Annotated in this window: 39 protein-coding genes (1 of these 39 running past the window's edge); 26 read left to right on the top strand and 13 right to left on the bottom strand. The window is 71.0% G+C overall.

What is annotated here, in order from left to right; all coding sequences use genetic code 11:
- The 4 genes from HG543_RS04300 to HG543_RS04285 form a co-directional block, all read left to right on the top strand.
- On the top strand, positions 1-611 hold the 3' portion of the coding sequence (locus HG543_RS04300; protein ID WP_371876495.1) for a LysM peptidoglycan-binding domain-containing M23 family metallopeptidase. 322 nt of this gene lie to the left of the window's left edge; only the last 611 of its 933 coding nucleotides appear in the window; its start codon lies beyond the left edge, outside the window; its stop codon occupies positions 609-611.
- 2 nt (positions 612-613) lie between these two features.
- Positions 614-991, top strand: a complete 378-nt coding sequence (locus HG543_RS04295; protein WP_169343364.1) for a hypothetical protein — start codon at positions 614-616, stop codon at positions 989-991.
- A gap of 126 nt (positions 992-1,117) precedes the next feature.
- Positions 1,118-2,272, top strand: coding sequence for a hypothetical protein (locus HG543_RS04290; RefSeq protein WP_171817829.1), 1,155 nt, complete (start codon positions 1,118-1,120; stop codon positions 2,270-2,272).
- Between the two features lie 14 nt (positions 2,273-2,286).
- Positions 2,287-3,420, top strand: a complete 1,134-nt coding sequence (locus HG543_RS04285) for a tetratricopeptide repeat protein (RefSeq protein ID WP_169343362.1) — start codon at positions 2,287-2,289, stop codon at positions 3,418-3,420.
- A gap of 65 nt (positions 3,421-3,485) precedes the next feature.
- On the opposite strand, the gene lexA is transcribed toward HG543_RS04285, so the two are convergent.
- Positions 3,486-4,151, bottom strand: coding sequence for a transcriptional repressor LexA (lexA, locus tag HG543_RS04280; protein ID WP_169343361.1), 666 nt, complete (start codon positions 4,149-4,151; stop codon positions 3,486-3,488).
- Between the two features lie 196 nt (positions 4,152-4,347).
- Between lexA and HG543_RS04275 the strand changes: the two genes are divergently transcribed.
- The 8 genes from HG543_RS04275 to HG543_RS04240 all read left to right on the top strand — a co-directional run bounded on the left by HG543_RS04275 (position 4,348) and on the right by HG543_RS04240 (position 21,716).
- Positions 4,348-7,677 carry a response regulator gene (locus tag HG543_RS04275; RefSeq protein ID WP_169343360.1) on the top strand — a complete coding sequence of 1,110 codons (3,330 nt, stop codon included), beginning with the start codon at positions 4,348-4,350 and terminating at the stop codon, positions 7,675-7,677.
- Positions 7,674-9,521: a sensor histidine kinase gene (locus tag HG543_RS04270; RefSeq protein ID WP_169343359.1), complete on the top strand. Its 1,848-nt coding sequence runs from the start codon at positions 7,674-7,676 to the stop codon at positions 9,519-9,521. Before HG543_RS04275 ends, HG543_RS04270 begins: the two co-directional genes overlap by 4 nt.
- Before the next feature lie 38 nt (positions 9,522-9,559).
- The gene (locus HG543_RS04265) at positions 9,560-10,528 is read left to right on the top strand and encodes a FecR domain-containing protein (RefSeq protein ID WP_169343358.1); all 969 of its coding nucleotides are present in this window, start codon (positions 9,560-9,562) and stop codon (positions 10,526-10,528) included.
- Between the two features lie 238 nt (positions 10,529-10,766).
- Positions 10,767-12,422 (top strand): TolB family protein, encoded by a 1,656-nt coding sequence (locus tag HG543_RS04260; protein WP_169343357.1) that lies wholly within the window; start codon positions 10,767-10,769, stop codon positions 12,420-12,422.
- Between the two features lie 35 nt (positions 12,423-12,457).
- Positions 12,458-14,359 (top strand): hypothetical protein, encoded by a 1,902-nt coding sequence (locus tag HG543_RS04255; protein WP_169343381.1) that lies wholly within the window; start codon positions 12,458-12,460, stop codon positions 14,357-14,359.
- Positions 14,356-17,997, top strand: a complete 3,642-nt coding sequence (locus HG543_RS04250) for a flagellar motor protein (RefSeq protein ID WP_169343356.1) — start codon at positions 14,356-14,358, stop codon at positions 17,995-17,997. The genes HG543_RS04255 and HG543_RS04250 overlap by 4 nt, the downstream gene beginning before the upstream one ends.
- Before the next feature lie 9 nt (positions 17,998-18,006).
- Positions 18,007-21,165, top strand: a complete 3,159-nt coding sequence (locus tag HG543_RS04245) for an MYXO-CTERM sorting domain-containing protein (RefSeq protein ID WP_169343355.1) — start codon at positions 18,007-18,009, stop codon at positions 21,163-21,165.
- Positions 21,162-21,716: an FHA domain-containing protein gene (locus HG543_RS04240; protein WP_169343354.1), complete on the top strand. Its 555-nt coding sequence runs from the start codon at positions 21,162-21,164 to the stop codon at positions 21,714-21,716. The genes HG543_RS04245 and HG543_RS04240 overlap by 4 nt, the downstream gene beginning before the upstream one ends.
- A gap of 15 nt (positions 21,717-21,731) precedes the next feature.
- On the opposite strand, the gene HG543_RS04235 is transcribed toward HG543_RS04240, so the two are convergent.
- Positions 21,732-23,123: a response regulator gene (locus HG543_RS04235; protein ID WP_169343353.1), complete on the bottom strand. Its 1,392-nt coding sequence runs from the start codon at positions 23,121-23,123 to the stop codon at positions 21,732-21,734.
- Positions 23,124-23,135: 12 nt separating this feature from the next.
- Here HG543_RS04235 and HG543_RS04230 point away from each other — a divergent pair, with 12 nt between their 5' ends.
- The 3 genes from HG543_RS04230 to HG543_RS04220 all read left to right on the top strand — a co-directional run bounded on the left by HG543_RS04230 (position 23,136) and on the right by HG543_RS04220 (position 27,121).
- Entirely contained in the window at positions 23,136-23,522 is a 387-nt protein-coding gene (locus tag HG543_RS04230) for a VOC family protein (RefSeq protein ID WP_169343352.1), read from the top strand.
- A 66-nt stretch (positions 23,523-23,588) separates the two neighbouring features.
- A complete protein-coding gene (locus HG543_RS04225; protein WP_169343351.1) occupies positions 23,589-24,953 on the top strand; it encodes a GspE/PulE/PilB domain-containing protein in 1,365 nt (454 codons plus the stop codon).
- Between the two features lie 179 nt (positions 24,954-25,132).
- Positions 25,133-27,121, top strand: a complete 1,989-nt coding sequence (locus tag HG543_RS04220; protein ID WP_169343350.1) for an ATP-binding protein — start codon at positions 25,133-25,135, stop codon at positions 27,119-27,121.
- 39 nt (positions 27,122-27,160) lie between these two features.
- Here HG543_RS04220 and HG543_RS04215 read toward each other — a convergent pair whose 3' ends face one another.
- Together HG543_RS04215 and HG543_RS04210 are read right to left on the bottom strand one after the other, a co-directional pair.
- Positions 27,161-29,284: a serine/threonine-protein kinase gene (locus HG543_RS04215; protein ID WP_169343349.1), complete on the bottom strand. Its 2,124-nt coding sequence runs from the start codon at positions 29,282-29,284 to the stop codon at positions 27,161-27,163.
- A 67-nt stretch (positions 29,285-29,351) separates the two neighbouring features.
- Positions 29,352-30,701 carry a trypsin-like peptidase domain-containing protein gene (locus tag HG543_RS04210; protein ID WP_169343348.1) on the bottom strand — a complete coding sequence of 450 codons (1,350 nt, stop codon included), beginning with the start codon at positions 30,699-30,701 and terminating at the stop codon, positions 29,352-29,354.
- A 246-nt stretch (positions 30,702-30,947) separates the two neighbouring features.
- Here HG543_RS04210 and HG543_RS04205 point away from each other — a divergent pair, with 246 nt between their 5' ends.
- Entirely contained in the window at positions 30,948-31,958 is a 1,011-nt protein-coding gene (locus HG543_RS04205) for an ATP-binding response regulator (RefSeq protein ID WP_169343347.1), read from the top strand.
- Between the two features lie 13 nt (positions 31,959-31,971).
- Here the strand turns inward: HG543_RS04205 and HG543_RS04200 are convergent, their stop codons facing one another.
- The 4 genes from HG543_RS04200 to HG543_RS04185 are packed head-to-tail and all read right to left on the bottom strand — an operon-like array spanning position 31,972 to position 38,399.
- The gene (locus tag HG543_RS04200; RefSeq protein WP_169343346.1) at positions 31,972-33,009 is read right to left on the bottom strand and encodes an agmatinase family protein; all 1,038 of its coding nucleotides are present in this window, start codon (positions 33,007-33,009) and stop codon (positions 31,972-31,974) included.
- 39 nt (positions 33,010-33,048) lie between these two features.
- Positions 33,049-34,530: a DUF4215 domain-containing protein gene (locus HG543_RS04195; RefSeq protein ID WP_169343345.1), complete on the bottom strand. Its 1,482-nt coding sequence runs from the start codon at positions 34,528-34,530 to the stop codon at positions 33,049-33,051.
- A gap of 10 nt (positions 34,531-34,540) precedes the next feature.
- Positions 34,541-35,557 carry a PEGA domain-containing protein gene (locus HG543_RS04190; RefSeq protein ID WP_169343344.1) on the bottom strand — a complete coding sequence of 339 codons (1,017 nt, stop codon included), beginning with the start codon at positions 35,555-35,557 and terminating at the stop codon, positions 34,541-34,543.
- Between the two features lie 16 nt (positions 35,558-35,573).
- Positions 35,574-38,399 (bottom strand): serine/threonine-protein kinase, encoded by a 2,826-nt coding sequence (locus HG543_RS04185; RefSeq protein ID WP_169343343.1) that lies wholly within the window; start codon positions 38,397-38,399, stop codon positions 35,574-35,576.
- A 375-nt stretch (positions 38,400-38,774) separates the two neighbouring features.
- On the opposite strand from HG543_RS04185, the gene HG543_RS04180 reads away from it, so the two are divergent.
- Both HG543_RS04180 and HG543_RS04175 read left to right on the top strand, forming a co-directional pair.
- Positions 38,775-39,653, top strand: a complete 879-nt coding sequence (locus HG543_RS04180) for a DUF5694 domain-containing protein (RefSeq protein WP_169343342.1) — start codon at positions 38,775-38,777, stop codon at positions 39,651-39,653.
- Between the two features lie 72 nt (positions 39,654-39,725).
- Positions 39,726-40,766, top strand: a complete 1,041-nt coding sequence (locus HG543_RS04175; RefSeq protein ID WP_169343341.1) for a hypothetical protein — start codon at positions 39,726-39,728, stop codon at positions 40,764-40,766.
- Between the two features lie 4 nt (positions 40,767-40,770).
- Here HG543_RS04175 and HG543_RS04170 read toward each other — a convergent pair whose 3' ends face one another.
- The gene (locus HG543_RS04170) at positions 40,771-41,760 is read right to left on the bottom strand and encodes an NAD(P)H-quinone oxidoreductase (RefSeq protein ID WP_169343340.1); all 990 of its coding nucleotides are present in this window, start codon (positions 41,758-41,760) and stop codon (positions 40,771-40,773) included.
- Between the two features lie 84 nt (positions 41,761-41,844).
- Here HG543_RS04170 and HG543_RS04165 point away from each other — a divergent pair, with 84 nt between their 5' ends.
- From HG543_RS04165 to HG543_RS04155, 3 genes are read left to right on the top strand one after another with little or no spacing between them, the layout of a single operon-like run.
- Positions 41,845-42,054: a DNA gyrase inhibitor YacG gene (locus HG543_RS04165; RefSeq protein ID WP_169343339.1), complete on the top strand. Its 210-nt coding sequence runs from the start codon at positions 41,845-41,847 to the stop codon at positions 42,052-42,054.
- Complete coding sequence (locus HG543_RS04160) at positions 42,051-42,782, top strand: CpsB/CapC family capsule biosynthesis tyrosine phosphatase (RefSeq protein WP_169343338.1); 732 nt, start codon at positions 42,051-42,053, stop codon at positions 42,780-42,782. The genes HG543_RS04165 and HG543_RS04160 overlap by 4 nt, the downstream gene beginning before the upstream one ends.
- Positions 42,783-42,799: 17 nt before the next feature.
- Complete coding sequence (locus tag HG543_RS04155; protein ID WP_169343337.1) at positions 42,800-43,864, top strand: lysylphosphatidylglycerol synthase domain-containing protein; 1,065 nt, start codon at positions 42,800-42,802, stop codon at positions 43,862-43,864.
- 75 nt (positions 43,865-43,939) lie between these two features.
- Here HG543_RS04155 and HG543_RS04150 read toward each other — a convergent pair whose 3' ends face one another.
- From HG543_RS04150 to HG543_RS04140, 3 genes are all read right to left on the bottom strand, one after another.
- A complete protein-coding gene (locus HG543_RS04150; protein WP_169343336.1) occupies positions 43,940-44,410 on the bottom strand; it encodes a hypothetical protein in 471 nt (156 codons plus the stop codon).
- An 85-nt stretch (positions 44,411-44,495) separates the two neighbouring features.
- Positions 44,496-44,669 (bottom strand): hypothetical protein, encoded by a 174-nt coding sequence (locus tag HG543_RS04145; protein ID WP_169343335.1) that lies wholly within the window; start codon positions 44,667-44,669, stop codon positions 44,496-44,498.
- Entirely contained in the window at positions 44,666-44,923 is a 258-nt protein-coding gene (locus HG543_RS04140) for a ribbon-helix-helix domain-containing protein (protein ID WP_169343334.1), read from the bottom strand. Before HG543_RS04140 ends, HG543_RS04145 begins: the two co-directional genes overlap by 4 nt.
- A 191-nt stretch (positions 44,924-45,114) precedes the next feature.
- On the opposite strand from HG543_RS04140, the gene HG543_RS04135 reads away from it, so the two are divergent.
- Positions 45,115-47,463 carry a TonB-dependent receptor plug domain-containing protein gene (locus tag HG543_RS04135; RefSeq protein ID WP_169343333.1) on the top strand — a complete coding sequence of 783 codons (2,349 nt, stop codon included), beginning with the start codon at positions 45,115-45,117 and terminating at the stop codon, positions 47,461-47,463.
- Complete coding sequence (locus HG543_RS04130; protein WP_169343332.1) at positions 47,463-47,843, top strand: hypothetical protein; 381 nt, start codon at positions 47,463-47,465, stop codon at positions 47,841-47,843. The genes HG543_RS04135 and HG543_RS04130 overlap by 1 nt, the downstream gene beginning before the upstream one ends.
- Before the next feature lie 79 nt (positions 47,844-47,922).
- Here the strand turns inward: HG543_RS04130 and HG543_RS04125 are convergent, their stop codons facing one another.
- Complete coding sequence (locus HG543_RS04125; protein ID WP_169343331.1) at positions 47,923-50,802, bottom strand: YncE family protein; 2,880 nt, start codon at positions 50,800-50,802, stop codon at positions 47,923-47,925.
- 392 nt (positions 50,803-51,194) lie between these two features.
- Between HG543_RS04125 and HG543_RS56160 the strand changes: the two genes are divergently transcribed.
- The 3 genes from HG543_RS56160 to HG543_RS04110 all read left to right on the top strand — a co-directional run.
- Entirely contained in the window at positions 51,195-53,924 is a 2,730-nt protein-coding gene (locus HG543_RS56160) for a winged helix-turn-helix domain-containing protein (RefSeq protein WP_343073271.1), read from the top strand.
- Positions 53,925-54,020: 96 nt separating this feature from the next.
- Entirely contained in the window at positions 54,021-55,421 is a 1,401-nt protein-coding gene (locus HG543_RS04115) for a 3' terminal RNA ribose 2'-O-methyltransferase Hen1 (protein ID WP_169343329.1), read from the top strand.
- Positions 55,418-57,671: polynucleotide kinase-phosphatase (locus HG543_RS04110; protein WP_169343328.1), on the top strand; the 2,254-nt coding region annotated here is incomplete at its 3' end. The genes HG543_RS04115 and HG543_RS04110, both read left to right, overlap by 4 nt.

The raw sequence follows: 57,671 nt of genomic DNA, 5'->3' as shown, positions 1-57,671 counted from the left end.
ACATCAAGGCGCCGTGGACGCTGGCGGTGGGGCAGGAGCTCCTCATCCCCGGCGTGGTGCGCGACGTGCCGGAGGCGCTGGCCGAGGCGGACCCCGAGCCGGTGCGCACGTCCACCGAGACTCCCGTGCGGCGGGGAAGCTCGCCCACGGTGGCCCGGCGCGAGGAGCCTCCGTCCCGCCCGCGCCCCGTGTTGCGTCCAGGGGCTTCACGGCCCCGACTGGCGACCCAGGGGATTCTCGACTGGCCGCTGAAGGGCGTGCTGTACGGGCGGTTCGGGAAGAAGGGCCGGGAGCCGCATGACGGCATCGACCTGGCAGCGCCCTCGGGGACGCCGGTGAAGACGGCGCAGGAGGGCACGGTGCTGTACGCGGGCGAGCAGCGCGGGTACGGCAACATCGTCATCGTCGACCACGGGAAGAACATCATCACGCTGTACGCGCACAACCGGGAGTTGCGCGTGCGCACGGGGCAGCGCGTGCTCCGGGGACAGGTCATCGCCACGGTGGGCGAGTCCGGCAAGACGTCCGGGCCGCACCTGCACTTCGAGGTGCGGCTGGATGGAAAGCCCGTGGACCCGCTGGAGTACCTCGGCGTCATGCCGTCCTCCTGAAGATGACCTACGATCCAGACTTCGATGTGGACGCCATCCTCCGCGTCATCGGCACCGTCAATGAGAAGTACCCGGACGGCTCGCCTGAGGACGAAGCCCTCCACATCGCCGCGGGTGCCCTGGTCTTCTTGCGGGACCGTCAAAAACTGGAGGAGTACCGGGCGTACTTCCGGAAGTACTTCACTCCCGCCACCAGCGCGGCACTCGTCGCTCGCACATTCGACTCCCGCCAAGCGGCGGACGCGTGGCTCGCGAGTGGAGAGGCCACGGACGGCGTGCTCGTGAGCATTGCTGGCGAGGGCTTTGCCGTCATCAGGCTGCCGAACAGATGGGAGTTGCTTCGCACCCCGCTACCCGAGGAACTGAACCAGCCCAAGTGAGCGTGCGAAGGCGGTTGGACGTCTGCTGCCCAGGCCGCCTGGCGGAATCCGGAGAGCGCAATGTGATGGGCATCCAGGCGCTCCGGCACTCCGTGAGAGGCCCGGGTGAGGGTAGAGTGCCGCCCCGTGTCGCGCTCCCTTCCGCTGCTGGCCTCCCTCTGCCTCCTCCTGACCACGACCGCGCTCGCGCAGGCGCCCGCCGCGTCCGAGGCCCCCGGTAGCGGAGGAGAGCCGCCCGCCGCGCCCGTCGCCCCGCCGACGTCCGGAACGCAGCCCGCCTCCGGGCCGCCTGCTCCCGCCGCCCAGGCCACGCCGGCCCGGGAGCCCGAGAAGGAAGCCCTCATCGTCGCGGTGCTCACCCTCGAATCCAACGAGTCCGCCCGCGACTCCGCGCCCGGCATCACCTCGCTCATCGCCTCGCGCCTCGCCGAGTCCCCGCGCCTGCGCGTGCTCTCCCAGCGCGACATCGAGACGGTGCTCGACGCCGAGCGCCAGCGGCAGTTACTCGGCATCAAGACGTGTGAGCGCGGCGCCTGCCTCCAGGAGCTCTCGTCCATCACCGGCGCCCGCTACATCATCACCGGCCGGTTGGACCGCTTCGGCGACCAGTACCTCCTCACCGCCAGCCTCGTGGACACCGTCGGCGGCCGCAGCCTCGCCAAGCCCCGCGCGGAAGCCCCCGAGGCCGACCACCTGCTGCGCACCGCCGAGGCCGTCGCCGACCAGCTCCGCGCCGCGCTCGTCTCGCCCGAGGAGGTGCCCACCGCCCGCCCGCTGCTCGGCGGCGCGAAGACGACGGGCGGCGGCAGCCTCACGCTGGGCCTGCGCATCAACAACAACTTCGTCGACAAGCTGGCCACCCTCAACCCGGGCGGCGACCTGGAGGTGGGCTACTGGTTCCACCCCGAGTGGGTCGGCTTCGCGCAGCTCGGCTTCTCCTACGTGCAGTCCAACACCGAGGGCGCCAAGGGCGGCCTCAACGTCCTGCCCAGCGTCGTGGGCCTGCGCCACTACCACAACGTGGAGAAGGCCCTCCGGCCCTACTGGGGCTTCGGCCTCGGCGTGCAGCTGTCCTTCGGCGACTTCGGCATCTTCCAGTCCACCGGCCCGCTGCCCACCGTCGTCGGCTTCGCCGGCCTCGAGTACCTCATCGCCGGCCACGTGGGCCTGCAGCTGGAACTCGGCACCAACGTCGCCCAGGCCGTGCTCGGACTGGCCGACTCGCAGCTGGGCGACGGCCTCAACTTCGACGTCAACGCCGGCATCGCGTACCACTTCTGAGAGTCGGAGCCTCCATGTCCCCGCGAGTCCTGCCCCTGCTCGTCCTGCTCGCCGCCGTCGCGTGCACCGAGAGCCCACCGCCCGTCAGCGACAAGGACCACGCCGAGGGCCTCTACCTCAAGGGCACCGCCGAGTACCTCCAGGGCCGCTTCGAGGAGTCGCTCAAGTCCTTCGACGCCATGAAGCAGCTGCTCCCCAATGACCCGCGCCTGCCCGCCGCCCGAGGCGAGGTCTACCTCTCCATGGGCCGTCTCAACGAGGCGCTCGCCGAGTTCGAGGTCGCCGTCCAGCAGGACCCGCGCCGCTCCACCAACTGGAGCCGCCTGGGCTTCATCCAGTCCCAGCTCGGGCGCATCCCCGAGGCACAGAGCTCGCTGCGCAAGGCCATTGCCCTCTACCCCCACGACTTCAACGCGCTGGAGTCGCTCGGCGAGCTGCACCTCAAGAAGGGCGAGCACGACGAGGCGGTGAACCACTTCACGCTCGCCGCCGGCGCCGCGCCCAGGGAGGCGAAGTCCGCGCTCATCATGCGCGCGCTCGACGTGCTGGCGGAGCAGAAGCGCCATGACGAGGTGCTCGCCCGCGCGCAGAAGGCCGTGGACACGGGCATCCGCTCGCCCGAGGTGTACACCGCGCTGGGCGACGCGCTCGTGCGCTCCGGGAAGCTCCCCGAGGCCGCCAACGCCTACAAGGAGGCCGCCAGCCGCGCCCCCAGGGACCCGACGCTCTGGGAGCTGGTGGGGGAGATTCACACGCGGCTGGACAAGCCCGGTGACGCCATCGCCGCCTACAAGGAGTCCCTGCGCGTGAAGGACCGCGCCATCGTCCACGTGGCGCTCGCCCGCATCCACCTCGCGATGAGCAACCGCGCCGCCGCCGAGGACGAGCTCAAGGCCGCGCTGGAGTCCGTCTCCGGCCAGGACGCGCGGGAGTTGCGCGAGCTGGCCGAGCTGCTCACCGTGCTGGGCCGGAAGCCGGATGCGCTGCGCATCCTCACCAGCCTCAGCGCGGAGCCGGAGCAGGTGAAGGACGCGGAGCTGCAGCTCACCACCGCCCGGCTGGCGCGCGAGCTGAAGGACACGGCCACGCTCCAGGCGGCCTGTGCCCGCGCCACCGCCGCCGATGCCTCGCTGAAGAAGTGCCCCTGAGTGGGGCAGGGGAGGCGCCCCGGGCTCGCGATGCCCGGCGCGCCTTCAACCCCCGGGACGACGTGTCAGACGCGCCCGCCCTGCAGCTTGCGGTACACGCCCACCACCTGGCCCAGAATCATGGTCGAGCGGAACTCCGCCCGGCTCACGTAGATGGGCTGCATGGTGGCGTTGGCCGGCTGGAAGCGGATGCGCTCGCCCTCCGGGTAGTAGCGCTTCACCGTGGCCTCGTCCTCGATGAGCGCCACCACGATGTCGCCCGGTTGTGCCGCGGGCGTCTTCTTCACGAAGAGATAGTCGCCGTCGTGGATGCCGTCTTCAATCATCGACTGTCCCTTGACCCGCAGGGCGAAGACCTCGCGGCCGTTCACCCCCCCGAGCAGGAAGCTGTCGATCTTGACCGAGTCCTCCATGTGCTCCTGCGCGAGGAGCGGCGCGCCGGCCGCCACCTTGCCCAGCAGGGGCACCTCCACCATGCCGGCGTCCTTCTTCGCGCCCAGGCCCAGCAGCAGCCGCGCCCGCTTGGTGGGCACCAGCGAGCGGCTCTGCTGCTCGCCCCGGTTGAGATAGCCCTTGCGCTCCAGCGCCTTGAGATGGTCATTCACCCCGTTCGTGGAGCGGATGTCCATGTGCTCCCCGATTTCCCGAATGGTCGGCGGGAAGCCCCGGGTCTCCGTCTCCTTGACGATGAAGGCGAGAATCTCGCGCTGGCGTTCCGTGAGCTCTTCCATGCGCTCCCTCTCTCGACTGCCGTCCTGCCAGGGGCTCGGACGTCCAGGGTACAGGCTTTCAGTGCCACTCTTCCTGAACATACGTGTAGAGTCAATCCGTTCGGTGTCCCCCTGCGCACTCACCGTGCGTGCTGAACGGTTGCCTTTCTCACAGCTTGAGGAAGGACGTTGATCTCTGCGTACAATTCCGCCCGTCTTGTCAGAGCCCCGCCACACGCTGTTGTTCGTTGATGACGAGGCCGACGTCCTGGACATCCTCACGCGGATGTTCCAGCGCCGGTATCGGGTCCTCACGGCCACGAGCGGGCCGGAGGCGTTGGAAATCCTCAGGCGCGAGACGGTGGACGTGCTCGTCACGGACCAGCGCATGCCGGAGATGTCCGGCATCGAGCTGGTGGCCACCGCGCGCGCCGAGGGCTTCGACGTCACCGCGCTCCTGCTCACCGGGTACACGGACCCGGAGGACCTCATCGCGGCCATCAACCGCGGCCAGGTGTACCGCTACATCACCAAGCCGTGGGACGTGAACGACCTCATCATCACCGTGAAGAACGCGGTGGAGTTCACCCAGCTGCGGCGGGACAAGGAGCGGCTCATCCGCCAGCTCCACCAGCGCGTGGAGGCGCTGTTCGTCCTCTACGAGGTGAGCCGCGCGTCCGCGAACGACCCGGCCAGCTACGACAACATCATCGACCGGGTGCTCATCGCCGTGGCGCGGGTGCTGCCGTACGACTGCGGCGCGGCGCTCATCGCCCCGGACGAGTCGCGCAGCGCCACGCTGCGGCTGCGCTGCCAGGGCACCGTGGGTGAGCAGGCGCTGCTGGGCGTGAAGGAGTCCATGCTCGGCGCGTACCGCAAGAGCAGCGGCCTGCTCCTGCCGGAGGACAAGGTCATCACCCGCGTGGCGGGCACCACCACGCCGGACGCGGACGCGGCCAGCGTGTACCCCAGCCAGCTCACGGTGAACCTCGTGGCCGGCGGGCGCCCGGTGGGCATGCTGTCCCTGTTCAGCCAGCGCCCGGACGCCTTCAGCGAGGACGACGGCGTCCTCCTGGACGTGCTGGCGAACCAGACGGCGGACGCCATCCAGTCCCTGCGCTCGGCGGAGGAGGAAGCCCGCCACCGCATGGAGCGCATGGTGGAGTCCATGGCGGACGGCGTGGTCCTCACCGACGAGAAGAACGACCTCGTGGTGATGAACCCGGCCGCGCGGCGCCTGTTGCAGGCGGGCGACGACGCCGCGGGCTTCACCACGAAGATGATGGAGGACCTGCTGGGCTTCCAGCCCTTCCACCTGGTGCGCGGCTGGGAGTTCAGCGGCAGCCAGGTGCTGCGCGAGGAGGTGAAGCTCTACGAGCGGCACGTGCAGGTCACCGTCACGCCGGTGAGCGACGCGCGCGGCACACTGCGCGGCGTGTGCGTGGTGCTGCGCGACATCACCGACCAGAAGCGGCTGGAGGAGCGCAAGGACGAGTTCGTCTCCATGGTGAGCCACGAGCTGCGCACGCCGCTCACGTCCATCTCCGGCGCGCTGGACCTGGTGCTCAACTTCATGGCCGGCGACATCAACGAGCGGCAGCGCCGCTACCTGTCGCTGGCGAAGGACTCCACCGAGAAGCTCAACGCCATCGTCGACGACCTGCTGGATTTGTCGAAGTTCGCCAAGGGCCGCCTGCGGATGAACTTCGAGGTGGCGTACCTGGACGAGCTCATCCAGCGCGTGGTGGAGAAGTACCAGCCGGCCTTCGGCGAGAAGCGCATCCTGGTGAAGTCGATTCTGCCGCGGCACCCGTTGCGCGTGCTGGCGGATCCCAACCGGCTCAACCAGGTCCTCAACAACCTGCTGAACAACGCGGTGAAGTTCACCCCGGAGGGCGGCGACGTGCGCGTGGAGCTGCACGCCACCTCCAGCCTGCCGGGCTACGTGGTCATCTCCTGCTGGAACAGCGGCGACCCCATCGCCGAGGACAGCCTGGAGCGCATCTTCGACCGCTTCGAGCAGGCGCGCACCCAGGCCAACCGCACCGTGCGCGGCACCGGCCTGGGCCTGGCCATCTGCCGCAACATCGTGGAGGCCCACGGCGGCCGCATCTGGTGCGAGCCGTCCACGGACGGCGTGCGCTTCATGGCGGTGCTGCCCACCGAGCCGCCGCCCGAATTGCGCCACCCCGACGAGGCGGGCGAGGCGCCGGCGCAGCCCCGCCGCAAGGAGAACCGCGGCCGGGTGCTGGTCATCGAGGGCGAGCCGGAGGTGGGCTTCATCGCCAAGGCGCTGATGACCGCGCGCGGCTACGACGTGCGGCTGGCCTTCAACGCGGACGAGGGCGTGGCCGCCGCGCGCAAGTACCACCCGGACATGATTCTGGTGTCCGTGCGCCTGCCGGACGTGGACGGCCTTCGGCTGGCGGAAATCCTCCGGCACGACCCGGAGACGCGCCGCGCGCCGCTGCTCTTGACGTCCGCCTTCGACGAGCGCCAGCGCGCCTTCCGCGCCGGGGCGGACGCCTTCCTGGTGCGCCCGCTGGCGCCGGACAAGCTGCTGGCCACGGTGGACTCGCTGGTGCGCGGCCGCGCGGGCCCGGCGCACGGGCGCGTGCTGGTGGTGGACGACGACGTGAAGATCGCCACCATCTGCAAGGAAGTGCTGGAGAACATCGGCTTCGACGTGGCGCTGGCGGGCTCCATCGAGGAGGGACGCCGCTCCCTGCGCGAGCGCCGGCCGGACGTCGTCCTGCTGGACGTGACGCTGCCGGACGGCGACGGCTTCGTCTTCCTGGAGGAGATCAAGGCCGAGCGCGCCAGCGGCCACATCTCCGTCATCTTCATCTCCGCCCGCGCGGAGACGTCCTCCAAGGTGCGTGCCCTCAAGCTGGGCGGCGACGACTACCTCACCAAGCCCTTCGACGCGCTGGAATTGGGCGCGCGCGTGGAGAGCGTCATGCGGCGGCGGGAGCAGGAGCTGTCCGCCTCGCCCACCACGCAGCTGCCGGGCTCCACGGCGATTGAGCGCGAGGTGCAGCGCCGGCTGATGGCGCGGCGGCCCTTCGCCTTCTGCTACCTCGACCTCGACAACCTCAAGGCCTACAACGACTACTACGGCTTCGCGAAGGCGGACGGCGTGGTGCGCCAGACGGGCGACCTGATGCGCGAAATCTTCGCGCAGGAGGGCGCGCCCGGGGACTTCCTGGGCCACGTCGCCGGTGACGACTTCGTCTTCATCACCTCGCCGGAGTCGGTGGACCGCATCTGCCAGAAGGCGATTGAAACGTTCGACCGCATCATCCCGCTCTACTACGACCGGCAGGACCGGGAGCGGGGCCACATCGAGGCGGAGGACCGCTTCGGGGAGAAGCGGCGCTTCCCCATCATGAGCGTGTCCGTGGTGGCGGTGATGACGGATGGCACCCAGGACCACGCGGAGCTGGCGCGGCGCGCGGCGGACATGAAGAAGCGGGCCAAGGCGATTGCCGGCTCGGTGTTCCTGCGCAGCGACAGGGAGCGGGTGGTACGCTCCGTGGCCGGATGAGGCTCTACCAGCAGCTCGTCCTCTTCATGCTGGCCGCGACGGTGCTCCCCCTCGCCGCGGTGGGCTTCCTGTTGCTTTCGCGCGCCGAGGCCGAGCTGGCCCGTCGCATCGACGCCGCCCAGCGCGAGCAGGCCACGGCCACCGCGGAGGCGGTGAGCGCCTCGCTGATGGAGGTGGTGGACGCGCTGGCCCGCTCGGCGGAGGCCTTCGACTGGGAGGCCGCCACCGAGGCGGAGACGGCGGGCGGACTGCGGCTCCTGTACCACCAGTCCCCCACGGTGAGCGCGGTGCTGAAGCTGGACGCGGATGGCCAGCCGCTGGGCCACCCCGTCTTCCGGGCGCAGGCGGTGGACGGGCACCCGGCCTTCGACGCCGACGGCATGCAGCGGCTGGTGAACGCGATGCCGGTGCAGACGCTGCGCGGCGGCGGCAAGGGCCAGGCGGCGCTGGGCGGCGCGTACGTCCACACCGAGGACGGGCGCGCGGCGGTGGCCGTGGCCGTGAAGCTGGCGGACGGCGAGCGCGCGCCCTTCGCCGTGGCGGAGGTGGTCTTCACCTCGCTGGAGGCACTGCTGCACAGACGCGCGTCCGGCGGCCTGGGGCGCATCGACCTGGTGGACGAGTCGCGGCGCGTGCTGGCCAGCTCCGAGCCGGAGCGGCGGATGCAGGCGCTGGCGCCGGAGCTCGTCGCGCACCTGCTCGCGCCCACCGCCTCGCTGCCGGAGGCGGTGCGCAGCTTCCGCCTGGAGTCCCCCGCCCGGCGGGTGAGCGTGGCGCGCGTGCCGCAGGGCCTGCGCTTCGACGTGGTGGTGGAGGAGGACGAGGCCACCGCGCTGGCCCCGGTGCGCGCCATGCGGCGCACGGTGCTGGCGTCCATCGGCGGCACCTTCGTGGTGCTGCTCGGGCTGGGCGCCCTCTTCACGCGCCGCCTCAACCGCCGGCTGGCGGACGTGGTGGCCGGCGCCGAGGCGTACGGGCGCGGCGAGCTGGACAAGCGCGTGAAGGTGGAGGGCCAGGACGAGCTGAGCGAGCTGGCCACCACCTTCAACCGCATGGGCGCCGAGCTGGAGGCGGCACGCGCCCGGATGCTGCGGTGGAACGACGATTTGCGCGCCCGCGTGGACGAGGCCACCGCCGAGCTGAAGGCCGCGCAGGCCCAGCTGCTGGAGGCGCAGAAGCTGGCCGCGGTGGGTCAGCTCGGCGCGGGCGTGGCGCACGAAATCAACAACCCGCTGGCCGGCATCCTCGGCAACGTGCAGCTGCTCATGCTGGACCGCAACGACGCGGACCCGGACCTGGACACGCTGCGGAAAATCGAGCTGAGCGCCAAGCGCTGCAAGGAAATCACCCAGAACCTGCTGCGCTTCTCGCAGCAGCGCGAGCGCGCGGAGCTGCGCCCGGTGGACCTCAACGCCGTGGTGCGCGACGCGCTCAGCCTCACCGAGCACCAGACGCGCGGCGAGGGCATCACCCTCGTCACCGAGCTGGCCGAGGGCCTGGGCCGCGTGCGCGCCGACCCCGGCCACCTGTCCCAGGTGGTGCTGGCCCTCCTGTCCAACGCGCGCACCGCCATGCTGAAGACGCCCGTCAAGCGCCTCACCCTGCGCACCGGCGAGCGCGACGGCCGCGCCTTCCTCGAGGTGGAGGACACCGGCAAGGGCATCGCCGCGGACATCCGCCCGCGCATCTTCGAGCCCTTCTTCACCACCAAGGACGTGTGGTCCAACGTGGGGTTGGGCCTGAGCGTGGCGTGGCGCATGGTGACGGAGGCGAAGGGCACCATCGAGGTGCGCTCGGAAGCAGGGCAGGGGGCCTGCTTCACGGTGCTGCTGCCGAAGGCGTGAGCCCACGGGCGGGGGTGTGATAGCTAGGGTGGCTGTCCATGGCCGCCTCAAGCGCATCCCGGCGTCAGACGCCCTTCCTCGTCGGCCTGCTGCTCATCCTCGCGGCGCTGCCGGCCGGCTGGTTCCTCTTCCTTCGCGAGCCGCCTCCGCCGCCGCCCGCTCCCGCGCCGCCCGTGGCCGTCCAGGCCCCGGTGGAGAAGAAGCCGCTGGAGCTGGAGATATCGGAGGTGTCCGGCACGGTGGAGGTGCTGCACTCGGACGGCACCTGGCGTCTCGCGCAGGTGGGCACCTCGCTGCGGCAGAACGAGAAGGTGCGCACGCAGGACGGCTCGTACGCGATGCTCATCGGCGGCGAGGCCGTGGAGGTGCGCATGGACCCCGGCACCGAAATCTCCGTGCAGGAGCTGACGGAGGAGGTGTCCCGCATCCTGCTCTCCAACGGTATGGCGACGGCCGTCGTGCGGCCCGGGCGGCGGCACACCATCGAGGTGAAGGCGTCCAACGCGGACGCGGTGGCCCGGCTGGAGCAGAGCGGCGCCTTCACCATGAGCAACAACGGCCAGGGCACCGTGGCGGTGGGCACGCGCGAGGGCGAGGTGACGCTGCTCGGGCAGGGCAAGGTCGTCATCGTCCGCGCCGGGCAGCAGTCCGTCATCCGCCCGGGTCAGGCGCCCTCCGAGCCCGCGGCGGTGCCCAGCAGCCTGCTGCTCAAGGTGGACTGGCCCGCGGAGCGCACCCGCCGCGAGCGCGAGCTCGTCGTGCGTGGACAGACGGAGCCCGGCAGCCGCGTGGAGGTGGACGGCGTCGCCATCGCTCCGGACGCCCAGGGCAACTTCGAGCGCAAGGTAAAGCTGCGTGAGGGGCGGAACACCGTGGATGTCCGCGCCATCGGAGTGGCGCGTATTGAACAAAGAGAACGGCAGGACGTGGTCGTCGACACCACGCCGCCCCCTCTGAAAACGGACACGCAGGACATCTGGAATCAAGCAAACGACGCTTCCCGGTAGAGCCCTGTCGGTCAACCGGCCGCTTGCCTTGACCCCCGACGAGCGAGCTTCCTAGAGTCCTCCGCAGACGTTCCTGTTCAAGGGCAATCCAGGACGAAAGTCCTGGTGCGCAAAGCCGCGGGGCCTGAAGTCCGGCCGGCCGTGACCGCCGTGGGAAGCCAGCACCGGATATTCCGGGCCCACTGTGCCTTGTGCGGGGCGTGGGTCGTCGCTCGGAGTCTCCGGGAGGTCGTCGCCGATGCTGCGGACACTGGCCCTGGTTGCGTCGCTCTTCCCCGCGCTGTCCTTCGCCATCGTCCCGGAAGCCCGCGGCCCGCTCCCGGGCACGCGCCGCGCCGTCAATACCGGGCCAGGAGACCAGACGGACCCCCACGTCAGCGGGCCGCTGGTGGCCTATACGAACGAGGCCCGCGGCACGAGCGAGATTCGCTACCACGACCTGCGCACGGGCACGGACGCGGCCATCCCCAACAACGGCGCGTTCGACTTCGTGTCGGACGTGAGCGGGAACACGGTGGTCTTCACCCGCGTCAGCACCGCCAGCGCCATCTACACGTTCCAGGTGGGCGCCGAATCCTCCCCGGTGGAGGTGGCCCCCGAGCCGGGCAGCAGCCGGCGGGCGGCGGTGATTGGCGGCCGCACGGTGGCGTGGCAGGACTTCGGCTACACCGGCAACACGCTGCAGCCGGAGATCGCCGCGTACGACCTGGACCGGCACATCCTGACGCGGCTCACGACGGATGGCCTGCAGGACCGCACGCCGGCGGTGTCACCCGACGGGCGCACGGTGGTCTGGGCCAAGTGCGACGCGCAGGGCCTGTCCTGCGACATCTGGGAGGCCCGGTGGACGGGGAGCGGCTTCGCCACCCAGGCGCTCACCGGCGCCGAGGGCGAGGAGTCCCAGCCGGACACCAACGGCCAGGTGGTGGTCTACGCCAGCACGCGCATGGTGGATGGCGTCATGGAGCGTGACATCTACTGGAAGCCGGTGGGCGGCGGCGCCGAGCAGCGGCTGGAGCTGGCGGGCACGGACTCCAACCCCAGCATCAGCGGCTCGCTGGTGGCCTTCGAGCGCAGGGCCCCGGACCGCGGCGACTTCGACATCTACCTCCACGACATGGAGACCCAGGCGCTCTACGCGCTGACGCAGGGGCCGGAGAACGAGAACCTCACGGACCTGAGCATGGAGCCGGACGGCACGGTGCGCGTCGTCTGGACGGCGGCGGAGAGCGGCGACTTCAACGTGCACTCCTTCACCTTCCGCCTGCCGGACGCGCCGCAGTGCGTGCCGCCCACGAAGGAAGGGCGGCTGCCCATCGACGTGTGCGTGGACCCGCAGGGCTGGCCGCTGCTGACGTCCACGCGCGTGGTGCGCTCCACCGGCAACCCCAACGGCGTGTCCCTCGACTTCAAGGGCTCGGGCGTGGGCGTGCTGTGCGTGGACAATGGCCACGAGGCCCCGCGCGCCACCTCCGGCCGCGTCTGGCTCAACGAGCACGAGAAGGTGAACCCCTCCCACTTCAAGGACGATGACGCGCTCATCGCCGTGGGCGTGGTGATGGACGGTGAGAACGGCACCAACACCCTGACGGCCACCATCTCCGGAAACCCCGGAAGCGCGTACCGCATCCGCATGTACGGCGCGCCGCCCGTCTGCGAGGAGTCGGAGCCCGCCCCCGTGGCGCCCGTGTTTCCCCCAGTGGAGGCGGTGTCATCCATGACCTTCGTCCCGGAGGGGCGGAACGTGGGCCCGGGGCCGGGAGGGTGCAGCAGCACTGGCGGTGGCTCGCTGGCGCTGGTGGGGATGATGGTGCTGGCGCTGGGGTTGGCGCGTCCGCGGCGCGCGGTGGTGATCGCGCGGAAGGAACTTCGGCGCGGGGGCCGTGCCCTGTAGACTGAGGACCCCTGAACCGGTTCCTCCTCTCACTGCTGCTGCTGTGGTGCGCCCCGGCCTGGGCGGACACGCTCGAGCTTCTCGGGCCCTTGTCCGCCGTGGCGGCCGAAGGCTTTCCCGTGGCGGTGGTGCGCAGGGATGCGTCGGGCACGCCGGTGCCGGTGGGCGCGGCCTCCGTGGTGGCCGAGGGCGCGGACCTGCGGGACGGCCCCGAGCAGCCGCCGCTGCGCACCTTCGTGGTGGTGCCGCGTCCGGGCGTGAGGGACGTGGTGGTGCGCGCCAGCGTGGATGGGCTGGAGGCCCGGGCGCGCTACCCGCTGGGGCCGCCGGCCACGGAGGTGCGGCTGGCGCTGGAGCCGCCCGCGCCGGTGAAGGGCCGGGACAAGGAGGCGCGGCTCACCGTGCGGCTCGTGCGGCCGGACGGCACCGATGACGACAGCGGCGCGCCGCCGGTGGTGCGCGTCAGCACCGGCCGGGTGGAGGGGCTGGAGCGGACCGGGCCCGGCACCTACAGCGCCCGGTACGTGCTGCCGGACACACGCTTCCCGGAGGTGGCCATCCTGGTGGCGTTCTCCGCGTGGCCCCACCCGCAGTCCACGCAGGGCGCCTATGGTCGCGTGCTGGTCCCCCTGGCGGCGTCGGTGACGCTGCCGGGCACCACCGAGCCGGACGCGCAGATTTCCATCGGCATCGCGGGCCAGTCGTTCGGCCCGGTGGCGGCGGGGCCGGACGGCCGCTTCCGCCTGCCCATCATCGTCCCGCCGGGCCACCGCATGGGCGAGGGCCGCGTGGTGGACCGGGCCGGCAACGTGCGGCGCATCCCCATCGACCTGATGCTGCCGCCCACCGACGGGCTGGCGTGCGTGCTCCAGCCGCAGCGGCTGCCGGCGGATGGCGCCTCGCGGGCGCGGCTCGTGTGCGCCACCAGCGACCCGCTGGGCCGGCCCGTCGAGGACGCGCGGGTGACGGCGCAGGCGCGCCACGGCACGCTGACCGGCCCCACTCGCGCGCCAGGGGGCCTGCTGGAGTGGCGCTACACCGCGCCCCGCGCGCTGGCTCCGGACGAGCGCATCGACGCGGCATGGCCGCAGCGGGGCACCGGCTCACGTGAGGAGCTGGCGCTGCAGCTCGTGCAGGGGCCGGTGGCGGAAGTGGGCTTCACCCTGGCGGACGCGCTGGTGCACCACGGCTCCAGCACCCGGGCGCAGGTGACGACCCAGGACGCCTTCGGCCGGCCGCGGCCCGGAGCGGCGGTGGAGCTGCGGGCGCCGGTGGGCGACTTCTCGCCGCCGGTGGAGTCGCCGCCGGGCACCTTCACCACCACCTGGACGCCGCCGCCCTCGGGTGACGCGGCGGAGGTGACGGTGTCGGCCCGCGCCTGGGGCCCCGCGGGCAGCGAGCCGGCGCGCCTCTCCGTGTGGCGGGAGGGCGGAGCGCTGTACGCGGGCGTGTCGGACCTGGCGGGGCTGCCGGTGCCCTCGCAGCCGCTGCGGGTGAATGGCCAGCCGGTGGAGACGGGCGCGGACGGCACGGTGCGACTGGGCCCGCCGCGGCCCGGCACGCTGGAGGTGACGCATGCGGTGTGGCCGGGGCTGACGCGCACGGTGCACGTGCTCGGGGTGGACGGGCCGGTGTACCCGCTGGAGGCGTCGCTGGTGCCGGACGCCGTGTCGCAGCGGGTGCGGCTGGCGCCGGAGGTTCCCGTCAACGTGCGGCTGCGGGTGGAGGGAACTCGCGTGACGTACTGGGTGGAGGACGCGCGCGGGCAGGTGCTGGAGGGACGCGAGGTGCACGTGGCGCTGTCCGGCGGCGAGCGCGTGGACGAGGAGGTCCGCGACGGGCGCACCTCCTTCACCGTGCGGGCCGCCGGCCCGGTGGGTGTGTCCGTGGCGGACGTGAGGACGGGCGTGACGGCGGTGGCCGAGGTGCGTCCATGAGGCGCGCGGCGCTGCTCGTGGCCGTGGCGCTGTCCCCGCTGGGGGCGGCGGCGCAGGGGCTGTCCTCGGACACCGCGTCGCGGGCCTCCACGATTGCCGGCCAGGTGTGCCGGGACGTGGATGGAAACGGGCAGTGTGGCCCCGACGAGCCGGGCCTGCCGGACGTGCGGCTGGTGCTCTCCACCGGCCGCGAGGCGCGCACGGACGCGCGGGGCCGCTACCACGTCAACGGCGTGGACGCGCGCGTGCCGGACGCCACCGGTGGGCTGCACCTGCGTCCGGGGCGCCAGCGGCTGAAGGTGGACCCGCGCTCGCTGCCGGCCGCCAGCCGGGTGAGCCCGGAGGCCGCCACGGTGGAGGTGCCGTGGGGCGCCGTCGTCCTCCAGGACTTCGCCGTGCGCGACGTGGCGGTGGAGGCGCCGCCGGTGGTGCTCTCCTACGCGTCGGCGCCACCGGTGGCGGAGCTGGCGGCGGGCGGAGGCGCGGTGCGCTTCCTCGTGGCCGGACAGGCGGCGCCGGGAGACCGCGTCGTCGTGTCGGGCGTGCAGGCGGAGGTGGACGCCCAGGGCGCGTGGCGCGCGCTCGTCCCGTTGGTGGGCGGGGAGAACTCGCTGGCCATCACCGCCACCGCTCCGGACGGCGCGGTGCGCCTGTTCCGCCAGCGGGTGGACGTGGTGGCCCGCGACGGCGGGTGGCTGGTGGCGCCCCGGCCGATGGAGCCCGCGGGCTCGCTCCAGCTTCCCGTGGGGCGGGACGAGGCGGCGCCGAGCGGCACCACCCGCGTGCGCGTGGCGGCGCCGGAGGGCACGGTGGTGCGCACGCCTGAAGGCGAGCGCAGGGTGGGCCCGCAAGGGCACGTGGAGGTGCCGGTGGCGCTGGAGCCGGGCACCAACGCGGTGCCGCTGCACCTGGAGGTACCGGGTGAGCCGCCGCGCGAAGAGACGCTGGAAATCGCCGCGACGGCGCGCCCCTTCGCGGTGGGCCTGCTGGACGTGGAGGCCACCTGGGCGCCCGCGGACGGGGATGTGCAGCTTCGCGGCCGGGGCTCCGCGCACGCCGAGCTGCGGCTGGGCGACTTCGAGCTGGAGGGCGAGCTGGACCTGCGCGACACGGACGGGCGCACGCTGAATGGCGCCAGCCTGCCGGACTGGCTGCGCCCTCGCGCGCCCGAGCGCTTCGAGCGCTGGGCGGACCCGGACCTCACGCCCGCGGAGTGGGGCGACGACTCGGTGTCGCTGACGCCCAACGCGCCGGAGGGACGGCTGCGGCTGGAAGCCCGGCACGAGCGGTACGGCCGCGCCGGCCTGGGCAGCTACCGGGCGCTGATGCAGGACCGCGAGGTGGGCCGCTACCACCGGCCCCTCTTCGGCCCCTACGCGGAGCTGCGGACGGGGCCGGAGGCGCCCCGGGAGCAGCGGGACCTCCTGGAGGCGGAGCGGACGCCGGACGCGGCGGCGCGCGCGGGCGTGGACGTCTTCGGCGGGAGCCTCGCGGACCCCAGCCGGCCGCTGGCCGCGGTGCCCGCGCACGAGGAGCTGCGCGCCACCGGCGGCAGCCTCTACTACCTGGGCGCGGGGGCGGTGGCGGAGGGCTCGGAGCTGGTGCGCCTGGAGGTGCGTGACGGCGTCACCGGCCTGCCGCTGGCCGAGCACCACCTGGTGCGCGGGCGCGACTACGACATCGACTACTTCTCCGGCCGCATCCTGCTGGCGCGTCCGCTGTCCTTCCTCGCGGGCGAGTCCTGGCTGCGCACGGGCTCGCCGACGGAAGCGCCGGAGCCGGTGCTGGTGGTGGACTACGCGGCGCTGCGGCCCGCGGACGCCCGGGACGCGGCGGGCGGCGAGGTGTGGGCCGAGTGGGGTGGCGCGCACGTGGGCGTGGGCGCGGTGCGCGAGGACCGCGAGGGCGCGCCGTACCGGCTCTACACCGGCCGGGCGAGCGCGAAGGTGGGCGCGTACACGCTGCTGGCGGAGGTGGCCTCCAGCCGGGGCACGGCGGTGGAGCCGGGCCTCTTCGGCGTGTCGGACGACGGAGGCCTCAGCTTCCTGCGGCCTGGAGCGGGGCTCGGCACGGGCGGCGAGGCGCTGGGCCTGCGCGTGCGCGGGCCGGGCCCGCTGCGGGGCGGCGCGGTGGACGCGGCCTTCCGGCTGCGCGCGAAGGGCTTCTCGGACGGGGCTCACACGGAGGCGGCCCGCTTCCGGCAGACGTCCGTGCGCGTGCGCCAGCCGCTGGGGCGCCTGCGGCTGACGCTGCTGGCGGATGAGCGGCGCTCGGCGGACCCGCGCGAGCCCTTCGCGGACACGCGCTTCACCGCGAGCACCGTGGCCGCGGGCGTGGGCTGGGAAGAGACGCGCTGGGGCGCGTACCTGGAGCTGCGCGACTCGCGGCTGGGCGCGGCGGAAGTCCCCGGCGGAAGCCCCACGCTGTACGGTGGCCGGACGTCGGCGGGGCTCGCCGGCTCGCTGCGGCTGTGGGAGGGCGTGGCGCTGCGGGCCGCGCACCGGCAGGCGCTGGCGCTGCATGGCGAGGGCCTGGGCCGGGTGGACGACACCTTCACCTCGGCGGGCGTGGACGTGGACGTGACGCGGGACACCCGCGTGGGCGTGCATGGCGGCTGGGGGCCGGAGCTGGGCCCGCGCGCGTGGGCGAACGTGGAGTCGCGCGGCGGGCAGGACGTGTACTACGGCGGCTACTCGGTGGACGTGGACGGGCCGGACTTCGGCGCTGGCCGCACGGTGACGGGCGCGCGCACCGAGCTGCCCGACAGCGGCACCGCCCTCTTCGTGGAGGACGTGGGCGCGCACGACACGGACGCGGTGCGGCTGGCGCGCGCGGTGGGCCTGCAGCAGCAGGTGACGGGCGGCTTCAGCGTGGGCGCCCGCTACGAGCGCGGCGTGCGCAGCCTGCTGGACGTGGACAGCGCGCTGACGCGGGACGTGGCCGGTGTCTTCGGGCAGCTCGTGACGGAGCGCCTCCGGGTGGACGGCCGGGTCGAGCTGCGCCAGGAGGAGGGCATTCCAGAGCGCGGAGCCAGGACGCCGGTGGACCGGGTGCAGGCGGTGGTGGCGCTGGCCGCGCAGGCGGAGCTTCGCGAGGACGTGACGGCGTCCGGCCGCGTGGACTTCGCGCGCACCGCCGACGCGCGGGCGCTGGAGGCCCGGCTGCTGGAGGGCTACGCGGCGGTGGCCTGGCGGCCGGGGCCCTGGCTGGTCGTGGCGCGCTACGGCGTCACCCGCGAGCTGCGGCCCGGGACGCGCGCCGCTTTCGGTGACAGGGCGCTGCACGTCTTCTCGCTGCTGCCGGCGGTGCGGCTGGGAGACCGACTGTCCGTGGCTGCGGGGCTGCACGCGGGCCGCTCCAGCCTGGAGGACTCGGTGCGCTGGGTGTGGACGGGCTCGGTACGCCCGGCGGTGCGGGTGGTGGGCGGACTGGAGGTGGGAGCCGAGCTGGCGCGGCGCACCGCCTCGCCGGAGGGCGAGCGGCTGACCGCCGTGAGGGCGGAGGTGGCATACCGTGTGGATGAGCGTCTGCGTCTTGCCGCCGGGTACACACTCCTGGGCTTCAGCGGCTTGGGGCTGACGGACGACTCGACGGAGAATCAGGACCGGCTCTACCTGCGAGCCGAAGTGGCCTACTAGGAGCAAGCCGTGCGCGCCGCCATCGTCTTCAGCCTCTGCCTGGGCCTGGCCACCTCGGCGTCCGCCGAGCGGGATGTGCTGGGCTTCCCCGGGACGCCCCGGGCGCTGGAGGTCTGGCGTCCCGGTGTCTTCTCGGTGGCCGGGTCCTCGGTCGAGCTGTACGCCGACCCGCCCGACTCCCTTGGAGAAAACGACGCGGTAGGAACCTTCCTGTCACCCGCCAACTGCTTCATCGCGGTGAAGCAGCTCGGTGAAATCGTCAGCAAGGACAACTGCCGTCTTCCGACACGCGCCAACATCGTTCCGCCGCATCCCAACGACGACACCACCGGTGTGAAGCGGGTGAAGCACACCGCTTCCGGCACGGGCTATGCCGCGGTCGCGACCACGTCGTCCAAGCTCCTGCTGCTGACGTCGCCGAACGGGGTCCTGGGAGACACACCGTGGACACCCCTGCTGCGGGGGAGCGGACAGATGGAGCCCACGTCCGCCCTGGGCGTGGTGGAGATGGATGGCGGCGTTCCCCATGCCCTCTTCGGCATCGCGAGCGACCCCACCACGGACCTCATCTGGTACAGGCGGGACCAGGAGCAGGCGCGGTTTTCGATTCCTCCGACGCTGTCCATCCGACCTCCGGTGACGGTGGACCTGTTCGCGGGAGAGGAGCCGTACCCCACCGCGCTGGTGGGCAACTTCGACGGGCTCTTCCGGGCGCGGCTCGCCCCGTCGGGGACGACCTTCGAGCCCGTGACGGTGGAGCCCCCCGAGCCTGTCGCCATCCTGGGCGTGGACGTCAACACGGGGAAGGGAGACCTCCGCGGCGAGGGCTTCGGACTTGCGGTGGGGCTGACTCCCTCGGAGGACCTCGTCGTGCTGGGCGCCGTGCCCGCCGACAGCGCCGCGAATGCGGGCACGGAGTGGCGCGTGCACCGGGCCTTCGCGGGCCTGAACTTCCCGCCCGCGCCGACAGGCAACACGGAGGTGTCCTGCGTGGACTCCTCCTACTGCGTCATCGCGCTGTCCCGCCCGGACAGCTCGAACGTCATCATCTACAACAACGCGCACGCGCCGGAGGTTGAGGTTGACGCGGGCACGCCCCCCCTCGAACTCGACGAGGGGCAGACGGGCTCTTGGTTCAGGGCCTCCGCCACCGACGCGGACCTCGACGCGGTCCGCGTGTCCGTCCAGGAAGTCGGCGAGCCGAAGCTGAGCGTGATCACCACGGCCCAGCCGGACGCGCTGGACGTGCAGGTGACCGCGCTCGAGGTCTGCAAGGACGAGGCACGGGTGTTGACCGTCTACGCCTCGGACGGACTGGCGGACCACGTCCGGTCCGCGAACGTGAACATCCTCGTCAGCAACGTGCGGGGAACGGCCACGCCAGCGGCGGTGACGCCCGCGAGTGACTCGACTGTCGCGGGTGGCGCGTCCAGGGTCTTCAGGGCGGTCCCTGTCTCCCCTGCGCCCGCGGGAACGGGGCTGTGCCCGACGGCGGGCTATCGGTGGACCGGCCGGAACGGAGCGCCAGCGCTCGACACCAGCCAGACTGCCGGGGAGACCGGCACGGCGACGTTCACCCCTCCCGCGGTCCTGTGCCAGCCGCAAGGCGCCGTCTACACGTATGACGTGGAGGCCCTGGACGACCTGGGCGCGAGCGGCAAGCCGTCCGCGAGCACGAGCTTCAGCGTGACCGTGGCGCCCTGGGGCGCGCCCAACGCGCCCTTCGGAGAGGGCGAGGTGCGGCTGCTGACCTCGAATGCGAACGCGGGCGTGGACGTGGTGCGCGAGGCCCGCGCGCACGAGTGCATCGGCACGCCGGGACTGCCCCCGGTGGAGACGGTGTGGCGGCTGCGCGAGCCCGGCGCGCTGCCCGCGGGCATCACCGTGAGGGACGCGAGCGGCGCCGCCGTCTCGCTGGACTCGCCGGTGGTGAGCCACCAGCTCCGGGTGGAGGCGGCGGCGTGCACGCGCGCGCCCCTGACGTTCGTCGCCCGCAACCGCATCGAGAGCGCCGCCGGGGGCGTGCAGGAGGGCCCCGAGTCGACGGTCCTCGTGTCGGTGGAGCCTCCGGTGGAGGACGTCACCGCCGCCCGGATGGACCTCACGGCGACGCCCACGGCGGACGGGGCGGTGGACGTCCAGCTCGGGACGTCGCTGCTCTGCCCGGCCCAGTACGGGCCGCGAGCGAGGATGTCCCTGCGGGACACGAGCGGCGCGACGCTGGACGAAGCGGTGGTGGACGTGCCCGGGACGTGGAGGCCGACCCTCCCGACGACGTGCTCGGCCCGGGAGTACGTGGTCCGGGGCGAGCTCTTCACCGTCGACGAGGGCACCGGGACGCAACTCAACGGAGGCACGGCGGAGACGCGCGTGCTCACGGAGGCGCGTCAGCCCGTGCTGGGCACGCTGGAGGGCGGGGCGCTGGAGGCCCGCTGCGGCGAGGGCGCGACGGCCACGCTCACGCAGACGTTCCCTGCCGACGCGTGCCGCGATGTGAGCCTCTCCTGGTCCCAGGTGAGCGGGCCCGCGCTCGAGGACGGCGCGCTGTCCGGCGAGCAGGTCACCGTCTCCACGCGCGACGCGGAGCTGGAGGCGCTCGTCGGCGCGTCCGTCGTCCTGCGAGTCACCGCGGACGCGGGCAGCGGGAAGACCGCGTCGACGGACCACGAGGTCCCCATCACCGTGGCCCCCTTCGTGGACGTGGCGCGCGAGTCGGAGCCCGTCGTGGGCGCGGAGACGGGGCTCGCGGGCGTGGTGGCGCGGCTGCGCAACACCTCGGCGTGCCGCGTGGGCACCCTCGTCCACCGCGAGCGCGTGGAGGGAGTGGAGTGGGTCCGCGGCAGCGTGAAGCTGGACGGCCGGCCCGTGGTGGAGCGCGAGGTGGAGGGCGGCTTCGAGGTGGAGGGCATCGCGCTGGAGGCCGGTGCCACCGGCACGCTGACGTACGTCATCCGTCCCGCGCTGCTGGGCTCGCCGCGCTTCGCCGGTGAGGTGTTCCTCAACCGGGTGCGCGTGTCCGGGAGCATTCCCGAGGCCTCCACATCCAGTTGCGGCTGCTCGGGCGGCGGCTCCGGGGCGGCCGCGTTCGGGCTGCTGGCGCTGGCGCGGCTGCTGCGCCGTCGCCGGGTCGGCGGGCAGGGCGGGCGCGCCGGGGGCCTGCCGCGGTGACCTCGCCCTCCAGTGTCCAGGGAGCCACCCCCGTCGGGGGGAAGTGGCTGCGGGACTACTGCCTCACGCTCACGCGAGAGGACTTCGAGCGCCAGCATCCGCACCCCTGGCTCGTGCTCGGGCTGGAGGAGGGGGAGGAGGACCTCACCCTCCACACCGTGGCCGGCTCGGAGCTGGGCATCCTGGGCGGTGGGCAGCGGCCGCTGCTGAGCCTCCGCTCCGGCAGCATCTCCTTCCTCCCGCTGCGCGAGCGGCCGGGGCATCCCCTGGAAGACGGCCTCACGGTGGGGCGCTCGCGGGACAACGACGTCGTCCTGCAGCACGCGTCCGTGTCCAAGCTCCACGCGCGCTTCACCCTCAAGGCGGGGCAGTGGTGGCTGGCGGATGCCGGCAGCCTCAACGGCACCTTCATGAGCTTCCGCCCGGTGCCGTCCGGACAGGGGCTTCCCATTCCGGACCGCGCGCCCCTCAAGTTCGGAAGCCTGCGCTGCACGGTGCTGCTGCGCTCCGGCGACCTCCACGACGTGCTGGCGGGCGGGACGGCGCGCTGAGGCGCGCGCGGGCCGTCAGAGTCCGAAGGTGATGCGGTGGCGGCGGCTCGGAGCCTCGGGCCGCTCCTCCAGCACGCCGAGCAGCTCCAGCGCGCGCAGCGTGGCCAGGGCCTGGCGCTCGGACAGGTCGGTGAGGGCCAGCAGGTCCTCCACCGTCTTGCTGCCGTCCGCGTACGCGAGCAGCAGCGCCTGGGGCCCTTGGAGCTTCAGCTCGTGCAGGCCATAGGGCGGGTCCGCGGTGGGGAAGAGGCGGCGCGAGGGCGGCATGCGCTGGCGCAGCGCCACCAGCGTCTCCGTCTTCTCCACGCCCTCCAGCACCAGGTCCCCGGGGAAGACGGACAGCTTCACGAGGTCCGCGCGCTGGGGCCGCATGGCGCTGAAGCCGTAGTGGCCCTCCGTCCACGTGAAGGTGGACCAGAGGATTTCCTTCACCTGCTCCTCCAGGAGCTGCTGGCGCCGCGCGGCGTCCATGAGGCCCAGGCGCAGCAGGGCCTCGCCGGTGCGCAGGCCGTGCTCCTTCGCGTACGCGGCCACCTCCGCGAGGCGGGCCTCGTTCAGCACGCCCCGGCGGACGCAGAAGCGGCCGAAGCGCTCCTGGGCCAGGTTGGAGGCCGCGTAGACGATGTGGCCGCCCTCGAAATAGACGACCTTGAGAACGGAGCCCTGCTTGAGCTTCAGCTCTCCGTGGTGGCGCGCCTCGTAGTACGCGTTGAGCAGGCGGGGGACGGAGGTGTCCTTGAGGTCCCCGCCGAGCGACCACTCGGGCAGGGCGCCGCGCGCGGGCGTGGCCATCGAGGTGACGCTGCTCCACACCCGCTGGCGGTGCTCGAAGGGCAGGGGGAGGGCGTGCTCGCCGTCATCGGTGATGGGCAGGGCCTCCGTGTCGGAGACGGCCTGCATGGAGTCGGCGGCGTCACTGGGACTGCCGGACTCGGGGAGGAGCTCCTCCAGCACGATGAGTTCCTCGTCGTCGAGCAGCACGTCGGACGACGGGGCCTCCGGGACGGGGGGCGCGGAGCGGGGCACGGGCGCGACGCCGCCGGCGGTCTCCAGGGCCTCGAGGACGGTGTTCAGCTCGAAGGGCTTGGCGAAGAAGGCGCGGGCGCCGTGGACCTCGACGGCCTCCTGGGCGAAGCGGTCCCCCTTGTAGACGCCGCTGACGGCGATGGAGGGGACGCCGTGGGCGCGCAGGGCGGCCAGCACCTCGCTGCCGCGGATGTCGGGCAGCAGCAGGTCCACCAGGGCGGCGTCCCACTTGGAGCCGGGGCCGAGCGCCTCCAGGGCGGACTCGCCGGTATGAGCGGCCCGCGCCTCGTGACCCCGGCCCTGGGCGGCCGAAACGATGAGGGAGGCCAGCTCGTGGTTGTCTTCGACGATGAGCAGTCGCGCCATGGGCGCGCAGACCATAGCATCCGCTCCATGGACGTTCAGGGCTTCCACCATGTGGCCATCCAGGCGAGGGATATCGAGCGGGTGACCGCCTTCTACCGGGAGGTGCTGGGCTTCCCCGAGTTGACCCGGCACCTGAGGCCGGACGGCTCCCTGCGGAGCATCTGGGTAGGCGTGCCAGGAGGTGGCTTCCTGGCCATCGAGGCGGCGGGCGAGGCGCCGGAGGCGCTGCCCTTCCGGCACGAGCGGCCGGGCCTGCTGATGCTGGCGTTCCGGATTCCCAAGGCGTCTCGGGCGAAGGCGGTGGAGGCGTTCGCCCGGGCGGGGGTGCCCCTGGAGCACGAGACGAAGTGGACGGTGTATGTGAGGGACCCGGAGGGCAACCGGATTGCGCTCAGCCACCACCCGGAGGACTAGGTCCGCCGCGCGCGGCGTGTGGGCGCGCTTGCGGAGCGGGACGGGGCACGGCTACAAGCGGAGCCCATGCGCCTGGGTGAACTGCTCCTGAAGGAAGGTCTCGTCACCGCGGAAGGACTCGAGGAGGCACTCGAGGCGCAGGTGGTGCACGGCGGGCGGCTGGGGACGAACCTGGTGGAGCTGGGGCTCTTGTCGGAGCAGGACCTGGCGAAGGCGCTCGGTCAACTGCACAACACCGCGTACGCGTCCGGCGAGCTGGTGCCGGACCCGAAGGCGGTGGCGATGGTGTCGTCGAACCACGCGGACGACAAGGAGTACGTGCCCATGCGGGTGGACGCGACGCGGCTGAGCCTCGCGGTCGTCAACCCGCACGACTTCGAGACGCTGGACGCGATTGCCTTCAAGACGGGCAAGCGGGTGGTGCCGGTGGTCATCCCCGAGTTCCGGATGAACCAGTTGCTGCGCCGCCACTGCAAGGCGTTCCGGCCGCTGCGCGCCATCGACATGAACGCCATCCGGCCGAGGCCCGCGCCGGGCTCGCCGGAGCTGGCGAAGGCGACCGAGAAGGCGCCGGACCTGATGAGCGAGGAGGAGTTCCAGTCCGTCTACGCGCAGGCGCTGCGAGGGGGCGCGGACTACGAAGGCGACATGGGCGAGGAGGAGGTCATCACCGGCGTGGAGGTGGTGGAGCCCGTGCCCGAGCCCGTGGCGCCTCCGGTGGCCCACCCGCAGCGCCCGGTGGCGACTCCGGTGGTGCCGACGCAGCCGTTCCCGATGACGCCGCCTCCGACGACGCAGCCGCAGCGGCCGGTGGCCGTGCCTCCGGTGGCCGTGCCTCCGATGGCCCATCCGCAGCGTCCGCTGGCACCGATGGCGGCGGGACCGGCGGTGGTGCCTCCGGCGGCGCAGGTGCCGGTGCAGCAGCCTCCGGCGCCGCCGCCGACGCCGCTGACATTCGCGGAGGCGCAGGCGGAGCTGGCACGCAGCTCGGACCGCGAGGACGTGGCGCACACGGTGCTGCGCTTCGCGCTGGGCAAGTGGAAGCGGAGCCTGCTGCTGTCGGTGCAGGGCAGCCTGGTAACGGGCTGGCACGGCATGGGCGCGAGCGTGCGCGAGGCGGCGGTGCGCCGCATCGGCGTGGCGCTGCGCGAGCAGAGCACCTTCCGGTTGGTGCGGGACACGCGCTCGCACTACATCGGCCCGGTGAAGCGGGATGCGGCGATGGCGGTGTTCTACAAGCTGCTGGGCGGCGGCTTCCCGACGACGGCGGTCATCCTGCCGCTGCTGGTGCGCGGCAAGGTGGTGCACCTGCTGTACGTGGACAACGGACCCGACCAGCTCACGCCGCCGGACGTGGGCGAGCTGCTCATCCTCTCGCAGAGCGTGGGCCGCTCGTACGAGGCGATGATGCGGCGCCGCAAGAGCGCGTGAGGCCGAGCGGGGCGCACTGGCGGCGCCGGGATGAAGCGAATCTTGCGATGCATGTGGAATACGCGAAAGGGCTCGTGCAGCAGATGACCTTGCTGCACAGGCCCACTCTTCCTTCACATCCGCGCTGAGTACATTCCGGGAGTGTCCGGTCCTCGCCTCGAGGCGCACCAGGAGCTCCCGTGAACGACCATGGCAACCGTGAGACGCCGAGCCAGGACGCGCAGCTCCGCGCCCTGCTCGCCGCGATGGAGGCCGCCAACCAGGGAGACTTCAGCCACCGTGTCCCGGTGTACGGCACACATCCGCTCCTGGACCGGCTCGCGGAGACCTTCAACACAGGAGCCGAGCGCAATGCCCGGCACTCCGCATTCCTCAGCGAGGTGATTCGCGTCGCCCGGGAGGTGGGCGTCGACGGACGACTGGGCGGACAGGTCGATGTGAAGGGCCTGACCGGCCTCTGGAAGGACCTGGGCGACAGCGTGAACGCGCTCGCCGCGAGCCTCACCGCGCAGGTGCGCAACCTGGCCCGAGTGAGCGAGGCCGTGGCCCGGGGCGACCTCTCCGAGAAGGTCACCGTGGACGTGCGCGGCGAGCCGCTCGTGCTGAAGCACACCATCAACACGATGGTGGATCAGCTCCAGTCCTTCGCCGACGAAGTGACGCGCGTCGCGAAGGAGGTGGCACCGGAGGTCAGAGCCGAAGAGCAGCCCGACTCCCAGGGCATGTCGGGCCTGTGGAAGGACCTCAACGACAACGTGAACTTCACGGAGAAGCTCGCGCTCGCGTCCCGGTACAAGAGCGAGTTCCTCGCCAACGTGAGCCATGAGCTGCGCACGCCGCTCAACAGCCTGCTCATCCTCGCGAGGGTCCTCTCCGAGAACAAGGACCGCCACCTGAGCCCCAAGGAGGTGGACTACGCGAAGACCATCTACGCCTCGGGCTCTGACCTGCTCGACCTCATCAACGACATCCTCGACCTGTCCAAGGTGGAGGCCGGGAAGATGCGGGTGGAGCCGAGCGACGTGTCGTTCGCGGACGTGAAGACCTACGTCGAGCGGACCTTCCGGCACATGGCCGAGCAGAAGCGCCTGGGCTTCAGCGTCGCGCTCGCCGAGGACCTGCCCCCGATGCGCACCGACCCGATGCGCCTGCAGCAGGTGCTCAAGAACCTGTTGTCCAATGCCTTCAAGTTCACCGACACGGGCCGCGTGGAGCTGCACGTCGCCCCGGTGCGGGACGCGGGCCTTCGCTTCGACAGCGAGGTGCTCCAGCAGGCCGATACCGTGGTCGCCTTCCGCGTGATGGACAGCGGCATCGGCATTCCGAAGGACAAGCAGCACCTCATCTTCGAGGCCTTCCAGCAGGCGGACGGAAGCACCACCCGCAAGTACGGTGGCACCGGCCTGGGCCTGTCCATCAGCCGCGAGCTCACACGCCTTCTCGGCGGAGAGCTTCGCGTGGAGAGCCATCCAGGGAAGGGCAGCACCTTCACGCTCTACCTGCCGAGGACGTACGCCGGCCCGAGCGGCATGGTGGGCGCGAGCGTGAGCGCCGCGGTCGTCAACTCCGAGCCACCCATGACGACGGTGCCGCTGATACGGGGCACCGTGGAGACACCGCCCGCGCAAGCGCGGACTTCCCCCGGCGTCACCGGCTCGGCGTCCTCACCCGGACAGGGCCACACCTCGGGCCTCGCGAGTGGGGCGTCGGGTGTCACTGTCGCGGCCCCTCCGCCCGAGCGCCCCGGTGCTCCCCCGTTCCTCGCCGGTGTGGAACCGGGGGTGGCCACGAAGTCCACGAAGCCCATCGGGCGCAAGGTGCTCGTGGTGGAGGACGACATCCGCACCGCGTTCACCCTGACCAGCGTCCTGGAGGGAAGGGGCCTGGAGGTGCTGCACGCGGAGAACGGCCGGGAGGGCGTCGCGACGCTGAACGCGCACCCGGATGTGGACGCCGTCCTCATGGACCTGGTGCGGCCGGAGATGGACGGCTACGAGGCGATGCGCGCCATCCGTCAGGACCCGCGCTTCACCGAGCTGCTCATCATCGCCGTCACGGCCAACGCGAGGAAGGAGGACGGCGAGAAGTGCCTCGCGGCGGGCGCGAGCGCCTGGCTGACCCGGCCCGTGGACGCCGAGAGGCTCCTCGCGCTGCTGCTGCGGAACTGACCCCGCGCCTCGGACGGACGGCGCGGGGCTCCAGCGGGCTCACTCCGCCTCGGGCGGCTGCTCGAACTCGACGTCGAAGTTGACGCGCTGACCGGGCTCGATCTTGAAGGTCCGCGTCCAGCGCGCGTTGTTCACCACGACGAGGAGCTGGTGCGTGCCCTCGTACAGGTCCAGCTCCTCGACGGGAGCGGCTCCCACGAGGCGGCCGTCGATGGTGACGATGGCACCCTCGGGCGCGCGCACGGTGGCGAAGCCCTTGTTGAGGAAGATCTGCTGCGCGGTCCGCCCACCCACCGGCACCGTGATGTTCCGAGTCACCTGGATGCCGAGCACCGGATTGCTGAGCGTCAGCACATGCTTGCCCGCGGGCAGGGTGGCCGACAGCGGCGTGCGTCCGAGGTACGTCCCCGGCACCGACGCCTCCACGCGAGGCTCCACCGTGAGGTCCAGGATGCCCGTGTCGGCCTTCACGAACTGGATGCCCGCATCCGTCCCCGCGTCGGCGAGAGCGTCCGAGGGCGTGACGGCCGCCAGCGGGTCACCCGCATCGACCTCGGCCTCGATGTTGGAAGGCAGCCGCTTGAGCACCACGGCCGCCGCGCCGAGCGTCAGCACGAGGCCCGCGACCACCAGCCCCACCCAGGCACGCGAAGGCTTCTGCGCCGAAGGAGGCACCGGAATCGGGGCCGGCGCACCGGCAGCAGGGGACTGCGTCGCCGCCGGCTCGCTGGCCAGGCCCTGCGAAGCCACCGCCGGCACCTGCGCATGAGACCCGCTGGCCGGACCCTGCGAAGCCGCCGGAACCTGCGCATGAGACCCGCTGGCCGGGCCCTGTGCCGAAGCAGGCACCTGTGCATGAGACCCGGTCACAGGCCCCTGAGAGGAAGCCGCCGGCACCTGCGCGTGCGACCCACTGGCCGGCCCCTGAGCCGAAGCCGCTACCTGCGCGTGAGACCCACTGGCCGGGCCCTGCGATGCAGCCGCCGGCACCTGCGCATGAGACCCACTCGCGGGCCCCTGAGCCGCGGCAGCCGGAGCCACCTGCGCGTGCGAGCCCGTCGTCGGCGCGACGTTGGCGGAAGGCACCTCCACCACCATGCCGCCGCCCATGTTCACCGGGCCCGACACGGCGAGCTGTCCCGCAAGCTCCGGCCACTTCGCCGGCAGCGCGCCGGCTGGCAGCACGCCGCGAGCAAGGAACTCGGCCACGATCGGAGGCGACACGCCGGCCTTCTGCAGCACGTCCGCGATACCCGCCTCGATGATGCGCCGCCGCGACGCCCGCGCCTCGCTCTCGGGAGGGAAGGCCTTGGCGATGAACTCCGCGAACTGCGCATGCGTGGGCAGCGTGCCCACGGCCTCGACCAGCGCCTCACGGAACGCGAGCGCCGACGTGTACCGGTCATACGCGCGCTTCGTGGTCGCCTTGCGCACCACCGCGTCGATCTTCAGCGGCACGTCCTGCGGCAGCGGCGGCAGCGAGCGGTTGAGCACCGCCTTGTCCGGGTCCGCCGTCTCCTTGAACGGCATCTTCCCGGACAGCGCCTCGTGCAGCACGAGCCCCAGCAGGAACACGTCGGACTGGACGTTGACGGCCTCGCGTCCACCCAGCAACTGCTCCGGAGCGCTGTACTTGCGGCGGTTCTTCACGCGCTTGCCGTCACGCTCGCGCGGAGCCACGCCGAGCGCGCCGTAGCCCGTCACCTTCGTGACGCCGCCGAAGGAGATCATCAGCGTCTCGGGCCGGACGTCTCCGTGCACCAGCGGCGTGCCGTCGTCATTGCCGGCCATGTGCGCGTAGTGCAGGCCCATGGCCGCGTCGGCGATGACCAACGCGGCGAACTGCGGCGGCAGGCGCGGATGCACTTCCAACAGGCGGCGCAGCGGCTCGCCATCGGCGAACTCGGTGACGCGAGCCAGCCCGCCGTCCTGCGCGGCCAGGCCGTGGACGCGGAGGATGTTGGGGTGCTCGAAGACGAGCGCACGCGCTGTCTCGCGCGTCAGCTTCGCCGTCATCTCCGGGTTCTGGACAATCTCCTGCGGCGCCCAGATGAGCACCACGGGGCGGGGGGGCGCGCCGTCCTCCAGGGCGAGGCCAAGGAAGGCACGCGAGCCTTCGCCAGCGCCCAGGGGGCTGAGGGACTGGTAACGGACCGAACTCATACCCCCCATGCTAGTGCGACTCGCGCGGGCCCAGAAATCCGGGCCCGCCGCGATTGCGCCTTTTGTTCTAGAGGCGCTGTCCCGCGTCCTGCTCGAAGGGCAGGGTGATGTGGTAGCCGTACCGTCCGCGCCGGACCAGGAGCAACACGCTCCGTCCGCGTCGCGCCGTCAGCAGCGCCTCCCGGAACGCCTCCGCCGTGGTCACCGGCTGGTTGTTCACCCGCAGGATGGCGTCTCCCGGCTCCAGCCCCACCTCGGCCGCCACCGAGCCCGGGCGCACGCCCGAGATGATCAGCGCCCCCCGTCCGTCCTTCACTCTCAGTCCGAGCCGCTCCCACGCCAGCCCCTCGACCATGCGAGCGGGGAACTCCACCGGCGTGACCTGAACGGTACGCATTCCGCCCTCGCGGAAGAGGACCAGGGGGAAGGAGGAGCGGGCGGGGTAGCCGCGCACGCGGGTGTCGAAGTCCTCGGCATCCTCGATGCGCGAGCCGCCCAATTCGGCCACCACGTCTCCGCGCTTCACGCCGGCCTTCTCCGCGGGGCTGTCGGGCTCCACCGCCGTCACGAGCGCGCCGTAGGAGCGGTCCCACCCGAGCTGCCGGGCCACGCGGGGCGACAGGTCCATCGCGTCGATGCCCACCCAGGCGGGGCGCACCTTCCCGAAGCGGGTCAGCTCGTCGACGATGCGGCGCACCTTGTCCGCGGGAATCGCGAAGCCGATGCCCTGCGCGCCGCCGCCGAAGATGGCGGTGTTGATGCCGATGATTTCCCCGTCCACGTTGAGCAGCGGGCCGCCCGAGTTGCCGGGGTTGATGGCCGCGTCCGTCTGGACGAAGTCGTTGTACACGCGCCCGTCCGCGCGGAAGGTGCGGCCCACGGCGGACACCACGCCCGCCGTCACCGTCTTGCTCAGGCCGAACGGGCTGCCGATGGCCACCACCGTCTCGCCAATCATCAGGTCCGAGCTGGTGCCCAGCTTCGCCACCGGCAGCGGCGCCTTCGCGTTGACCTTGAGGACGGCCAGGTCGTTCGCCGCGTCGCTGCCGATGACCTCCGCCTCGAGCGAGCGCCCATCCGCCAGCACCACGTGGATGGCGGAGGCGCCGCGGATGACGTGGTCATTGGTCACGATGATGCCGGACGGGTCGATGATGGCGCCGCTGCCCAAGCCTTCAATCTTTTCGCGCCGCTCCTCGTTCCCGCCGAAGCCGCCGAAGAACTCCTCCAGCGGCGAGCGCCGGCCGCGGAAGCGCGACTCCACCTCCTGCTCGGTGCCGATGTAGACGACGGCGGGGGAGACCTTCTGGACGACCTCGACGATGGCGTCCCGGCGCCGGGCCAGGTCCGCGCTCGCCGGGCCCGAGGCCAGCAACGCCACCATCAGCAGGCTCCACTTCATGACTCCAGCCTTCATGCCAACCCTCCATGCGCCACCAGGAAATGTCGGGTGAAGGACACCCCGACTGTCGGGAACGCCGCAAGCAACCCGGCGGGCCCTGGTGACGGTACGCCGCTCTTCATAGATCAGTCCGCTCATCCGTGAACGAGTGCATCTCCGGGATGCGTGCCTGCCCAGCGGTGACGGTATGCCGTGGGGGTGGGTCGTTATCCTGGCGGCGCGCGGTGACAGGCCGCGCGCTGAAGCCGAGGGAGTGGAAGCATGAGTCTCGTCCTGGTCGCGGACGACGAACCAGCGGTGTTGGAGGTTCTCAGCCAGGTGGTGGAAGACCTGGGCCACGACGTCCTGAGGGCCCGTGACGGCGAGGAGGCGCTGGGGCTCGCCCGCGCGCGCCGGCCACAGCTGGTGGTGACGGACCACATGATGCCGCGCCTGAGCGGCGTGGAGCTGTGCCGCCGCCTGAAGCAGGAGGAGCAGCTCAAGGACGTGCCCATCATCCTGCTGAGCGCCGTGCTGCCGCAGGGGGCGCCGGAGGCCTCGGCCTTCCTGCACAAGCCCTTCGAAATCACCGACTTCGAGTCGGTCATCCGCCAGTCGCTGGCCGCCGCGCCGGCGCCGCGGACGGTGAACACGGACTCCCCGGTGGAGGTGCTGGGCCAGTGGGTGGCGCAGACGCTCCAGGGCCCGGTGGACACGGCGCGCGAGCAGCTCAAGCGGCTGGAGGCGGCACCGGCGGTGGACCGCTCGGCGCTGTCGTCGCTGGAGGCGCAGCTCCAGTCGCTGGAGGCGCTGGGCCGCAACCTGAAGGACGTGGCGCGGCTGGCGGCGGGGGGGCTGGCGCTCCAGCCGGTGGAGGCGGACCTGGCGCAGCACCTGCGGGACGCGGTGACGTCCTGGAAGGTGCGGGCGCCGGTGGCGCTGGTGGCGCCGTCGGAGCCGGTGTCCGTGCGGTTCGACCCGGAGCGCGTCCGTCAGATTTTCGACGTGCTGCTGGCGAACGCGGTGAGCCAGAACGGCGGCCGGGGCGAGGTGAAGGTGGAGATGCAGGCCTCGCGCTCGCTGGTGACGGTGCAGGTGAAGGACGTGGGGCCGGGCTTCCCGGAGGAGGAGGTTCCCCGGCTCTTCACGCCATTCCAGTCGGGGCCGGCGGGCATCGCCGGCCTGGGGCTGCACGTGGCATCGGAGCTGGCGCGCCTGCATGGAGGCGCGCTGTCCGCGGTGTCCCGGCCCGGCCACGGCTCGACGTTCAGCCTGCTCTTGCCGAGGGGCTGAGGCCGGGGGTGCTTCAGGCCCGCTGGGACTTCAGCATCCAGCCAATCATCTTGTAGAGGAGGCGGGCGCCGACGTTGCCGTCCCACTCGCCGCCTTCCGGATCCGGGGAGACCTCGGTGAGGTCGAAGCCGACGATGGTGCGGCCGGAGCGGACGACGCCGGAGATGAGGGCGACGGCCTCGGGGAAGGAGAGGCCGCCGGGCACCGGGGTGCCGGTGTGGGGGCAGAGGACGGGGTCGAGCCCGTCGATGTCGAAGGACAGGTAGACCTGCTGCGGGAGCAGCGCGACGATTTCGTCCACCTGACGGTTCCAGGGCACGCCGTCGAAGCGGCGGTTCTGGAGGACCGAGTCGAAGAAGCCGTGGATGCGGCCCTTGGAGTCCTCGATGTAGCGGTGCTCCTCCTGGCTCATGTCGCGCAGACCGACCTGGACGAGCGTCTTCATGCCGGGGATGCGCTCGGCGACGTTGTACATGATGGAGGCGTGGGACCAGGTGAAGCCCTCGTAGGCCACGCGCAGGTCGGCGTGGGCGTCGAGGTGGAGCACGCCGAGGCCGGGGTACTTCTCGGCGTGGGCGCGGATGATGCCGAAGGAGATGGAGTGGTCTCCGCCGACGGCACCCACGCGCTTGCCCTGGTCGAGCCAGTGCTTGGCGGTGCGGTAGACGTGCTCGTTCATCTGGTCGCAGAGGGCGTTGACGTCACTAGCGGCCTTGAGCAGCTCGGGGGCGCCGGAGTGGATGCCGCCGGCCTCGATGACGACCTGGGCGCGCTCCTTGGCGCGGGTGTTCCAGTCGCGCAGCTCCTGGGGCTCGGGGAGCATGGCGATGCCGCGCTCATAGGGGCGGCCGGTCTCCACGTCGAAGAGGTCCACCTGCCGGCTGGCGTCGAGGACGGCGGCGGGGCCCTCGGAGGTGCCACCGCCGTAGCTGGTGGTGGCCTCGAAGGGGACGGGGATGAGGACGACATGGGCCTCGTCCGGCGTGTGCGGAAGGCCGAAGACGCCGGAACCCGGCTGGGCGGCGGCGCTGGGGTCGAAGTGGGTTGCCATGGCGGCGCAGGATAGAGGGACGGGGGCGGGGCGCAATGGTCAGTTGCGGGGGCGTGAAATGATGCACTGCCCGACCCGCTGCTGGCCTCGCTTCTCACATACGCCCATCCCACCATGTCCGTCTCCAGCACAGTCGTCGTCGGCCGAGCAGGCGGTGTCCTTCGGGCAGTCATGGCCCCCGCCATCACTCATGCTTGTTACCTGGAACTCCTGGTCATTGACGGACTCGATGATGAGCTGGTTCCCATGGGTGCCAGGAGTCGCGTTCTCCAGATACACGACATCGCTTTCAGCGGGCTCCACCCTGGCCACGAGGTTCAATTTCCCGGCTTCGGAGGCATCCTCCGAACTCACGCTCTGGATGGCCTTCTCCACGGCGGTGGCTACACCGGATGCACTTGTAACGTCACTAATCCCGACCGGAATATGTGCACCATGCGCCCCGAATATCTTGTTGAACTCGAAGAACAGCCGGATGCGGCCATCGCTGATGGAAAATACCTCGCCATCTGAAATCTGATTTCCCGGGATGGTTTTGATGGACCCCGTAGCGACGCTGGACTCCTGGTCGGTCTGGCAGTCTTTTGAGCAAGTGCCACAGGCAAGGGCATTGCCGTCGTCGCACTCCTCGGTCTCCGGACCGAATTGGTCCTCATACCCATCTCCACATGTGGCCAGGACACACGACGACAAGCAGTCGTCTTCATTGGAGCTGTTGCCGTCGTCACATTCCTCGCCGGGATTCAGCACGCTGTTGCCGCAGCCCACCTCCAAGCGGCAATCAGCGCTGCAGCCGTCCTTGCTCACCTCGTTTCCGTCGTCGCACGCTTCTTTCACATCGACGATGCCATTGCCGCAGAGTTCCTTGGATTGACAATTCGCGCTGCACCCATCACCACTCTCTTCGTTGCCGTCGTCGCACACCTCGTTGTCATCGACGACCTCATTGCCGCATACCTCATCGGATCGACAATCCGCGCTGCAGCCGTCGCCATCCACGTGATTGCCATCGTCGCAGCCCTCGTCGTAGTCGACAACGTTGTTGCCGCAGATCTCATTGGACAAGCAATCGGCGCTACAACCATCACCATCCTCCTCGTTGCCGTCGTCGCACATCTCATCAACGCCGACATCGATGATGCGATTACCGCACAATTCGTCTGACTTGCAATCGGCGCTGCAGCCATCACCATCCTCCTCGTTACCATCGTCACATTTCTCGAGCGCGGCGGTGTCCACGATGCCGTTTCCACAGACCTCCTCTGACTTGCAGTCATGACTGCAGCCATCACCATCGATGATATTCCCGTCGTCACATACTTCGTCGAACTGGAACTGGATGTCCCCGTCGCCGCAATCGTTACGGATGCACACATCCTGACTGGCAGCGCACTTCATGTCGGGGGCACAGAGCAGTCCCGAGGGGCAGGTGATGCTGTCGGACTGGATGCAGGACAGGAACGGAAGGCAGAGGATGGCCAGCAGAGTGCGTCCGAGCAGGAATGGGAGTTCTCGATTCACGGGGGCCTCCTCAAAACTGGAACGTTCCCAGCACACCACCTGAGCCGGCCCCAACGAGCGGTGTGACGAGCATCGTCTGGCTGGGGTCGTCCGGGTTGATGCGGTAGGGCTGTGCGCGATTGAGATAGAGCAACACCGCGCCCGTGGTCAGCGCGGCACCGCCCAGGACATACGAACCCACCGCGATGTTCTGAAGGGTATTGGCCTGGGTCCGCAGCCTCACGAGCCCCGGTCCTGGGGGGCAGCCCTGACTGCAGCCACGGACTTCCGTGTCGAACGCGTCGAGCCGGTCGTGAGCATTCATGTGGAGGAGCGCGCCGCCTCCGGCTACCGCCATTCCCGCGCCTACCACCGACCAGGGAAGCCAGGAAGACCACCGTCGGCGGTACTGAGTGACCTCGTCCGAGGTGTACAGCTTGAGCTGAACCTGCACCTTCTCCCCCGGCATGACGGGCTGGCCCTTCTCCGTCGGCAGATAACCCCCCTTGAGCGCGACGAGGCTGTACATGCCCGGCCGCACCAGCCCCTTGAACTGCCCCGGAGCCGAGAACAGCGACTGGCCATTCAGCGTCACCGTGGCGCCGGGGACGTCACACGTCACCTCCAGCCACGCGAGCTGCTTCTCGATGAGCGCCTTGTAGCTGAGCGCGTGCTCGTACCGTCCCGTATCCAGCGGCTCCGGCCCATGCTCAATCGCAGCCACCAGGTGCTTGTGGACCTCCACTGGCCGGTCCAGGTTCATCAGCGCCAGCGCCAGGTTGTAGTGGATGGCCGGGTGGTTCCAGTGCTTGAGCGCCCACTCGTACTGCCGGACGGCCTCGATGAAGACGGACTCCTGCAGCCGCTCGTTTCCCTCCAGGAACAGGGCCTGCGCGGTCTGCTGATCCTTCGCCGCGACTCCGCGCGCCCACGGGCGAGTCTCGCCCACGCCGAGCGAGGTCCGTGCCTGCTGCGCCTCCGCGGCCGTCGCCCACAGCATCATCCAGGCCGCTGCCAGCGCGAGGCCGGGCAGGGCCGAACTCTTCATGCGTGTCACGGTGACCTCACTTGAGTGACTTGACGAACGAGCTGCCGAGCGACGACTCAAGGCGCTGAGCACGGTCTTGCTCTCGCTTCAGGAGCCGCTCGGCATCCTTCGTCGCCTTGCGTGCCTCTTCAGCGGCTTTCTCCGCGCGGGCCTTCGCGATCCGGGCCCGCAGCTGCGCCTGCTGCGTCTTCTTCAGGGCGGAGCGCAGGGCCACGTTCCGCCGCACCAGCTCGCTGTTGGCGAGCGCGACCTGCGCACTGGCCTCCTCCGCCCGGCGCTGTGCCTGCTGACGCGCCAGTTCCTTCTCCTGGACCTCCGCCAGTCGCTGCTTCGCCTCGGCTTCGGCCGCCTTGGCAATCGCCTCGGCGGCGCGTGCCGTGGCCTCGGCGCTCACGGCCAGCTCCGCCTGCCGCTCCGCCTCCCGTTGCGCGTCGCTGATGACCACCAGCGCCACCGCCGCCGAGACGACCATCAGGATGAGGACCGTCCCGGAAGCCGCCAACAGTGCCCGCCGAACCCGCGTAGCCCGAGCCGCGGACGCGAACACCGCATCCAGGAACGCGCACTGGAGCTCCGGCAGCTCCCCCCGGTAGCGGCGCTGGAAGCGCCGCGCCTCGTCCACCATCTCCCCGCGCCACAGCAAACCGCTATCACGCCCCTTGGCCTGCCACTGCCGAGCCGCATTGCGAAGCTGCTCGATGAACGCCGCGTCCTCCTGTCCCTCATCGAGCCACCGGAGCAGGGTGGGCCAGCCATGAATCAACGACTCGTGCACCAGCTCCACGGACGCACCGTTGGCACCGCCTCCCGTCTGAGTAACGAGCAACCGCGCCTGCACGAGATGGTCGATGACCTGCCGCAGCTCCCCCGCGTTCCCGGACAGCTCCCGCAGCTCGTCCTGGGACACGATGGCGCGCGTGCGCTCGGGCGTCACCAGCCGCAGGAACACGGCCCGAGCCAGGTTCCGCTCCGAAGCCGACATCTTCGCGAGCACGCTGTCCGCATGTGTCGCGAGCGCCCCGGTGATACCTCCGAGCCGCTGATAGGCACTCTCGGTCAGCAGCCGCTGCGCCGGATCCCGCGCCTCCCACAGTTGCGTGGCGGCGAACTGCAGGAGGGGCAGGGCGCCCGGCGTCGACTCCAGGTGCTGGAGCATCTGGTCGACCATGGCCGGCGTCTCGAACCGGTACCCCGCCAGCTCCGCCGGCTGCACCAGCGCGTCCCGAAGCCCCTCGCTGTTCGGCGGTCCCAGGAAGAACAGTCCCTGCCACAGCTCGGCCATGAAGCGCTCGTCCTCGGAGACGCGGTCGAGGAAGTCGGAGCGCAGGGACAGGACGACGCGAATCGGAGACGTCGCGTCATCGGCGATGCCGGAGAGACACGCGGTGAAGGCCTGCCGTTCCGCCGGGTCCGACACGAGCGTGTAGAGCTCCTCGAACTGGTCCACGAAGAGCAGGATGCGCCGGCGCTCACGGCGGGCCCGGGCACGCAGCACGGAGCCCACGTAGCCGGGCTGCGCGCGCAGGTGGTTGGCGAGTTGCTGCTGCTTCTGGATGTCCTCCTCCACCGTGGGAGAGGACGTCACGAAGGGCGCCACCATGCTCGCCAGCGCCGCCAGGGGATTGCGTCCGGGCCGGATGACGAACGACTCCCAGCGGTCCCCGGAGCGCTTGAGCACGGGCACCAGGCCCGCCCGCACGAAGGAGGACTTGCCCGCGCCGGACGGACCGACGACGCCAATCAGCGGCCGGTCCTGGATGCGGTGCACCAGCGCCGCCGTCTCGCGGGAGCGGCCGAAGAAGCGGCTCGCGTCCGCCTCCTGGAAGGAGCTGAGGCCCGCGTACGGGCTCTCGTCGATGCGGACCTCCCGGGTGTAGCGCCCGGGCTGGAAGGGCTCCAGGGCGCGCAGTAGCGCCAGCGCATCCCGGACGCGCTCCTCCTTCCGCTTGAGCAAACAGCGGTCGACGATGGCGGCCAGCTCGGCGGGCACGTCGGGCGCCACGTCCCGCAGCAGGGGCATGGGCTCGTCGAGCACCCCGGTGACCATGAGCTGGGGGCCGCGCAGCGGGTCCAGCGGATGCCGGCCCGCGAGCATCCGGAAGAGCATGATGCCCACCGCCCAGATGTCCGTCCGGTGGTCGATGGACGCGCCGCTGCCCCACTGCTCCGGGGACATGTACGCCATCGTCCCGAGCAGCGCCCCCTGCCGGGTGAGGTGGATGGCCTCGTCCGGAGCGCCCGAGCTCGCCAGCGCGCGAAGCTCCGCCGCGACGGCCCGCGGAGACACCTCGCCCGCGCGCTCGTCGGGCTGGAGCACCTTGGCGATGCCGAAGTCCAGCACCTTGATGGTGCCCGAGTCCGTCACCAGGATGTTCTCGGGCTTGAGGTCCCGGTGGACGATCTTCCGCTCGTGGGCGCAGGCCAGCGCGCGGAGCACGGGCGTCATCAGCTCCACGGCGCGGGCGGGGGGCAGGCGGGGGCTGGCCTTGAGGAGCTTGTTGAGCGGCTGTCCCTGGAGGAACTCCAGGACCATGTACGGGCTGCCAGCGACTTCACCGACCTCGTGGATGATGACGATGTTCTCGTGGCTGCACTGCGCGGTGGCGCGCGCCTCGAGGATGAACCGGCGGGTGAACTCGGGGTTCTCCGTGTGCAGGAGCTTGATGGCCACACGGCGGCCCAGCCGGGTGTCGCGAGCGAGGAACACCGTGCCCATGCCCCCGCTGCCGAGCTGGCGGATGAGCTCGTAGTGGTTGATGCGCATGCCGGGCCCGAGCTGGCTGGGATGGGCCACGGGCTCCTGGACAGGCGTCACCCGGCGAATGGCGGGGGCTTCATTCATGCTCGACTCCGACGGAGGCAGGCCATCCACGCGCGATGGCTCGCAGGCGCGGAGCGGGAGAGGCTTCCGCACCCATTCACACAACAGGCGCACCAGATGCCGGACAGGAGCTGAACGTGTCTGTCTATTGCTGTTGGTAGGCAATCAGAGTCAACCGTGCCCACGCGCCTACCCGCGCCCGGGGCAGCGGTCTGTCTGGATCAGAACGAAAATACATGACAAAACCGAAAAATCAGATTTCCTCAAAACGTAACGATCCAAGCTGAGGGAAACATTCGCCGCGCAGCGGAACCGCGGAGGCGGAGTGAGGCCGCGCATGCAATCAGGCGCGCGGGCGCGCGTACCGGGGGCAACCCGATTGCAACAGGAGCCCTCATGCCTCGTCTGAAGCCCCTTCTCTGGATGTGCCTCATGGGCCCACTGCTGGCCTGCGCATCCGCGCCGGCCCCGAAGCCCGAGTCCTCCGAGAGCACTCCCGACTTCCTCGGCGCGAAGGAGCCGAAGCCCCGGCTGATGATGCTGGGCACGTTCCACTTCAAGGACGCGGGGCTGGACCAGTACAAGCCCCAGCACGCGTTGGACGTGCTCTCACCGGAGCGACAGCGGGAAGTCGAGGCCCTGGTGGAGGCCCTGGCGAGGTTCCAGCCGACGCGCATCGCCGTGGAGGTGGACGTCCCGAAGCAGGCCGCGCTGGATGCCCGGTACCAGGACTACGTGGCGGGCCGCGCGCAGCTGACGGCCAATGAAGTGGACCAGGTGGGCTTCCGGCTCGCGAAGAAGCTGGGGCACCCGAAGGTCTACGCCGTGGACGCGGACCCGCATCAGATCTTCAACCCGCTGTTCGACAAGGTGGACGCCAGGCAGTTCGAGACCGCCGACCCGAAGTGGCAGCAGCGCTTCACCCAGCTCTATGCGCACCAAGATGAGCTGAAGACGCGCCAGCCCTTGATGGAACACCTGCGCTACCTGAACTCCCCGGAGCTGATGCGCCAGGAGCACGGCGCGTACTCCATCGGCATCTTCAAGGAGGACGGGGAGGACGGCTACCTCGGCGCGGATCTGCGGTCGGCCTGGTACAACCGCAATCTGCGCATCTTCCGCAACCTCCAGCGCCTCATGTCCTCACCGGACGAGCGCGTCCTGCTCATCATCGGCGCCGGCCACCTGCCCATCCTTCACTTCGTGGGCGGCAGCTCACCCGAGCACGAGGTGGTGGATGTCAGGGATTACCTGCGCCCCGCCTTTGACAAGTGAACGCAAGACCGCCTCGTTGCGCCTCCCCCTGAGCGGGCGCGAGTAGCATGGGTCCTCCAGCGGGGGGGACTCATGATTCCTATCATCTCCGGAGTACGCTATTACGGCGACGTCCGCGGGTGCGGTGGGCAGCACATCGCCACGCGCTTCGTCCACCTCTACTTCCTGCCCCTCATTCCGCTCGGCTCCATGTGGGTCACCGGAGAGGAGGAACGGGAAGAGAAGGGGTTGCTGGGGAAGAAGAAGGAGACGGTGACCGTGGGGGTGGAGATTCCCTTCCACTTCCTCAGCGCCTTCATGGGCTACCTGCGCACGTGGATGCTGCTGTTCAGCGTCATCTCGTTCTTCCAGGGCAGGTACCTCCTCGGCGTCTCGCTGATCGTCGCCTCCGTCATCTCGATCCTGGTGACGGGCGTCTATGGCGCGAAGGCCAACCGGCAGAAGCTCTTCGGAGCGCAGACGGGGCTGTATTGCGACCCGGACATCCTTCCTCGGGACACTGCCGCCAGGATGCTGGAGCAATTGCTGCCCGAGTGGCGTGCCCGCCACGGCAACATGCCTCCGGAGTCCTTCACCGGGGAGGTGGAGAAGCGCTGCACGGCCCTTCACTACGCCGTCCTCCGGCTGACCGCCCGCACCACTCAGTCCGCCCGCGCGAGGGAGCTGGCGGAGGCGCTCTTCCAGAAAGTCGTCTGGACGCTCATGAAACAGAGGCATCCAGACGCCCCCGCCGTCCAGCGCCTTGCTCAGCGGCAGTCCGAGCAGGAAGCGCAGCTCCGGCAGGAGCCCGCGCACGTACTGGAGGGGACGCTGGGCGCCTTCTCGGAGGCGCACACCGGGACGTCGGCGCCCCTGGTACTCGCGTGGTACCAGCAATCGCAGTGGGAGCGGCTGCGGGAGGCCTCGGCCGACGCCGGAGACCTGCCCTCCACCTACGCGGCCTGGCTCCAGGAGGCGAGCCAGCTCATCGCCCAGCCGCACCTGCGCGTGCGCACCGTGGACATGGATGTCGACGAACTCCTCCGCGCGGCCAGCGAGGCCCACGTCCCCGTGGACCGCCGGTTCCGGACCGACTTCATCCATCAGAAGGCGCGCACGCGGGCCGCCGCGTAGCTGCTCACTCCCACCGCACCACGAGCTTGCCCACGGAGTCGTTCTTCGCCATGCGCTCCAGCGCCTGACGTATCTCCGCCATGGGCACCACCGCGTCCACCACGGGCCGCAATGCGCCCGAGCGGAACAGTGGCAACAGGTGCCGCTCCGCGCTCTGCGACAGGGCAATCTTCTCCTCCAGCGGCCGGCTGCGCAGCACCGTGCCGGTGACGCGCAGCCGCTTGACGAGCACCGTCCCCAGGTTCAGCTCCGTGCTGTTGCCCGCCACCAGTCCCACCAGCATCACCCGGCCGCGCGGCGCCACCGCGTCCAGCGTCTCCGGCAGGTAGTCTCCGCCCACCAGATCCAGGCACAGGTCCGCGCCCCGGCCGCCCGTCTCCGCCTTCACCGCGTCCGCGAACTTCGGCGGTGATGAAGCACACAGCACCGTACGCGCCACGCCCCACTCGGAGGCCCGCGCCAGCTTCGCCGCGTTGCGGCCCGTGCCCACCACGCGCACCCCGGACGCCTTGCACAACAAAGCCGCCGCCGAGCCCACGCCGCTGGCCACCGCGTGGATGAGCACCGTCTCCCCGGGACGCATGTCCCCCTGGAGCACCAGCGCGTCGTACGCGGTGAGGTACGCCTCCGGCAGCGCCGCCGCGTCCGCGAAGTCCAGGCCCTCCGGCATGGGCAGCGGCTCGCGCTCGTGTGTAATCAGCGACTCCGCCCACGCGCCGCCGCCCACCAGCCCCATGACCCTATCGCCCACCTTGAGCCGCCGCGTGCGCGGGCCCACCGCCACCACCTCGCCCGCGTACTCCAGGCCCGGCACGTCCGGCGGCACGTCCGGCGGAGCGGGGTAGAAGCCGCGAATCTGCAGCAGGTCCGCCCGATTCAGCGCGGAGGCGCGCACCCGCACGCGCACCTCGCCGGGGCCGGGCTCGGGCTCCGGTCGCTCCTCCAGGGCAAGCACTTCGGGACCACCCGGCTCGGTGATGCGCAGGACCTTCATGACGCGAGACCTCCCACGAGAAGTCCGGGCACGAAACATCCTGGCCCTGAAGAGCGTCAACGCTTATCTAGAACACCATCCATCATGAGCACCTTGAAGTGTCCCACCTGCCAGAAGCCCGTCCCCCCGAGAGGGGAGAACGCCTCGTTTCCCTTCTGCTCCCGTCGCTGCCGCGCCGTGGACCTCGGCCGCTGGCTGGGCGAGGAGTACCGAGTGCCCGAGCGGCAGATGGATGAGCGGGAGGACGAGCTGCCGCCCTCCAGCCACCCGGACCGGCACGGCGGGGACGCGTGAGCGGCTTCGTCGACCTGCACTGCCATCTGCTCCCCGGAGTGGATGACGGCGCCCGCACCCTCGACGACGCGCTGGAGATGGCGCGCGCCCTGGTGGACCTGGGCTTCTCCACCGTCGCCCCCAGCCCCCATGCCCGTCCCGAGTACGCCCCCGTGGACGTCGTGGACACGCGCCGCGCGGAGCTCGCCGCCGCCCTGGAGCGCGAGCGCATCCCCCTGACGCTGGGCCGCAACGCGGAGAACGTGCTGGACGACACCTTCGTGCGCGGCCTGGGCACGCCCTCTGCCCGCACCCTGGGCCCGGGGCGCTACGTCCTCGTGGAGCTTCCCTACACCGCCCCCGTTCCCGCGCTGCCGGACATCCTCTTCCGCATCCGCACCAAGGGCGTCATCCCCCTGCTGGCCCACCCCGAGCGCTGCCTGGAGTTCGAGCGAAAGGGCCGCGCCGCGGAGGCCGTGCGGGCCGGGGCGCTCCTGCAACTGGACGTGGGGGCGCTCACGGGTCGTTACGGCAACACCGCGAAGAAGCTGGCCCGCGCCTTCCTGGACGACGGCCTCTACGCGGTGGGTGCCACGGACCTGCATGCCCCCGTGGGCGCCCGGGACTGGGTGGGTCGAGCGTTGGCTGAACTTCGGAGCAGGGCAGGGGAGCAGGCGTTCGCCCGGCTCATGAGGGATAACCCCTCCAGGCTGCTGGCCGGTGAACCGCTGGAGTCTGACTCGGACTGACGGTATACCCGGCCGCCGTGAAACGCGCCGTCAAGCTGCTGGCCAGTCTGCTGGTCACGTTCCTCTTCATGTGGTGGGCCTTCCGGGACACGGACTGGGCCACCCAGGTCGCCAGCCTCAAGGCGGCCAACTACGCGTGGCTGGTGCCGTACTTCGGCATCCTGATGGCCATCCACGTCTTCCGCACCCTGCGCTGGGGCGCGCTCCTGTCCGGACTGGAGCGGGTGCCCTTCCGCAAGCTCAACGAGGCCTCCGGCATCGGCTTCATGATGCTGCTGGTGCTGCCGTTCCGCCTGGGCGAGTTCGCCCGGCCCTTCCTCATCGCCCAGCGCAGCTCCATCCGCCGCAGCGCGGCCATGACGTCCGTGGTGCTCGAGCGCATCACCGACGGCCTCTTCGTCGCGGCGATGATGCGCGTGCTGCTCTTCTTCGTCCCCACCGAGACGCCGGAGATCCGCTACGTGAAGTGGGGCTCCTGGGTGCTGTTCGGCGTGTTCGGCGGCGGGCTGATGTTCCTGCTCTTCGGCCTCTGGCAGCAGCAGCGCACCGTGCGGCTGGTGCGCGCCACCGTGGGCCGCCTCGCTCCGGCCCTGGCGGACAAGGTCGCGGACGTCGTGGACACCTTCGTCGGCGCCATGCGGCAGTTGCCCGACGGCAAGCAGGTGGCCCTCTTCTTCCTCTACACGGTGCTGTACTGGGGAGTGAACGGGGCCGGCATGGCCATGCTCTCCAACGCCTTCGACTGCTCGGGCGCGGCGCCCGGCTCCGCCTGCCAGCCCATGAGCCTGTCGCTCTTCCAGGCCTACGTCGTCCTCGGCGTGCTGGTGGTGGGGCTGATGATTCCCGCCGCCCCGGGGATGATGGGGACGTTCCAGGCCGCCACCAAGGTGGGGCTCAGCCTCTTCCTGCCGGCCACCGTGGTGAACGCCAGCGGGCTGGCCTACGCCAACGTCATGTGGCTGTCCCAGACGGTGCAGCAGGTGCTCGTCGGCCTCGTGCTGCTGTCCGTCGGCCACATGTCCTTCCGCGACATCGCCGGCAAGCTGGACAAGGAAGGCGAGGCCACGGCGCCCTCCGCCTGAGGCCCCTTCGAAAAGCCACGGGGCCGCGGCGTGTGACGCGCGCGGCCCCGGGAGCGTGAAGCGGGAAGGGGAGGACTACGGAGCCGGCGTGTTGGCCTGCTCCTGCTTCTCGTCGGCCGGCGCCTCCTGGCCCGTCACCACGCCCTTCACCTTCTTCATGGCGGCGGACGGGTCGATGTTGCCGCGGTAGGTGCCGAACGGCGTGTCGATCTCCTGCTCGCGCTTCTCCTTGGCCGCGTAGCCCTCGGGAGCGCAGAGCGCCTTCGTCGTGTCGCGCACCGCGACGACGCCCACGTCGATGGACGTGGTGTCCTCCGACGTGGCCTTGGAGACCAGCTTGTCCTCGCGCATGAGCACGCAGCGGTCCTCGCCGTAGTACCAGGCGGTGGACTGGTCGGGGAACTCCTGCGCGCGGGACGGACCGCTGCCCATCGCCTCCACCACCTGATGGGACGACATCCCGGGGTAGAGCTTGTCGAAGCCCGAGGTCGCACAGCCAGCGGCGGCGAAGGCCAGGGCAGCGGCGGTCAGGAAGGAGCAACGCATGGGGTGTGGGGACTCCTGGAAGAAGGGAGTCCCCAGCCTACCTTGCGTGCGGACCCGGCCTCCAGAGAGGGGCCGGGCGCGGAACTCACAGCTCCTGGTCGAGCCAGCGAACGATGGCCTCGCGGATGGAGGCCGGCCGCTCGGAGGCCAGGCGGGTGCGCGGCGTGCGCACGGCGTCCGAGTCGCGAACGAGCACGGCGGGAGCCGGCTCGCGGGTGCGGGACGGGGAGGAACGGGGAGTGAGGGCCATGGCGCTCACGACTGGCCCTCCGGCTTCGGGTTGGCGCGGCCGTACTTGCCGAGCAGGTCATCCACCGCCTCGCGGAGGTACTCGCTCTGGTGGATGCGGGTGCGCCGGGCCAGCTCGCGAAGCTTCTGGACCTGCTCCTCCGGCACCAGGACGTGGGTGGAGACGATGTCGGCCTCGGGGCCGCGCGCGTCGACGGGCGCCTCGGCGGCCGCCGGTGATGATGGAGCCTCGGGGCTCAGGGGGCTGGCGCTTCCATCCTGCATCGGACTTCCTCCGGGCGTGGCTGCTACAGGCAGCTACCGACCTGCACCGGCATTAGGAGGGCGGTCCGGCACTCCGTCAAAAAAAGCGTCGGCGGGGCAACGGCCGGTGTGGCCAGGCGCGTGCGACAGGGTCGGGCCCCCCCCGTCTTCCCTTGGGAGGATCAGCCGTAGGAGACTTCCGTCAAAGCCCCATGCACCTTCGACCCTTCGTCCTGATGGCGTGCTGTGCCCTCACCGGCGCGCCCCTCGTCCCGGCCCACGCGCAGGAGCAGCTCGAGCCTTCTGCCGCGGAGCCTTCCACTCCTCCAGCGGATGCGCCGGTCTCCGAGCCCTCCTCCACCGAGGCGTCCGCGGACGCGCCCGCCGGGCAGGCCCCCTCCGCCCTCGTGCCGCGAGAGACGCCTCCCGGCAACCCGGTGTCCGCCCCGACGTCCGCGCCCGGAGGCACCGTCGAGCCGGAGTCGGGCGAGGAGCCCGTCATTCCGAGCACGGTGGTGACGGCCACGCGGCGGCCCCGGCCCACCTCCAGCCAGCCCCGCGCGATGTCGGTGGTGACGCGCGAGGACCTGGCGAAGCGGCCGGCGCGCACCACGCCCGAGGCGCTGCTCGAGTCCGAGGGCGTCTTCCTCCAGAAGACGAACCACGGTGGCGGCGCGCCCATCCTCCGCGGCCTGTACGGCCAGCACGTGCTGCTGCTGGTGGACGGCGTGCGGCTCAACAACGGCACCGTGCGCTCGGGCCCCAACCAGTACCTCAACACGGTGGACCCGTTCCTCGTGGAGCAGCTGGAGGTGGTGCGCGGGCCGGGCTCGGTGCTGTACGGCTCGGACGCGCTGGGTGGCGTCATCAACGTGCGCACCTTCTGGCCGCGCTTCGCGTCGGAGACCACGCCCATCGGCGCGGTGCGCGCGCAGGCGGGCAGCGCGGACCAGAGCCTCCAGGGGCACCTGCGCGCGGGCGTGTCGCTGCAGGACACGGCGGTGGCCGGCGCGCTCACGCTGCGTGACTTCAATGACCTGCGGGGCGGTGAGCGCGTGGGCGTACAGCGGTACACGGGCTACCAGGAGGGCGACGCGGCGCTGAAGGTGCGCCAGCGCCTGCGGCCCGGCCTGCAGCTGTACCTCCAGTACCAGGGCGTGCGGCAGTCGGACGCGCCGCGCCTGGACCGCTCGGCGCCGGGGGACTTCCGGCGCTTCAGCGACCAGGAGCGCGACTTCGCGCACGCGCGGCTGGAGCACACGGGCTCGGGTTTCCTGCGGCGCGGCGCGGTGGAGCTGAGCATGCACCGCCAGAGCGAACAGGTGGACCGCTTCCGCGTGGCGCGAGACCGGATGGACCGGGACAGCGTGAATGTGTGGACGGTGGGCCTGCGCGCGGAGGCCGAGACGCCAGCGCTGTCCGCGCTGCCGGGCGCGCCCGTGCCCATCTTCGGGGCGGAGGTCTTCCACGACAAGGCGACGAGCAACGCCGGCCGCAGCCCGCTGTCCGAGCCCGCGCTGGACTTCTCTCCGGTGCCGGAGGACGCGCGCTACCCGGGAGCGCCCACGCAGGTGTCGGCCGGCGTCTTCGGCCTGCTCGCCAGCGACGCGGAGCGGCCGTTCTCGTACCACGCGGGCCTGCGGGCGCAGGTCCACCGCGTGTCGCTGCCCGTGGATGCGCGGCTCACGGAGGCGTTCCCCGACGCGAGCGACCCGTTGCCGGTGCTGCCCGCGACGACGCAGAACTCGGTGGGCCTGGCGGGTGAGCTGGGCGTGCGGCAGCGGGTGGCGGACGGCGTCTCGGTGCTGCTCAACCTGGGCTCGGGCTTCCGGGCCCCCAACATCGACGACTACCTGCGGCTGGGCGCGGACGGCCCGGGCTACCTCGTGCCCGGCCGCGACCTGCACCCCGAGCAGTCCTACACCGCCGAGCTGGGCACGCGGGTGGACCGCGGGCCGGTGGGCGCGCAGCTCTTCTACGCCTTCACGGTGGTGGATGGGCTGGTGGGCAACGTGCCGACGCTGCTGGATGGGCAGCAGTTCACCCCGGACGGGGTGCCCTACCGCACGCGGCAGAACCTCGATCGCGCGGACATCCACTCGCTGGAGGCGTCGGTGTCCGTGAAGGTGCTGCCGTCGCTGACGCTGGCGACGCACGCCACGTACACGCACACGAAATCGCGGCGGCAGGACCTCACGGTGGAGGGGACGCCTTTCATCCGCGAGCCGCTGTCGCGCACGCCGCCGCTCAACGGCCTGGTGCGCGCCACGTGGGAGCCGGGAGAGGTCTTCTTCGTGGAGGGCCTGTCGCGCTGGGCGCTGTCGCAGGATGCGTACTCCGCGGCGGACCTGCTGGACATCCGCACCTGCGCGGAGACACCGGAGTGCGCCCAGACGCCGGGCTTCGTCGTCTTCCACGCGCGGGCCGGCGCGAGGCTGGGCAAGCGCCTGTCGGCGGCGCTGACGCTGCAGAACCTGTTCGATGCGACGTACCGCACCCATGGCTCCGGCGTGGATGAGCCGGGCCGCTCGGCGGTGATTTCCCTGGAGGCCTCGCTGTGATGCGCCGGATGGTGATTCCCTGGCTGTGCGCCGCTGTTCTCGCCGCGGGCTGCTCCGCGGGCGTGGGTGACCCGTGCGACGCGCGGACGGCGTGCCCGGACGACCTGGTGTGCAGCTTCCCCAACGGCGACGACGGCCCGGCGCCCCGAGGCGTGTGCGACTACCCGCTGCGCGCCGAGGGCGAGGAGTGCACGGTGGCCGCCGATTGCGAGCGCGCGCTGACGTGCTCCAACCACTTCACGCCCGGGGACCGGTATGGCACCTGCGTGAAGAAGCGCGCGCTGGGCGAGGCGTGCTTCACGGACCGCGACTGCGAGAGCGGCACCTGCGAGGGCGCCTCCGGCAGCGCGCTGGACGGCGTCTGCGGCGAGGAGAGCTGAAGCACGCCCGGCCCCAAAAAGAAGCCCCGCCCCCGGGAAACATCCGGGGACGGGGCTGGGGGCCTACGATTGAGAGGGCTTACTGCCCGTCGAGCCGGCCGTCCATGTTCCGGTCCAGCGCGATGCGCAGACCGGAGCCCGGCGGAACCGCCGTGAAGGTCACTTCCTGGCCGGCGGTGCTCGCCAGCGCGCGGAGGGCCGCGGTGGTGATGTTCGCCGTGCCGGTGTCGGGCTTCCACGTGCCCGCCGTGCGGTCATACAGGTAGCCGCGCACGCGGCCGCCCGTGGCCACCTTCGCCACCAGGTCGGCCTCGTACGTCTGGCCACCCAGGATCTTCGACGCGAACGGCGCCCGGGCGCGCGCGATGAGCAGGTCGATGCGCGAGCCGACGGCCGAGGCGTTGGTGTTGGTGAGGGTGACCTGCTGGCCGACGATGGGCGCCAGGTCGGTGTCCGCCACCAGCATGAAGTCCTCCATCTCGCGGCGCTGCGTGTCGCTCTGGAAGCCCACCGCCGGTCCACCGATGCTGGTGTTGGTGAACACGATGGCGCTGAAGAAGCGGAACAGGGTGTCCACGGAACCGTCGTTCGTGAAGCCGAAGCCGCGAATCTGGTCGCCCGTCGGGCCCGACTCCGGGTGCGAGAAGAAGGCGCTGTCCGCGAAGCCGAACATGCCGACCTTCGTGTACATGTTGCGCACGTGGGGAATCTTCACGATCTGCGGGATGCCCTCGAAGCTCGCCTGACCGTCGGTGCCGAAGAAGCCCTGCGCGCCGTCGATGGTGTGGCAGCCGTTGCAGTTGAAGCCGGTGTCGGAGCCAATCGCGATGCCGTCCACGCGGCGGCTACCGAAGTAGAAGTTCTTGGCGTTCTGCTGCGAGGTGGTGAGCGAGTTGTCCAGCCGGCGGACCGGGTTGGGCGGCAGCTGCACCTGGAGCTGGAAGGTCGCGAACTTGGTCATCTCCGCCTCGGTCGGCATGGACGCGCGGCCGAGCAGCCCTTCGAACGCCACGATGAAGTTCTTGAACGACAGCTCCTCGTCGTACGCGTCGATACCGAAGAAGCCGTTCGCGCGGTCACCGCGCCAGTGCATGGCGCCCTGGTGGGTCATGCCGCGCAGGGTCTGCGTCGTCATGGGCCCCTTCATCGGGTGGAAGATGTTCGCGTCGTTGTTGCCGTTGATATCCGACCGCGGGTGGGTCGTGAACGTGCGGAACAGGCCAATCTCGAGGGCGCTCGCGAGGCGCTTGTCGATGGGGTTGGAGGTCACCTCGTCGTCCGGGTTGCCCAGGTCCCAGGCGAGCTCGTCCTTGTCGCCGAAGATGTGGCAGCTGGCGCAGGACGCCTCGCCGTTGGCGGAGGAGAAGTTCGCGTCATACAGGAAGGGGCGGCCCTGCACGACGGAGGTGGGCTCCGGGTTGTAGAAGGGCGCCGCGGCAATCTCGCGCTTCGTGGCCAGGTCGATGACCTTCACCGCGTTGTCGAAGCGGGTCGTCACGTAGAGGCGGTTGCGCGCCTCGTCCAGGACCAGGCCGCTGGGGCCGCCGCCGGTCACCGGGATGTGGTTGGCGCTCGCGGTGCGCGGGTCGAAGCTGTTGCTCTCCAGCGCGGCCGTGTCGTAGACGCCGACCTTGCTGGAGCTGAACGCGGCCACGTACAGCTTCGAGCCATCGCTGGAGACCACCATGTCCGTCGGGGTGGAGAGGCTGTGGTTCTTGACCGTGGGGTCGAACCCGGGCTTGCCCGCCAGCTTCGAGTAGTCGATGTGCTTGTTGAGGTGGCGCGGGGTGACGGAGCCGTTGTTGATGACGGTGATGCGCATCTGCGCGAGGTTGCCCTGCACCGTGCTGCCACCGAAGGTACCGGGGCCCTCGAAGCGCGTCAGGTTGTTGGCCTCGCTGTTGGAGACGTACACCGCGCCCGACTTCGGGTTGGTGACGAGGTTGAAGAGGGTGGTGCCGACGCCGGTGAAGAAGGCCGTCTCCTGGAGGGTGTCCGCGTTGATGGCGAACACGTCCTTGTCGGGCAGGTTGAAGCGCACGGCGTTGTTCCAGTTGCGGCCGAGCGTGTCCTCCCACCGGTTGGTGGCCTTGTTGAACTTGACGATGAGGCCCGTCTCGGGCGCCTTCACGCCGGCGACGTTCGTCGAGGGACCGGGCAGGCCGCCCGGCATGAGGTTGTTCCCGTACGGCCGGGTGTCAGGGAAGACGAGACAGCCCGAATCGCCGAACCCGTTGCAGACGCTGTCGAAGGTGATGGAGGCCGTCTGGTTGCCGGACTGGGCGATGCCCGCGTAGACGGTCCGCTTGTCCGGGCTGACGGCGAGGCCGCGGGGCGTGTCGCCGAAGAGCGTCACGATGCGCAGGGGCGTGCCGCCCAGCGTCGTGCCCAGCGAGGCCGGGTTGAAGACCCAGACGTCGGCGCGGCCGATGCCGGGCGTGGTCAGCTTCGGGTCTCCGGCGCCGGGCACGCTCGCGATGGACGCGTCGGTGCGCTGTTGGCCGCGGTGCGCGGTGGTGATGAAGGCATATCCGTTGCTGCCGGCGAACACGACGTCGCGCGGCTCATCGCCGACGAGCAGCGTGCGCACCACGCGCGGCGTGCCGCTGAGGCTCACCACGCTGACGCTGTCCGACAGGTGGTTGACGACCCACACCTCGGTGTTGCTGCGCGCGGCGACGGACACCGGCTCCATGCCGACGGGAATCTCGGCGGCGAGTTGCAGGCCGGACGAGGTGATGTTGAAGACCTCCAGGCGATTGTCCGGCGTGTTGACGGCGAACAGCCGCGTCCCGTCCGGCGACATCGCCAGCGGGCGCACGTGCCCACTGTCGAACTCGATGAACGCGGGCGCCTGGGCGGCGGCACTGGTTGACACCAACAGCGATACGGCTGCGCACAACGAAAGGGTGCGCGCGCGCCATTGGCTCGTGCTCGCGCCCAATTGCTGGGTACCCATGGTTTGGACCTCCTCAGGACGGGGAAGCGTTGCAGTCCGGACCGCAACGAACGGGGAGTACCAAGCGGCGTCGCGACATCGCCCCCACCGAAGGGAGGGGGAACACCCCCTCCCTGACCGTATTGCAACGCAGTAACGCAATGCGTCTTGGTTTCCAGGAGGCCCCGGCTCTCATGGATGGCGGAAAATGGCCCTTACACCGGATTTTGGACGCAACGCGTTGTATCCGGGGTAACAATTGATTTCCGGGTAAGCCGGGCGATTCGTGGGTCAACCGTGGTCTACTTCCCCTCGCGACCTGGCCGCAGGGGAACGAGCCAATGCCCATCCTTCGAAACGCACCCAGGATCAGTCGGACGTCCTCATCTTCCCTGACGAGCGCCGCGGAGCCGGTGGCGCCCCTGGGCGAACATCTGTCGCATCTCCTGCCGACGAAGCTGTGTCCGCCGCAGACGGCCTCCGTGCTGGTGTCGCGAGGCGAGGCGCTGCGGAAGATGGACAGCGGCGTCGGAGGAAAGCTGGTGCTGGTGACGGCGCCGCTGGGCTGGGGCAAGACGACGCTGCTGACGCAGTGGTACCGCGAGGCGCGCGTGCCGCACCCGCTGGCGTGGCTGTCGCTCGACGAGCTGGACAACGCGCCCGAGCGGTTCTTCTCGTATCTGGTGGGAGCGATTCGCCGGGCCGCGCCGGACTTCGACGCGTACATCGCGAGCCAGCTCGACGCGCAGGTGGAGCTGCCGCTGGACCACGCCACGTCCGTGGTGTTGCGGAGCCTGTGGAACCTGGGGCGCGAGCTGGTGGTGGTGCTCGACGACTTCCACGTGCTGCGCGAGCGCGCGCTGGTGAAGGCCTTCTCGTACCTCTTGGACCACTCGCCGCCGCACGTGCACTGGGTCGTCGCGTCGCGCAACCTGCCCGAGCTGGACCTGGCGAAGCTGAAGCTCACCGAGCAGCTGGTGACGCTCGACAGCCGGGACTTGAGCATGGATGGGGAGGCCATCCGGGAGCTGGGGCAGCGGCTGTGTGAGGCCGAGCTGGCGCTGGAGGACGTCGAGTACCTGCGCTCGCACACCGAGGGCTGGGTGGCCGGCGTGAAGCTGGCGCTCCTGTCCGCGGGCGAGCACGCGGGGGTGAGTGACGCGCTGAGGAAGGCCGTCGGCTCCAACCGCGACGTGGCGCGGTACCTGGCGGACGCGGTGCTGCGCGAGCAGTCCCCGGAGGTGCACGAGTTCCTGGTGTTGAGTTCGGTGGTGGACCACCTCAACGGGGACTTGTGCAACGCGCTGCTGGGCATCACCCACGGCCCGGCGCTGCTGGCGAACCTGGAGCGGGCGCAGCTCTTCATCCAGCCGCTCGACACGCAGCATCAGTGGTACCGGTACCACGCGCTGTTCCTCGACTTCCTGAGGACGCAGCTGGCGTGCGACTTCGGCGACCGCATCCCACAGCTGCACCGGGTGGCGAGCGCCTGGTTCGCCGAGCACGGGCAGCCGGAGGAGGCGCTGAAGCACGCGTTCGCCTCGGGAGACCGGAGCTGGTGCCTGGAGTTGCTGGCGCGCTGCGTGGAGGCGTGGATGCGCGAGGGGGAGATGGCCCTGGTGCTCCAGTGGACGGCGAAGCTGACGCCGGAGGAGGTCATCCGGACGCCGGCCCTCTGCGTGGCGAACATCGCGTGCCTCATCCTCTCCCGGCGCCTCACCCAGGCCTCGTCGATGCTGGAGGACGCCCGGCAGCGCCTCGCGGCGGGACAGGTGGAGTCCGGCCCGGAGCGCGAGCGGCTGTCGAGGCAGCTGGGGCACCTGACGTTGTTCCACGCCGTGCTGTCGGACTCGGCCGCGGGCGCCGGCCCCGAGCTGGAGGCGTGGGCGGGCTTCGAGGAGCTGGACGTCTTCCTGGCGGGCGTGCTGCTGGCGGCGAAGGCCTACCACGCGCTGCGGATGAGCCGGTTCGATGCGATGCGGCGGCTCGCGCTGAGCGCGAGAGAGACGCTGCACGGGCTGAACAGCCCGTTCATCACCTGTTACACGGACGTCCTCGTCGCGCTGGCGGACCGGGCGCAGGGGAACATGAAGGACGCGGCGGAGCGGTGTGAGGCAGCCTTCGAGCGGGCGAGCCTCGGGCGGCGCAACCCGGTGTGGGTGAACGCGGCGACGGCGCTGGCCAATACCCGGTACGAGCAGAACCGGCTCGACGAGGCGGAGGCGCTCTGCATCGAGGCGCTGCCGCTCCTGCAGCAGGCGCAGGCGTTCGAGACCTTCACGACGGCCTACTTCGTGCTGGTGCGCATCAAGTCGATTCGCGGGAAGTACGCGGAGGCGTGGCAGCTGTTGGACTACCTGCACAGCGTGCTGGAGGTGAGTCACCAGACGCGCTTCCTGGCGCACGTGTGCGGGGAGAAGATTCGCCTGTGCCTGCTGGAGCAGGCCCCGGCGCGAATGAAGGCGGTGGCGCAGGAGTTCGGCCTGGGCGAGCGGATGCGTCGCGGGGAGTGGAGCGAGCGGCGCGTCTACGACGAGACGTGGGAGCAGCTCGGGCTGGCGCAGGCGTGGGTGCTGATGGCGAAGGGGCGGCACGGCAAGGCGCACTCGCTGCTGGAGACGCTGCGGGCCAGCGCGCACGACGTGGGGTACGTGTCCCGGGAGAGCGCGCTCCTGGCGGCGATTGCCGTGTGTCACTGGAGGGCGGGGGACTCGGCGGCGGCCTTCGCGGCGCTGAACCGGGGCATCGCGCTGGTGCAGCGGTTCGGCTTCAACCGGAGCGTGTTCGACGAGACGCCGGGGCTGCAGGAGGTCATCGTCGCGGCCGCGAGCCAGCGGAAGCTGAGCCACGGGCTGCCGTCGCGGTACGCGGCGCGGTTCCAGGACGTGCTGTCGGTGGGCGCGGACGGGCCGCCCGAGCTCGTGGAAGCGCCCAGCGCGCCCCTGGAGCCGCTGACGGAGCGGGAGCTGCAGATGCTCAAGCTGCTCGCCCAGGGGCTGAGCAACCAGGAGATCAGCGAGCGCTCCAACGTGGCCCTGTCCACGACGAAGTGGCACCTGCGGAACGTGTTCGCCAAGCTGGACGTGACGACCCGCACCGCGGCCATCGTGAAGGCCCAGGAGCGGCTTCAACGCAACCTGTGAGCGGTTGACCTGTCAGGATTCCGCGACCATCCACGCCAGAGACCTGGCGCGCCCCGGGCAACACAGAGGGGCCATGGTCGCGCTTCCTGACACGCCATGCTCCTGACGCTCTCCACCACGCACAGTCCCGCTACCGACCTGGGGTATCTGCTCCACAAGAGCCCCTTCAGACCCCAATCGTTCGAGCTGGCATTCGGGCAGGCGCACGTCTTCTATCCCGAGGCTTCCGAGGAGCGCACCACGGCGGCGCTCCTGCTCGAAGTGGATCCGGTGGCGCTCGTCCGGAACCGGCGCGGACTGGCTGGGGAGGGCGGGGCGCTGGAGCAGTACGTCAACGACCGTCCCTATGTGGCCTCGTCGTTCATGAGCGTGGCCCTGGCGCGCGTCTTCCGCTCGGCCATGTCCGGAGCCAGCAAGGAGCGGCCCGAGCTCGCCGAGCAGTCACTCCCCCTGGTGGCGCGCCTCTCGGTGCTGCCGTGCCGGGGAGGGGAGGCGTTCCTGCGCCGGCTCTTCGAACCGCTCGGCTACGGCGTCACCGCCACGCGGCACGCGCTCGACGAGACGGTGCCGGAGTGGGGCGGTAGCCGCTACTACACGGTGACGCTGGAGGCTCGCACGCGTTTGAGCGACCTCCTCACGCACCTCTACGTGCTCATCCCCGTGCTGGACGACGACAAGCACTACTGGGTGGGCGACGAGGAGGTCGAGAAGCTCCTCCGGCACGGGGAGGGCTGGCTCGCGGCGCACCCCGAGCGCGAGCTCATCACGCGCCGGTACCTGCGGCACCAGAAGAGCCTCGCCCGTGAGGCGCTGGAGCGGCTCGCGGGGGACGAGGCCCCCGAGCCCGAGGAGCGCGCACGGGTGCACAACGACGAGGAGGCCACGCTCGAGTCGCGCCTGAGCCTGAACGAGCAGCGGCTCCAGGCGGTGGTGGGCGTGCTCAAGGAATGCGGAGCCGCGCGCGTGGTGGACCTCGGCTGCGGCGAGGGCAAGCTGCTGAAGGCGCTCCTCAAGGAGCGGCAGTTCTCCGAGATTCTCGGCATGGACGTGTCCGTGCGCTCCCTGGAGATTGCCAGGGAGCGGCTCGACTTGGACCGGATGTCCGAGATGCAGCGCAGGCGGGTGAACCTCCTGCACGGCTCGCTCATGTACCGGGACAAGCGGCTCGCGGGCTTCGAGGCCGCCACGGTCATCGAGGTGGTGGAGCACCTGGACCCGCCGCGGCTGGCCGCGTTCGAGCGGGTCCTCTTCGAGTGCGCCCGGCCGAACGTAGTGGTCCTCACCACGCCCAACGCCGAATACAACACGCGCTTCGAGTCGCTCCCGGCGGGCACGTTCCGGCATCGGGACCATCGCTTCGAATGGACCCGGGCGGAGTTCGAGGCGTGGGCGCGGAAGCAGTGCGAGCGTTTCGGTTACAGCGTGCGCTTCCTCCCGGTGGGTCCGGTGGACGGGGAGGTCGGCGCGCCGACCCAGATGGCGGTGTTCTCACGATGAAGGTCACGATTCCCGAGCTCGCGCTCGTGCTGCTCATCGGTCCGTCGGGGGCCGGCAAGTCCACCTTCGCGCGCAGGCACTTCAAGCCCACCGAGGTCCTTTCCTCGGATACCTACCGGGGCATCGTCTCGGACGACGAGAACAGCCTGGAGGCCACGAAGGACGCCTTCGAGACGCTGCGCTTCGTCGCGGCCAGGCGGCTCGCGCGCGGGCTGCTCACGGTCATCGACGCGACCAACGTGCAGCCGGAGGCCCGCAAGCCCCTGGTGGAGCTTGCGCGCGAGTACCACGTGCTGCCCGTCGCCGTGGTGCTCGACGTGCCGGAGAAGACGTGTCACGAGCGCAACCGCCAGCGGCCCGACCGTGACTTCGGCCCCCACGTGGTGCGCAACCAGCTCCAGCAGATGCACCGCTCGCTGCGCGGCCTGGAGCGAGAGGGGTTCCGGCACGTCCACGTCCTGAAGCCGGAGACCCTCGAAACCATCCAGTTCGAGCGCCAGCCGCTCTGGAACAACCGCAAGCACGAGCATGGCCCGTTCGACATCATCGGCGACGTGCATGGGTGCCGGGAGGAGCTGGAGGCGCTCCTCGCCAAGCTCGGCTACGAGGTGCGCCCTCGCGCCGATGGGACACCGGGCGTCGAGGTGCGCCCGCCCGAGGGCCGCAAGGCCATCTTCGTGGGTGACCTCGTGGACCGCGGTCCCGACACGCCGGGCGTGCTGCGGCTGGTGATGGGAATGGTGGCGGCGGGAACGGCGCTCTGCGTCCCCGGCAACCATGAAATCAAGCTGATGCGGAAGCTGCGCGGCAAGGACGTGAAGGTGTCTCACGGCCTCGCGCAGTCGCTCGAACAGCTGGAGCGGGAGACGCCGGAGTTCCGCAAGACGGTGGTGGAGTTCATCGACGGGCTCGTCTCGCACTACGTGCTGGATGGCGGGAAGCTCGTGGTCGCACACGCCGGCCTGAAGGAGTCCATGCAGGGGCGCGGCTCGGGCAAGGTGCGCGACTTCGCGCTGTACGGGGAGACGACGGGGGAGACGGACGAGTTCGGTCTGCCCGTGCGCTTCAACTGGGCGGCGGAGTACCGCGGCAAGGCGGCGGTGGTGTACGGGCACACGCCCGTCCTGGAGGCCGACTGGCTCAACAACACGCTCTGCGTCGACACCGGCTGCGTGTACGGCGGCAAGCTCACGGCGCTCCGCTACCCGGAGCGCGAGCTCGTCTCCGTGCCCGCGGCGCGCGCGTACGCGGAGGCCCTCCGCCCGCTCGGGGGCATGCGGACGAGCGCCCCCGGCCTCACCGCGCAGCAACAGCACGACGACCTGCTGGACATCGAGGACGTACTGGGCAAGCGCGTTATCGCCACGCGTCTGCACCAGAGCGTCACGGTGCGGGAGGAGAACGCCACGGCCGCGCTGGAGGCGGTGAGCCGCTTCGCCATCGACCCGAAGTGGCTCATCTACCTGCCGCCCACGATGTCGCCCTCGGAGACGAGCCAGGAGTCCGGGCTGCTCGAACACCCGGCGGAGGCGTTCGCGTACTACCGCAAGGAAGGGGTCGCGAAGGTCGTGTGCGAAGAGAAGCACATGGGCTCGCGCGCGGTCGTCGTGGTGGCCCGCGACGCGGAGGCGGCCCGGCATCGGTTCGGGGTGACGACGGGAGAGACGGGCAGTTGCTACACGCGCACCGGGCGCCGCTTCTTCGCGGCCCCGGAGCTGGAAGCGGCCTTCCTGGACCGGGTGCGCGCGGCCCTCACTGCGTCGGGGTTCTGGGAGGAGTTCAAGACGGACTGGGCGTGCCTCGACTGCGAGCTGATGCCCTGGTCGCTCAAGGCGCAGGAGCTTCTGCGAGACCAATACGCCGCGGTGGGGACGGCCTCGCGCGCGGCGCTCGCGGACGTGGTCGCGGTGCTGGACCAGGCGAAGGGCCGGGGTCTGGAAGTGGGAGCGCTCGCCGAGCGCTTCGGCGAGAAGGCGCGGAGCGCGGGGCGCTACGTGGAGGCGTACCGGCGTTACTGCTGGCCGGTGCGTTCGCTTGACGACGTGCGGCTCGCTCCGTTCCACCTGCTCGCGACCGAGGGCGCGGCGCACGTGGACAAGGACCACGTCTGGCACATGGAGACGCTGGCGAAGGTCTGCCGCGCGGACGGGCGGCTCCTGTTGGCGACGCCCTACCGGACGGTAGAGGTGGGGGACGAGGCGGCCGTGGCCGAGGGGGTGCGCTGGTGGGAGGAGCTCACGGCGCGGGGAG

The sequence above is a fragment of the Pyxidicoccus fallax genome (assembly GCF_012933655.1).
GTDB lineage: Bacteria > Myxococcota > Myxococcia > Myxococcales > Myxococcaceae > Myxococcus > Myxococcus fallax.
The sequence above is the reverse complement of the archived record's forward strand: the minus strand, read 5'-3'. Positions and strand labels throughout refer to the sequence as shown.

Coding starts and splice junctions, on each gene's coding strand:
- HG543_RS04295 (WP_169343364.1), top strand. CDS start 614: ATGACCTACGATCCAGACTTCGATGTGGACGCCATCCTCCGCGTCATC.
- HG543_RS04115 (WP_169343329.1), top strand. CDS start 54,021: ATGCTCCTGACGCTCTCCACCACGCACAGTCCCGCTACCGACCTGGGG.
- HG543_RS04140 (WP_169343334.1), bottom strand. CDS start 44,923: ATGCAGGATGGAAGCGCCAGCCCCCTGAGCCCCGAGGCTCCATCATCA.
- HG543_RS04130 (WP_169343332.1), top strand. CDS start 47,463: ATGCGCCGGATGGTGATTCCCTGGCTGTGCGCCGCTGTTCTCGCCGCG.
- HG543_RS04235 (WP_169343353.1), bottom strand. CDS start 23,123: ATGGTCTGCGCGCCCATGGCGCGACTGCTCATCGTCGAAGACAACCAC.
- HG543_RS04210 (WP_169343348.1), bottom strand. CDS start 30,701: ATGAAGGCTGGAGTCATGAAGTGGAGCCTGCTGATGGTGGCGTTGCTG.
- HG543_RS04215 (WP_169343349.1), bottom strand. CDS start 29,284: ATGAGTTCGGTCCGTTACCAGTCCCTCAGCCCCCTGGGCGCTGGCGAA.
- HG543_RS04200 (WP_169343346.1), bottom strand. CDS start 33,009: ATGGCAACCCACTTCGACCCCAGCGCCGCCGCCCAGCCGGGTTCCGGC.
- HG543_RS04170 (WP_169343340.1), bottom strand. CDS start 41,760: ATGAAGGTCCTGCGCATCACCGAGCCGGGTGGTCCCGAAGTGCTTGCC.
- HG543_RS04285 (WP_169343362.1), top strand. CDS start 2,287: ATGTCCCCGCGAGTCCTGCCCCTGCTCGTCCTGCTCGCCGCCGTCGCG.
- HG543_RS04260 (WP_169343357.1), top strand. CDS start 10,767: ATGCTGCGGACACTGGCCCTGGTTGCGTCGCTCTTCCCCGCGCTGTCC.
- HG543_RS04175 (WP_169343341.1), top strand. CDS start 39,726: ATGATTCCTATCATCTCCGGAGTACGCTATTACGGCGACGTCCGCGGG.
- HG543_RS04165 (WP_169343339.1), top strand. CDS start 41,845: ATGAGCACCTTGAAGTGTCCCACCTGCCAGAAGCCCGTCCCCCCGAGA.
- HG543_RS04265 (WP_169343358.1), top strand. CDS start 9,560: ATGGCCGCCTCAAGCGCATCCCGGCGTCAGACGCCCTTCCTCGTCGGC.
- HG543_RS04225 (WP_169343351.1), top strand. CDS start 23,589: ATGCGCCTGGGTGAACTGCTCCTGAAGGAAGGTCTCGTCACCGCGGAA.
- lexA (WP_169343361.1), bottom strand. CDS start 4,151: ATGGAAGAGCTCACGGAACGCCAGCGCGAGATTCTCGCCTTCATCGTC.
- HG543_RS04180 (WP_169343342.1), top strand. CDS start 38,775: ATGCCTCGTCTGAAGCCCCTTCTCTGGATGTGCCTCATGGGCCCACTG.
- HG543_RS04230 (WP_169343352.1), top strand. CDS start 23,136: ATGGACGTTCAGGGCTTCCACCATGTGGCCATCCAGGCGAGGGATATC.
- HG543_RS04190 (WP_169343344.1), bottom strand. CDS start 35,557: ATGAAGAGTTCGGCCCTGCCCGGCCTCGCGCTGGCAGCGGCCTGGATG.
- HG543_RS04185 (WP_169343343.1), bottom strand. CDS start 38,399: ATGAATGAAGCCCCCGCCATTCGCCGGGTGACGCCTGTCCAGGAGCCC.
- HG543_RS04125 (WP_169343331.1), bottom strand. CDS start 50,802: ATGGGTACCCAGCAATTGGGCGCGAGCACGAGCCAATGGCGCGCGCGC.
- HG543_RS04270 (WP_169343359.1), top strand. CDS start 7,674: ATGAGGCTCTACCAGCAGCTCGTCCTCTTCATGCTGGCCGCGACGGTG.
- HG543_RS04250 (WP_169343356.1), top strand. CDS start 14,356: ATGAGGCGCGCGGCGCTGCTCGTGGCCGTGGCGCTGTCCCCGCTGGGG.
- HG543_RS04150 (WP_169343336.1), bottom strand. CDS start 44,410: ATGCGTTGCTCCTTCCTGACCGCCGCTGCCCTGGCCTTCGCCGCCGCT.
- HG543_RS04205 (WP_169343347.1), top strand. CDS start 30,948: ATGAGTCTCGTCCTGGTCGCGGACGACGAACCAGCGGTGTTGGAGGTT.
- HG543_RS04135 (WP_169343333.1), top strand. CDS start 45,115: ATGCACCTTCGACCCTTCGTCCTGATGGCGTGCTGTGCCCTCACCGGC.